Annotated in this window: 38 protein-coding genes and 7 pseudogenes; 21 read left to right on the top strand and 24 right to left on the bottom strand. The window is 58.7% G+C overall.

Annotation, left to right across the window (positions count from 1 at the left end; translation table 11 throughout):
- The 5 genes from H8A95_RS15765 to H8A95_RS15745 form a co-directional block, all read left to right on the top strand.
- Positions 1-659 (top strand): TCP-1/cpn60 chaperonin family protein (locus H8A95_RS15765; RefSeq protein ID WP_274617419.1); only part of this gene is annotated, 659 nt, incomplete at its 5' end.
- Positions 660-3790: 3131 nt separating this feature from the next.
- Positions 3791-4090 carry a hypothetical protein gene (locus H8A95_RS15760; protein ID WP_229171356.1) on the top strand — a complete coding sequence of 100 codons (300 nt, stop codon included), beginning with the start codon at positions 3791-3793 and terminating at the stop codon, positions 4088-4090.
- 160 nt (positions 4091-4250) lie between these two features.
- Complete coding sequence (locus tag H8A95_RS15755) at positions 4251-5720, top strand: acetyl-CoA carboxylase biotin carboxylase subunit (protein ID WP_229171355.1); 1470 nt, start codon at positions 4251-4253, stop codon at positions 5718-5720.
- A gap of 1 nt (position 5721) precedes the next feature.
- The gene (locus tag H8A95_RS44170; RefSeq protein WP_229171354.1) at positions 5722-6225 is read left to right on the top strand and encodes an acyl-CoA carboxylase biotin carboxyl carrier protein subunit; all 504 of its coding nucleotides are present in this window, start codon (positions 5722-5724) and stop codon (positions 6223-6225) included.
- A gap of 1 nt (position 6226) precedes the next feature.
- On the top strand, positions 6227-7834 hold the full coding sequence (locus H8A95_RS15745) for an acyl-CoA carboxylase subunit beta (RefSeq protein ID WP_229183939.1): 1608 nt from the start codon (positions 6227-6229) through the stop codon (positions 7832-7834).
- 65 nt (positions 7835-7899) lie between these two features.
- Here the strand turns inward: H8A95_RS15745 and H8A95_RS15740 are convergent, their stop codons facing one another.
- Positions 7900-8049 (bottom strand): hypothetical protein, encoded by a 150-nt coding sequence (locus H8A95_RS15740; protein ID WP_229171352.1) that lies wholly within the window; start codon positions 8047-8049, stop codon positions 7900-7902.
- Positions 8050-8535: 486 nt separating this feature from the next.
- On the opposite strand from H8A95_RS15740, the gene trpD reads away from it, so the two are divergent.
- From trpD to H8A95_RS15705, 7 genes are all read left to right on the top strand, one after another.
- Positions 8536-9543: an anthranilate phosphoribosyltransferase gene (trpD, locus tag H8A95_RS15735; protein ID WP_229171351.1), complete on the top strand. Its 1008-nt coding sequence runs from the start codon at positions 8536-8538 to the stop codon at positions 9541-9543.
- A 260-nt stretch (positions 9544-9803) separates the two neighbouring features.
- Positions 9804-9986 (top strand): hypothetical protein, encoded by a 183-nt coding sequence (locus H8A95_RS15730; protein ID WP_229171350.1) that lies wholly within the window; start codon positions 9804-9806, stop codon positions 9984-9986.
- A 281-nt stretch (positions 9987-10267) separates the two neighbouring features.
- Entirely contained in the window at positions 10268-10795 is a 528-nt protein-coding gene (locus H8A95_RS15725; RefSeq protein WP_229166934.1) for a flavin reductase family protein, read from the top strand.
- A 667-nt stretch (positions 10796-11462) separates the two neighbouring features.
- Positions 11463-12587 (top strand): M20 family metallopeptidase, encoded by a 1125-nt coding sequence (locus tag H8A95_RS15720; protein ID WP_229166933.1) that lies wholly within the window; start codon positions 11463-11465, stop codon positions 12585-12587.
- A gap of 977 nt (positions 12588-13564) precedes the next feature.
- Positions 13565-13867, top strand: a complete 303-nt coding sequence (locus H8A95_RS15715) for a hypothetical protein (protein WP_229166932.1) — start codon at positions 13565-13567, stop codon at positions 13865-13867.
- Between the two features lies 1 nt (position 13868).
- Positions 13869-15404 (top strand): class I adenylate-forming enzyme family protein, encoded by a 1536-nt coding sequence (locus H8A95_RS15710; protein WP_229166931.1) that lies wholly within the window; start codon positions 13869-13871, stop codon positions 15402-15404.
- 184 nt (positions 15405-15588) lie between these two features.
- Positions 15589-16890 (top strand): preATP grasp domain-containing protein, encoded by a 1302-nt coding sequence (locus H8A95_RS15705; RefSeq protein ID WP_229166930.1) that lies wholly within the window; start codon positions 15589-15591, stop codon positions 16888-16890.
- A 250-nt stretch (positions 16891-17140) separates the two neighbouring features.
- Here the strand turns inward: H8A95_RS15705 and H8A95_RS15700 are convergent, their stop codons facing one another.
- The 22 genes and pseudogenes from H8A95_RS15700 to H8A95_RS15620 form a co-directional block, all read right to left on the bottom strand.
- On the bottom strand, positions 17141-17818 hold the full coding sequence (locus H8A95_RS15700) for a 2OG-Fe(II) oxygenase (protein ID WP_229166929.1): 678 nt from the start codon (positions 17816-17818) through the stop codon (positions 17141-17143).
- A 6-nt stretch (positions 17819-17824) separates the two neighbouring features.
- On the bottom strand, positions 17825-18133 hold the full coding sequence (locus H8A95_RS15695; protein WP_229166928.1) for a GFA family protein: 309 nt from the start codon (positions 18131-18133) through the stop codon (positions 17825-17827).
- A 1813-nt stretch (positions 18134-19946) separates the two neighbouring features.
- Complete coding sequence (locus H8A95_RS15690) at positions 19947-20789, bottom strand: electron transfer flavoprotein subunit beta/FixA family protein (protein ID WP_229166927.1); 843 nt, start codon at positions 20787-20789, stop codon at positions 19947-19949.
- 274 nt (positions 20790-21063) lie between these two features.
- A pseudogene (locus tag H8A95_RS43815) lies at positions 21064-21273 on the bottom strand (hypothetical protein); the annotation flags it as partial.
- Between the two features lie 46 nt (positions 21274-21319).
- Complete coding sequence (locus tag H8A95_RS43810) at positions 21320-21964, bottom strand: efflux RND transporter permease subunit (RefSeq protein WP_312000924.1); 645 nt, start codon at positions 21962-21964, stop codon at positions 21320-21322.
- A gap of 184 nt (positions 21965-22148) precedes the next feature.
- On the bottom strand, positions 22149-23693 hold the full coding sequence (locus tag H8A95_RS43805) for an efflux RND transporter permease subunit (protein ID WP_312000923.1): 1545 nt from the start codon (positions 23691-23693) through the stop codon (positions 22149-22151).
- Positions 23694-23852: 159 nt separating this feature from the next.
- The gene (locus H8A95_RS44450) at positions 23853-24140 is read right to left on the bottom strand and encodes a hypothetical protein (protein WP_376711662.1); all 288 of its coding nucleotides are present in this window, start codon (positions 24138-24140) and stop codon (positions 23853-23855) included.
- A gap of 355 nt (positions 24141-24495) precedes the next feature.
- Entirely contained in the window at positions 24496-24729 is a 234-nt protein-coding gene (locus H8A95_RS44685) for a hypothetical protein (RefSeq protein WP_476727254.1), read from the bottom strand.
- Positions 24644-25333 (bottom strand): TolC family protein, encoded by a 690-nt coding sequence (locus tag H8A95_RS44445; protein ID WP_376711661.1) that lies wholly within the window; start codon positions 25331-25333, stop codon positions 24644-24646. Before H8A95_RS44445 ends, H8A95_RS44685 begins: the two co-directional genes overlap by 86 nt.
- Before the next feature lie 233 nt (positions 25334-25566).
- A complete protein-coding gene (locus tag H8A95_RS15675; RefSeq protein WP_229166926.1) occupies positions 25567-25914 on the bottom strand; it encodes a TetR/AcrR family transcriptional regulator C-terminal domain-containing protein in 348 nt (115 codons plus the stop codon).
- On the bottom strand, positions 25898-26251 hold the full coding sequence (locus H8A95_RS15670) for a helix-turn-helix domain-containing protein (RefSeq protein ID WP_229183938.1): 354 nt from the start codon (positions 26249-26251) through the stop codon (positions 25898-25900). The genes H8A95_RS15675 and H8A95_RS15670 overlap by 17 nt, the downstream gene beginning before the upstream one ends.
- Before the next feature lie 453 nt (positions 26252-26704).
- Complete coding sequence (gene nifA / locus H8A95_RS15665; protein ID WP_229183937.1) at positions 26705-28528, bottom strand: nif-specific transcriptional activator NifA; 1824 nt, start codon at positions 28526-28528, stop codon at positions 26705-26707.
- A gap of 183 nt (positions 28529-28711) precedes the next feature.
- Positions 28712-29547: pseudogene (locus tag H8A95_RS15660) on the bottom strand (SDR family NAD(P)-dependent oxidoreductase).
- A 501-nt stretch (positions 29548-30048) separates the two neighbouring features.
- Complete coding sequence (locus H8A95_RS44165) at positions 30049-30393, bottom strand: nodulation protein NodZ (RefSeq protein WP_312000922.1); 345 nt, start codon at positions 30391-30393, stop codon at positions 30049-30051.
- A pseudogene (locus H8A95_RS44160) lies at positions 30297-30793 on the bottom strand (nodulation protein NodZ). The gene H8A95_RS44165 and the pseudogene H8A95_RS44160 overlap by 97 nt, the downstream one beginning before the upstream one ends.
- 325 nt (positions 30794-31118) lie before the next feature.
- Positions 31119-31910: an ABC transporter permease gene (locus tag H8A95_RS15650; protein WP_229166923.1), complete on the bottom strand. Its 792-nt coding sequence runs from the start codon at positions 31908-31910 to the stop codon at positions 31119-31121.
- Between the two features lie 3 nt (positions 31911-31913).
- On the bottom strand, positions 31914-32834 hold the full coding sequence (gene nodI / locus H8A95_RS15645) for a nodulation factor ABC transporter ATP-binding protein NodI (RefSeq protein WP_229166922.1): 921 nt from the start codon (positions 32832-32834) through the stop codon (positions 31914-31916).
- Between the two features lies 1 nt (position 32835).
- Positions 32836-34545 (bottom strand): nodulation protein NodU, encoded by a 1710-nt coding sequence (nodU, locus tag H8A95_RS15640; RefSeq protein WP_229166921.1) that lies wholly within the window; start codon positions 34543-34545, stop codon positions 32836-32838.
- 13 nt (positions 34546-34558) lie between these two features.
- Positions 34559-35188 (bottom strand): nodulation methyltransferase NodS, encoded by a 630-nt coding sequence (gene nodS, locus H8A95_RS15635; protein WP_229166920.1) that lies wholly within the window; start codon positions 35186-35188, stop codon positions 34559-34561.
- Between the two features lie 12 nt (positions 35189-35200).
- Positions 35201-36577, bottom strand: a complete 1377-nt coding sequence (nodC, locus tag H8A95_RS15630; RefSeq protein WP_229166919.1) for a chitooligosaccharide synthase NodC — start codon at positions 36575-36577, stop codon at positions 35201-35203.
- Between the two features lie 16 nt (positions 36578-36593).
- A complete protein-coding gene (nodB, locus tag H8A95_RS15625; protein ID WP_229166918.1) occupies positions 36594-37253 on the bottom strand; it encodes a chitooligosaccharide deacetylase NodB in 660 nt (219 codons plus the stop codon).
- Positions 37250-37873 carry a NodA family N-acyltransferase gene (locus tag H8A95_RS15620; protein ID WP_229166917.1) on the bottom strand — a complete coding sequence of 208 codons (624 nt, stop codon included), beginning with the start codon at positions 37871-37873 and terminating at the stop codon, positions 37250-37252. The genes nodB and H8A95_RS15620 overlap by 4 nt, the downstream gene beginning before the upstream one ends.
- Positions 37874-38625: 752 nt before the next feature.
- Between H8A95_RS15620 and H8A95_RS15615 the strand changes: the two are divergent.
- The 8 genes and pseudogenes from H8A95_RS15615 to H8A95_RS15580 all read left to right on the top strand — a co-directional run.
- Positions 38626-38851, top strand: a pseudogene (locus H8A95_RS15615) (LysR family transcriptional regulator); the annotation flags it as partial.
- Positions 38852-39053: 202 nt separating this feature from the next.
- Positions 39054-40044, top strand: a pseudogene (nodD2, locus tag H8A95_RS15610) (transcriptional regulator NodD2).
- 600 nt (positions 40045-40644) lie between these two features.
- Positions 40645-40854 carry a hypothetical protein gene (locus H8A95_RS15605; protein WP_229166916.1) on the top strand — a complete coding sequence of 70 codons (210 nt, stop codon included), beginning with the start codon at positions 40645-40647 and terminating at the stop codon, positions 40852-40854.
- A 122-nt stretch (positions 40855-40976) separates the two neighbouring features.
- A complete protein-coding gene (locus H8A95_RS15600; protein ID WP_229166936.1) occupies positions 40977-41690 on the top strand; it encodes a MerR family transcriptional regulator in 714 nt (237 codons plus the stop codon).
- A gap of 353 nt (positions 41691-42043) precedes the next feature.
- The gene (locus H8A95_RS15595) at positions 42044-43156 is read left to right on the top strand and encodes a branched-chain amino acid ABC transporter substrate-binding protein (protein ID WP_229166915.1); all 1113 of its coding nucleotides are present in this window, start codon (positions 42044-42046) and stop codon (positions 43154-43156) included.
- Between the two features lie 950 nt (positions 43157-44106).
- Positions 44107-44364, top strand: a pseudogene (locus H8A95_RS15590) (transposase); the annotation flags it as partial.
- 169 nt (positions 44365-44533) lie between these two features.
- On the top strand, positions 44534-45562 hold the full coding sequence (locus H8A95_RS15585; RefSeq protein ID WP_229166914.1) for an LLM class flavin-dependent oxidoreductase: 1029 nt from the start codon (positions 44534-44536) through the stop codon (positions 45560-45562).
- Positions 45563-46676: 1114 nt separating this feature from the next.
- Entirely contained in the window at positions 46677-47051 is a 375-nt protein-coding gene (locus H8A95_RS15580; RefSeq protein WP_229166913.1) for a NolY, read from the top strand.
- A gap of 827 nt (positions 47052-47878) precedes the next feature.
- Here H8A95_RS15580 and H8A95_RS15575 read toward each other — a convergent pair.
- Positions 47879-48203 (bottom strand): annotated as a pseudogene (locus tag H8A95_RS15575) (IS256 family transposase); the annotation flags it as partial.
- Positions 48204-48617: 414 nt separating this feature from the next.
- Between H8A95_RS15575 and H8A95_RS15570 the strand changes: the two are divergent.
- Positions 48618-48854: a hypothetical protein gene (locus H8A95_RS15570; RefSeq protein ID WP_229166912.1), complete on the top strand. Its 237-nt coding sequence runs from the start codon at positions 48618-48620 to the stop codon at positions 48852-48854.
- Positions 48855-49135 lie beyond the last annotated feature (281 nt).

Raw genomic sequence — 49135 nt, 5'->3', positions numbered from 1 at the left:
AGAACACCACGATCGTCAACGGCGCCGGCAAGAAGGCCGACATCGACGCCCGCGTTGCCCAGATCAAGGCGCAGATCGAGGAGACCACCTCGGACTACGACCGTGAGAAGCTGCAGGAGCGTCTCGCCAAGCTCGCAGGGGGCGTCGCGGTGATCCGCGTCGGCGGCGCGACCGAGGTCGAGGTGAAGGAGCGCAAGGATCGCGTTGATGACGCGATGCACGCGACCCGCGCGGCTGTCGAGGAAGGTATCTTGCCGGGCGGCGGCGTCGCCCTGCTCCGTGCATCCGAGCAGCTCAAGGGACTGCGCACCAAGAACGACGACCAGAAGACCGGCGTCGAGATCGTGCGTAAGGCGCTGTCCTGGCCGGCCCGCCAGATCGCTATCAACGCCGGTGAAGACGGCTCGGTGGTGGTCGGCAAAGTCCTAGAGAAGGATCAGTACTCTTACGGCTTCGATGCGCAGACTGGCGAGTACAGCAACCTCGTCTCCAAGGGCATCATCGACCCGACCAAGGTCGTACGCATCGCGGTCCAGAACGCCTCCTCTGTGGCGGCGCTGCTGATCACGACGGAAGCGATGGTTGCCGAACTGCCGAAGAAGATCGCGGCCGGTCCCGCAATGCCTCCGGGCGGCGGCATGGGCGGCATGGACTTCTGATCCAGCCTCTCAAAGCATCGATGACAGGCAGAACCCTGGCAGCAATGCCAGGGTTTTCGACTTCGGGCAAGCTTGCAACGACGGCAGCCGTTGCCAGCCTGGAGCTGGATCGGCAGTTGGCCCCGAGACCCGAATGGCCCAAACCATCGACCTATCCATATCAGCGGCGGTCCGACCCAGACTTAAGTTGCTTGGCCTGACCATTGTCTCAGCGGCGCTGAGCCTTCACGCGGGATGAATCGGGCCCCAGTACAGCGGTGGCGAGCCTGGCTTACTTGCCATTTGGATCACCTGGAGTTGCCTCTTTTCACTCCAGTGTTCGACCCGTCGTCCGACCAGGAGCGCATCGGATGCGCCGGGGGGCTGGCTTTCGACCTCTTGCCTGCATTTCCTATTTGCCGCGCCGTCCGAAGCGCCGGGGTGCCCTTATTAGACCTCGTATTTGCATCTCATGGCCGGACGACTTGTCCGAAGCGCCATCCGCGAGAATGGCAGTCGTCGAAAATAAGGTATGCTGCGGAAAGTGCGCCGATTGTGCGCTTCATCTCGTCTCCTGGATGGGCTCCGCCGACCAACCACCGCAAATCAATGATGTACCATGAGCGCGTGTTCATCGACTGCGCCTATCGCGTCCCTCAATTCGGCATGCACTGTCCTATTAATTGATGATCCAGATCAATCCTAGAATGTGTGTGTCAGCATGTTATGGAATTGATGCTGAGGGAGCAAAAGGTCAGGCAGGTCAGGGAATGATTTTTGACGAAGGAGCAACTCGCTCGAGACGCAGCAGAGATATTCGATTACTGCGCGCATTTCGATCGAACAAAATCAGGCAGCGCGCCGGCGCGTTGTCCAGGCTGTAGAGGCAATGGCAAAAGGCCGCTCTGGACGAAGCCGCGCGCGATGTGCAATTTCTTAAGCTTTACGCCAACCGAGCTGCGGTCTCCCGATCCCTCACGTGGGCCAAGAGCTTTGACAGACGCGACGGTTTCTAGCATCGTCGAGCTGCCCGACCAGCGAAGTCATAAGACCAGCTCGGCGGACCCCAGTGTCTTTGCTTCCTCAGCTTCCAGATACCCGTTCGCCGTGGCCCCGTGTAAAACCTCATCCGCGGTTCAGAAAGAACGGCGCCGACCACCAGTAACGACAGCAAGAACAAGACTCTCCAGCAGTGCCCCTCTCAGCCATAACGCATCAATAAGTTTCATAAAAGAAGCGGCCCCAGCGAGGAGTTCAAGCTGGGGCCAAGCTGAGATCGCCGGACCGCCGGTCGCCGAAATCAGCGGCCGTACTAGGGCTGAAAAAATACGAAATGAAAATTACCTGCCCACTGTTCGTATGATCGGAATGAATTTGGGTTCCGGAAATAAACGCGTGTGAATCTCGACGAAGAATTGTCAGCGACCGGCAGGTATCATAATCCGGGCCCGCCCGGTTTGCTCACTGATTTCTGTTTTTGAAAATTCGGAGGCAAACATTACTCGGGGCAGAGACTGATGCTCGACCTTGGCCTACCTCACCTGTCCGGACTAACACGTTATTGATCGCATCGCCTTGTTTTGCGAGAGGGAGGAAGAAGCCAAGTAGCCTGCAAAGCCGCTCGTTGAGCGGCGCGCCGTAGAGGGGACAGGGCGCGATCGTTTAAGTTTTGGACTGCTGATGACTTGATGAACCGGATTCTGCTTTTTGAACTACCTCGCCTGGATTCTGACGGGGCTGCTGGACCGGAATCCAAGCCCGCTGTTCCTAAAATTGGCTCCCGTCTCGGCATGGCCTCAAAAACGTACACACCATGCGGACCACTGAGGCGCGGAAGCCGCGCTGACTAAAGTAAAGTCCTGCTTGTGGTAGGCGATCGCTTGCCGTGCCGCTGGCTGTGACGGAGGTTCGGTGTTCTCGGCGCGCCAGCCGGTCCGGAAATGAAACCTCCGCGAATATACGACCGCTTGCAATTTATTTGCCGATCACCCCTTGTTTGTAGATCAAGCTGGCTTGTCAGTTAACGTTTTCATCGAACGACTTAGTGGCAACTTTCGCCGATGGTAGCCATTCATCCGGACGTCTTCGCGGATTTGCTCGCTGACCGAGCGTACGAAGCGCTTCTTCCGCCAGTTCCTGTTCAAATCGATGGGAATGGAATTGCCTCGAGGAACGACGAGAAGGTCATTCCGTTCGTTCAAGTAGATATCGTACATGGAAATCCTCGCTTCGGGCGAACATAGGCCGAAGCTCAAGCCCTTTGGTGACTTGGACGACACAGTCTCAAGAAAGCCGCACAGGCCGCTTTGCCTCGAAACGCCAAGGCTGGGAGGGATGATCTCTGCTTCATCGTAGGCGGCAGGAGGGAAGATCAAAGAAAACTCCGGACCGGGCACCGTCTTGATCGGCGGAGGGTCACTGGTCTCGGCTTGGCTTGTTCGGCGCGCTTTTCGTCGCCACAAGGTGCCGGCTTTGCAATTGGCGGCCGCCCTCTCCCGCTGCTTGCCTGATCCGGCTGACGTCGATGATCTAAGATCTAAATTTCCGGGCACGGTCGGCACTATTCTGACTATTTACTCAGGATTGCTCTTTCTTGAAATGGAGGAAGTTACAGACATCATAATATTCTATGTCGTTCAGCCGGAAGCCATAGGCCGATATGCGGTTCACCAGAAAGACTGGATCGGATTCATAGCGGTGAGCATGCAATTCGCACATCAAAGAAATGCGACACCGGCGCTGCGTATGATTGCGTAACAGCGACGCTCGTGGCCTCGGTGGCGTAAGCCGACAGTCACACCAATGGCTACGCGGTGGCTGATGCTTGTGCTGCCCCGCGCCATGCAAAACCGCAGTTCAGAAACACTAGGTGCGCTCTTCCAGCTGAGACGCCCTCGCCCTGCCGCACGTGTAAGACTGTACACGGAATATGCACATCCCAAATATCTTCAGACGATTGGGCCCACGAAGGGGCTTGAATCGCACGTCGCGTCAGATTGTACGATCCTAAACAAGTGGGGACCACCTCCGACAATTGAGACGCTTCCTAACAGGTATTGGGAATTGCGACCCCGGCCTGTTTCCCGGTCGACAGGTCATCTTGCGCTTCACGCCGGTAAATAACCACAGCCCCATCGACTTGAAGGGATATCATGACTCAAAACCAACGAATCCGTTTGGCTTCGCTCCTCAACGCCAGCCACTGCGCGATCGCCCTTGCTGTCGCAATGACAGCTGTAATCCCCGAGCCATTGAACGCGCGCGACCAGGCGCCGACCGCAGAGGAGAACGAGGCTTGCATGGAGGATGTGTTCCGCCTGTGTAGCAGCCAAATACCAGATCGTGTCGCCATCACTTCTTGTCTCAGATCCAAGCAAGCGAGCCTCAGCCAGCAATGTCGTTACGTGATCTCCGTACGAGATACTGGCAAGAAAAACAGCGAATCGAAGTGACGGATCGCCAACAATGCCGGTGCCCGATCAGCTCACGCTCAGAAATGGCTCCAGCCCGACCTAGCACCAGGGCAAGTGAAAAGCGCGGCCATCGAGAGTGGCGTCAATCGCTCACAACTGACAGAAGCTCTGGCCCGAGCGCGCTTGTCCGGATAGGCAAATGCACAAATTCCCATTCAATACAGTTCTGATCGCCAATAGGGGCGAGATAGCTGCACGAATCATCAAAACGCTGCGCAAGCTCGGACTTCGTTCTGCAATTGCCTACCACGAGGCTGACGCCCTGAGCCCCGCTGTCTCCATGGCCGACTTAGCGATTCCGATCAGCGGCCGCTCGCCGATCGCGAGCTACCTGGACATCGCGCAGATCATCGGTGCCGCCCGCAAGGCGAGCGCTGGGGCGCTGCATCCGGGTTACGGATTGCTTTCCGAGAACGCGGAGTTCGCCAGGGCTGTGATAAAGGCCGGTATTACCTTCATCGGGCCTGCTCCGGAAATCATCGACCTAATGGGGGACAAGATCCGGGCTCGCAATTTCGTTCAGCGGAACGGCTTTCCAGTCGCGCCTTGCGCCATCGAAGAAGACGATCCAGCGACATTCGTTTCGAGAGCGACGGCTGTTGGAGTTCCTTTGCTCGTTAAGCCATCAGGGGGCGGTGGCGGCAAGGGCATGCGGATTGTACGCGACCTCAATACATTGGAGGCAGCCATTGAGCAGGCGCGCAGTGAAGCGCGCCGCTACTTTGGAGATAGCCGACTTTATGTCGAACGATATGTCGAACTCCAGCGGCACATTGAAGTACAGGTGCTCGGCGACGCCTTCGGTAACTTGATCCATCTCTTCGAGCGCGAGTGCTCGGTGCAGCGGCGCTTCCAGAAGATCATCGAGGAGACGCCCTCGCCCGCGCTGTCACCAGAATTGCGGACACGGATTTGCGAAGCCGCTGTCGGCATCGCCCGTGCAGCGCAATATCAAAATGCTGGAACGGTTGAGTTCATTCTCAGCGAAGACGAGTTCTACTTTCTCGAAATGAACACTCGCCTTCAAGTTGAGCATCCAGTGACCGAGATGATTACCGGCGTCGATCTGATCGCCGAACAAGTCTATGCCGCCGCGGGCCGCGAACTTGCACTTTCGCAATCCGATATTGCTTCGAATGGGCATGCAATCGAGCTCAGGCTGTACGCGGAGGCTCCCGAACGTGGATACGTCCCAACCACTGGCAACGTACTTCTTCTCGAATATCCGGATGGCGTACGGATCGATAGCGGCATCATGCAAGGTCAGCGCATCACGCCGGCATTTGATCCGATGCTCGCAAAGATCATCGTGCATGCACCAACCCGCGCAGAGGCTGCTCTGAAAGCCCATCGCGCGGTTCGAGAGCTTGTTCTACTCGGGTGCGAGACCAACGCAAGCTTGCTCGCCCGGATCCTGGCTGACGAGGCATTTCTCGGCGGTCAGTTCCATACGGGATACCTTGAAGAAAACCCACATCTCGCAGCGGGCAACTTTGCTACCGGACTGTCCGCGTTCCTGGCATGCGCCGCTCTCCTGACGGGACCGGTGCGCGCTTCCGCAAACGCCGTGCCAGAGCTTCACGCAGCACTCGGCAGCTGGAGGAATTGACGTGCATCACTCATTCGAGATCGACGGCGTAGACCATAGGCTATGGCTTTCAAACAGCCAGCAGGGCTACCGGCTCCATTTGCGTGACCAAGTGATTACCCCCGTCGCATTCACTTATCACAGTGAGAGTAGCGGTATCCTGACGATTGCGGGTGAGAGCGAACCGGTCAGGTTCGCCATCGAGGGCGAGCTCATTCATCTACATATACGCGGCAGAGCCCGTATTTTGCGTTACATTGACCCGTTGCGAACGCTCGCTCCCGCGAATGACGGAACGCGCCCTCTAATCGCCCGGGCGCCGATGCCTGGCGTAGTTGTTGCGACCACCGTTTCGCCTGGTCAATCAGTCTCAGCGGGAATGGCGCTGATGACGATTGAGAGCATGAAGCTGGAAACGATCATACGCTCACCACAGGATGGCATCGTCGATCGGGTTCACGTCAAGGAAGGCGAGAGCTTCGAGCATGACGCTGTGCTGGTCACGCTCTCCAAAGAAGGGCGCTGAAATGCAGCGGATCGGTTCCGTTGCGGACGTGAACTCGCAAGCGTTTCGTCGCAACGACCTCCATAACAGACAACTTGCGGCCGAATTGAAGGAACGTCAACGCGCCGCCCGGTTCCACCGGCCCGAGCGGGACTTCGAGCGACTGCGTCGACAGAATAAGCTGTTTGTTCGCGAGCGAGTCGAAGCTTTGCTCGATCCGGAAACCCCGTTTCTGGAGCTTTCCACGCTGGCCGCCAACAAGGCATACGACGGCGAGGTGCCCGGCGCCGCGCAGGTCGTCGGCATCGGCATTGTAGCGGGTCGCGAGGTGATTGTTCACGCCGACGATGCCAGCGTGAAAAGCGGCGCATGGTATCCGCTCTCGGTCAAGAAGATCGTGCGCGCCTTAGATATCGCCATCGAAAACCGTCTGCCGATGGTTCATCTGTGCGACTGCGCTGGCGGATTCCTCCCTTTGCAAGCGGAATTCTTTGCTGATCGCTACCACGCCGGTCGAATTCTCCGGAATCAATCCATTCTCTCGAAGATGGGAGTGCCGCAGGTCGCCATCGTCATGGGCCATTGCACCGCGGCAGGGGCCTACGTCCCGGCGCTTAGTGAATACAACATTATGGTCGAAGGTACGGGAGCGATTTTTCTCGGCGGCCCCCCGGTCGTAAAGGCTGCCACCGGGGAACAAGTGTCCGCCGAAGACCTTGGCGGCGCCCTCATGCATACCAGCGTGTCGGGCACCAGTGACTACTTCGCAAGGTCCGAGATGCATGCAATTGCGATTGCACGCGACGTCGTCGCTCGCTTCCACCAGCCGGCGAAACCCTGGATCGATCGAGTCGCCCCTGAACCGCCCGCCTATAGTGCATCCGAACTTTACGGTATCATTCCAAAGGACGCACGAGCGCAGTTCGACATGCGAGAGATCATCGCCCGTCTGGTCGATGGCAGCCGATTTCATGAGTACCAGCCGCGCTACGGGACATCACTCGTGTGTGGCTTTGCGCAGCTTTATGGATATCAAGTCGGGATCCTTGCCAATAACGGCGTGCTGTTCAGCGATAGTTCGCTGAAGGGCGCTCATTTCATCCAATTATGCGACAAGAACCGAACGCCCCTGCTCTTCCTGCAGAACGTCACGGGCTTCATGGTTGGCCGCGAATATGAGCGGGGTGGGATCACCAAGGATGGCGCCAAGCTGATCATGGCTGTGTCCGGAGCGTCCGTGCCGAAGTTTACGATCGTTTGTAATAGCTCGCACGGCGCGGGAACTTACGCTATGTCGGGACGCGCGTTTGATCCTCGATTTGTGTTCAGCTGGCCGAATTCTCAGATATCTGCGATGGGCGCCGACCAGGCTGCAGGCGTTCTCACCCACGTCAAGGCGAGACAATTGGCTCGCGTGGACGGACGCCTCTCCGAGCAGGAATTGGCAGCCATTCGAGAACCAATTCTTGAGCAATATCGCGAGCGATCGAGCGCCTATTATGCGACCTCCGAGCTCTGGGACGACGGTATCCTTGATCCTGTCGACACCAGAACCGCCCTCGCAATCGCATTGAGCGCTTCGCTCAATGCGCCAGCCGACACGCCGCAGTACGGCGTATTCCGACTGTAAAGCAGGACCGAACACGATGTCCGGCTCGAGACATGCCACCTTCGGCGACCGTCCGAAGGTAGAGTTCACGTGGTGACCGATTCCGCCATGCTCGAACGCATTTCATTCCACAACGTGGCGATGCCGAGATTGCCTTGTGTTTCTATCAGCACTGCAAATTGGGGCGTGGTTCTCCCCTGACTCGTTTGAACGAACGCACGCTCCGGCGGGTCCATGATGCTCTCAGCCGCTCTACGATGTTCGGGGCGCGTTCTGCGCAATTCATTTACAATCTGGCGGAGCCGGTTTGTCGCGAGCGCCCCTTCAACGCTCCACGACGGAGGCGCCCGCAGACCTGAACGGCTTCGAAGGATGCGGTGCATCGGGTCGGGATACCGCGATCAAGAGGCGGCCGCGGCGAGCGCCGGCGCGAGACATTATTGTTGGTGCTGGCGTCCACGCGCCTGCACTGTTGTCCTTGGCCGGCGATCTCCTTTGGACGGTACCACGAAATGGTGCGCTTGACCCTCACGTAGCGTCAGGTTGTAGCCTCACCCGGCCCCCCTGCGCTCAACCGACCGATACGCAAGGGTCAATGAAGTATCAGCCGCGCGCGGATGGGGCGGCCAGCTGCTTCGATGCAACCAATGCGATATCTCTTCAACGAAAGACCCCGTTGAACGGACGAGCCTAAGGTTTGGATAGGGACCGTGTAAAGTTCGATGGAAGCGCTCAAATCGATCATTGGCAAAGTTGCCACCGGCTCCACTCTGACGCGTGACGAAACCGCGTTAGCCTTTGACAGCATGATGTCGGGCCACGCGACTCCCTCGCAGATCGGCGGCTTGTTGATGGGAATGCGGGTCCGCGGCGAAACGGTCGAAGAAGTCACCGGCGCAGCCTCCGCGATGCGGAGTAGAATGCCGCGGGTCGAGGCGGCATGCGACCCCATCGATATCGCCGGCACGAGCGACGCCCCTATGTGTTCGGTCAACGTGTCGACGTGCGCCTCGTTTATCGTCGCCGGGGCCGGCGTTCCTGTCGCCAAGCATGTCAACCGCGCTGTGTCCTCGGGTTCGGGTGCCGCAGGCGTGTTGGCGCGCCTCGGCGTGAAGATTGATCTCAAGCCCGAAGCCGTTGCCCGTTGTGTGCACGAAGCCGGCATCGGCTTCATGTTTGCGTCGGCCCGTTATCCGGCGATGCAGCGCATTGGCCAGATCCGGACCGCACTTGGGACCCACACGATCTTAAATCTAATCGGACCTCTGTCCAATCCGGCCAGGGTCAAGCGGCAGATCGTCGGGGTATTCTCTCGCGAATGGGTCCAGCCTCTGGCCTACGTATTGAAGAACCTTGGTGGCGAATCGGCATGGGTGGTTCATGGCTCGGACGGGCTCGACGAAATAACCCTCACCGGACAGACCTTTGTTGCCGCACTTGAGGCGGGTACAGTCCGCACCTTCGAAGTGACGCCGGAAGAAGCCGGGCTCCCCCGCTGCCGCGAGGAGGTGCTGGAGAGCGGCGATGCCGGAGCAGCCGCGCTGCAAAGCATGCTCGATGGCGCACCAAGTCGATTTCGCGACGCCGCGCTTTTGAACGCGGCGGCGGCATTGATCGTGGCCGGCCGGGCCTCGACGCTGCAGGAAGGCGTTGCACTTGGGCAAGACTCGCTTGATCGCGGCGCCGCAGCCGCTCGACTGAAGCGCCTGATCGCGGTTTCCAACGCGTGACAGCCGAGTTGGTCGACGTTCCGATATTCCGACCATGGCCGACGCTCACAAGCGCGAAGGGATTGCAGCCGCGAATGCGCGTTGCTTCTGCGAGATCTCGAAGAGGGTGCGCCTGCTAGCGTCGTGACCAAACAATTCGCCTTAAGCACGCGGCGCCAGAGGCAACCTTCTTCATCGGCAAGAGCTGTTGCGGCAAACCGTTGAAGTCGGGGCCCGCGACGAAGTCGCGCGCGCTGCACTCAAAAAGGAGATATTCGAGGATGTCCTCACAGGATATGGAAACGTTCGGATCTATCGCAATGATAGAACACATCATTCGAAAGTTTCGGGAATTGATCGACACGGATGGTTCGATCCAGCCGGAGCTGCGAGCTGCGCTGCACGCGACGCTCGATGAGCATCTTCTCGATGCGAAAAAGCGTGTTCTCTTGAGAGTACATTAGGCGCGCTGATGCTGCTACATCCGGACAAATCCGACCGGGCTGCTCATGGACGTGTCGTCGCGATCAGCGCAGCAGGCAGAACTGCGCGTCGCCACCGCTACGTGCTTTCAATAGGGCGCTCCCCAAGCAGGAAGCCTCCTCGCGCTGAGCTGCCCGGCAAAAGCGGCGGCCATTGGTCGCACAAATTCAACACCGCGCGCCCAATAGCAGGCGCAAAGGGATCAAGGTCATCTGCTCGTAACGGAAACACCAGAATTGGAGTACAACTCCAGAGGTAGGTCATGAGCCACCACCAGTCTCCTCCTAGGATTCGGGATATTCCGTCTGTCCAAGCGACAGAGTTCCGTGAGGCCATGCGAAATGTGGTGGGCGGTGTCGCCATCGTGGCGACCGGAACGGCCGCCGAACGGCGTGGACTGACGGTTAGTTCTGTGACGTCCATTTGCATGGAGCCGCCGTGCCTGCTCGTTGGCATAAATGCCGGCTCCGAGGCGCATGACGGGATACTCGCCAGTCGCAGTTTTGGAATCAGTCTTCTCCGCAGCGACCAGGAGGACCTTGCGCTACGTTTTGGCGGTCAGGAGGGCGCGAAAGGTGTTCACCGCTTCGATACCGCGCCCTGGGAACAGGGCTTCCTCGATGTACCGCTATTGCCGAACGCATTTTGTGCGCTCGAATGCGTTTTGTACGACCACAAGCTGGTTGGCACACATACGATCTTTATCGGGCGAATTATCGCGACCCGGGTAGGCCACGGCAATCCATTGATCAACTTCCGGGGCGCGCTTCGAACCTTGCTGCTTGATTGAGTGCGAGTCGCTTGCAAGCACCGTTCAATGAGTGCGGGCGTTCACGCGAGCCTGCGACGAGTTAAAGATCGATGATCTGCATTTTCATGATTTGCGTCACGGAGGCACTATCGTATTTTTCCGCGAGCCGCGCCCCCTGCACGAGCACAAAAGGTGAGATACCGGCTCATGCTGGATGCCTCTTGATACGAACAAGAGCGCGTCCGAGGCAGACATGGAACACAAGGGGTGCCTGGCAACCTTTACCAGTCACGGAGCTGGCGCGCCGATTCAACCGCTGAACCAAGGTTAACCGGCATTATACTCATCTTGCGAAGTGATTATAAAACGCTCAACGTCGGGTTCCATCTCCCCGGCCTGGCATCGACATGTTCAAGGCTGCGCAGCCATCGAAGGATTTCCTGATCAGAACAGCTACAGCTCACTAGAACAGCCAAAACGGTAAGGGCTCTTGAGCTCGCATAATTGCATCCTACCAATCTTGGTAGCTCCGTTATTTCAACCCGCGTAGCATCATTGCCCGCGGCAAGACCAGACTTCAGAGGCAACCTGACCCAACAGTTGGCGGCTCTGAAGGCCTTCGCGCCAGATCATGATACGGCTGAATGCATCTTTATCATGATCTTCTGCGAACGATGAAAGTCGAATTCAAGGGCGTCAGACAACTATGTCCAACAACCCGTTTGAAACCGCGGTGATTCTCGACGGCATCCGCCACTGGGTCGAGATCGAGTCTCCAACGGAGCGGCCGGATCAGCTTAACAAACTGGCTGATCTCGTGGCGTCGGGCTATCGTGACTTGTCGGCCACGGTCGAGCGCCTTGCGGGGCGTGACGGCTGCGGCGATCATTTGGTCACGCGCTCGTCCTGGGGGCAAGGCGTACCGGGCATTCTTGTGCTGAGTCATCTCGACACAGTTCATCCGATGGGATTCATCGAGCGCCTGCCGTTCAAGATCGAGGGCAACAGGGCATTCGGCCCCGGCATTTACGACATGAAGGGCGGCGCCTATCTCGCCTATCACGCGTTCCGGCGAATTTGCGCCGATGATGTCCGCCCGCCGCTCGGCATCACCCAGCTCTACGTATCGGACGAAGAGATCGGCAGCCCGACCTCGCGGGCGTTGATCGAGGCCGAGGGCCGCAAGGCCAAGTATGTGCTCGTGACCGAGCCCGCGCGCGACGGCGGTAAGATCGTCACCGGACGCAAGGGCGTTGCGCGATTCGACGTCTTCGTCAAAGGCACGCCGGCCCACGCCGGCGCGCGCCCCGAGGACGGCTGCAGCGCGATCCGCGAACTCGGCAATGTGATCCAGACCCTGGAGACGATGAACGATCTCAAGCGCGGCGTTACCGTCAATGTCGGCGTCGTCCGCGGCGGCACCAAGCCGAACGTGATCGCCGAAGAGGCCTATGCGGAGGTCGACATGCGGGTGCCGACCATGGCTGACGCCGAAGAGCTGGTGCCGAAGATCCTCGGCATCACCTCGCGCACCAAGGGCGTCAGCGTGAAGGTCACCGGCGAATTGAACCGTCCGCCGTATGGAAAGAGCAACGCCGGCGCCGAACTTTACGAACACGCCAAGGGAATCGCCGCCGAACTCGGCTTCAAGTTGCTCGACGTCTCCAGCGGTGGCGGCTCGGACGGCAATTTCACCGCGCCGCATACCGCAACTCTCGACGGTCTCGGCGTTGACGGCAAGGGAGCCCATACGCATTATGAGCAACTCTACATATCGTCGATTGAGCCGCGCGCCCGGCTCCTCTATCGCCTCTATCAGACACTGCAATGATCTCCGCACCAGAGGAGCCCACGGTCACGACGTGCACCGGATGAAGGTACGCTCGGACATTCGCGTGGCTCGTTCGAACGACGCAAGGTCATAAGCTGCCCTGCCATCAGGCCGACGTGTCGAACACGATCGTCGGATCCCGCCCTGGGCGTTGCCGCGTCAGCGCCGGACAGATGCGACTGAAGTACGACGCAGCGGACGTCACACCCGATATCGGCTGCGAAGACGACGGGCGCCCGATCGCGCAAGCGCGGGCGTTTCTGACAGCGGGCTCATCTGCTTCGAGCCTAGTCTCAATGGGAGGGCGACTTTCTGACGTAGATCGTGGCGCAGAATTGCTGTCGACAGGACACCGCTCGGCAGCGCTTTCCCGGCAAGCCTGAGAGTTTTGGCCTGTTCATACGGGTTGCCGAAAGGGCTTGAATCGGACGTAACGTTAAGTTGTACGATCTTAAGATCGGCGCGTGTCTTCGTCTGCCGTCGGGATTGTGAAGGATTGCGAATGTCTCACCGGGTCAGAACCCACGCTGAATGGTTGGTCATGATCCTCATCCCCGACAGCAAGTCGGTCGAGATGGTTGTGCAGCGTGTCTTGATCGCGGCACTACGGCTCGCAGGTCGTTGTGAACGGCCCGGCATTCCAGAACCGATACTATGCGGCTATCCCAAAGCGAGTCGCCCGCGAGACGATGATGCCAGAAGAGATCAGCGTAGGCCTCGATCCCAAGCCCTTGCAGGGCGCCGCCGCTTCCCGAATTTGAAACCGAACGGCGGGACCACCTACCGAAATCAGTTCGAAGAAACAACGTTTCGCTCGGTTCACACCACTTTCCCGGCGCTGGCTTGGCCTTCTCCTCGCGCAAGTGCGCGACAGCCCATACGACCGCGGAGGTTTTCAAGAGACTTGAGCTGCAAGTGTCGCTGGGCGTGACCGGCGCGACATCGGAAGATATGGCGTGGCATTCTGGAGCAGCAAGTTGAAAGAGCCGGACGGCGTCAAGAAGATCCTGTTGATCGACCACATTGAAGGCCAATGCCGGGCCATTGTCGGCTTCAAAGATGGAGATCCCAGATCGGCGTATATGTGCGGCGAGCCTGTCTGTCAAAAGACCAGCATGACAACCATTAAGAACCGCTTCGTCCCGCAAAAACCGCGTGATCATAGCCTGTACAAAGGGTACCCGAAGCACTCAATCGAGGCCCGCCGAAGTCATTCCGAACTTCGGCTGAACTACATCGGAACCAACGTCTCTTGCGAAGCTCAATCACACGGAGATTGAGTTGGATCTCTGCACATTGATCGAGCGCAACGCTGCGTATGCTCCTGACAAAGCCGCGATCCGTTTCGAGGGACAGACTCTAAGCTACTCCGGCTTCAATCGACGGATCGAGCGGGTCTCGCGCGCCCTCAAGAGCCAGCTCGGCATCGAGAGAGGTGACCGGATCGCGATCCTGAGCCTCAACCGGCCTGACTATCTGGTGCTGCTCTATGCCTGCGCGCGGCTCGGCGTAATCCTCGTCCCATTGAACTGGCGCCTTGCGGCCGCCGAGCAGCTCTTCATTCTGTCCGACTCCGGGGCAAAAGTGCTCGTGCTTGAGCAGTCCTTCAACGCAGTCTTGCCGGTTCTGAGGAGGCCACTTCCTGATATCTCCCTCGTCGGGCTGGACTTTGCCCCGCTCGGCGGAAGCAGGTTGGACGACCTTCTAGACGGAGACTGTGGTGACGGACGCAATCCACGTGCGGACCTGTCCTGCCCACTTCTGATCGTCTATACTTCGGGCACCACGGGGCGGCCGAAAGGCGCTGTGCTGCGTCAAGAAGCGTTGCTATGGAACGGGGTTATGAGTCAGCACATGCATGACCTAACCTCGACTGACCACGCCTTGACTGTTTTGCCGCTCTTCCATGTCGGCGGCCTGAACATCCAGACGACCCCGAGTTTGCATCACGGCGCGACGGTGACAATCCAAAGCCGCTTTACGCCAGAGGCAACGCTTGATGCGTTCGAGCATGACCGGCCCACGCTAGCAGCCTTGGTGCCTGCCATGATGCGAGCGCTGATCGACCATCCACGATGGGCAAGCACGGACCTATCCGCGCTCAAAGCAATCTGTACCGGATCGACGATGGTGCCTCAGCGCCTTGTCGAGCGCTTTGTTGCGCGCGGAGTGCCCGTCTTGCAGGTTTACGGTTCGACGGAGACCTCTCCCATCGCTGTGTATACGAAGCTCGGCGCGGATCTCGTGCCTGAGGGGTCAAGCGGCCTGCCCGGCCTTTGCTGCGAAGCGGCGATCATCGATGATGCCGGCAGCAAATTGCCGCCCGGCACCCCAGGCGAGATCGCAGTACGCGGGCCCAACGTCTTCTGCGGATATTGGAACGATCAACAGGCAACGCGTGAGGCTTTTAGTAATGGTTGGTATCGCACTAGTGACATCGGCCGCCGCGACGCCGATGGATATTTTTGGGTCCATGACCGCAAGAAGAACCTGATCATCTCCGGCGGAGAGAATATCTATCCGGCGGAAGTGGAGCGTGTGCTCATGGGCCATCCGGATGTCGCCGAATGCGCCGTCGTCGGTCGCCCCGATCCGCGCTGGGAAGAAGTACCGATCGCTTACGTGATCAGGCGACCGAGGACCCGGATCGAAGCCGAACCGCTGTTGGCGCATGTCCAATCGCAGCTCGCCCGTTTTAAGGCACCGCGCGAAATCATTTTCACGCAAGAACTGCCGAAAACGGCGTTGGGCAAGGTCCAGCATTTCAAGCTGAAGGAGCTTGACACGGAGTCAAGCCCGCAAGGAGACAGCAATTGAGATGGGCGATTGGCTGGCCGTACTTCCCCACTACACCGCAGGAGATATCGAGACGGCGCAATACCGCCTATCGGTCAGTACCTTCTTACGATGGCGCCGCAGCGAGCTCTTCGTTGCTGGCATGGCGCTTTGTGTTTAACCACGCTAAGTGCCCGGGAGATCGTCGTTGCCTCGGATCCTAATCATGAATGCCGGGACGGCTCAAATGTCGGGCGGCGATCTAACAGCAACTCAACTGTCGCTTCCCGCCAACTCCGCTTGCCGCTCAGCTTGGTTTGCACAGGAGGGTGACCTGATAGTCTCTCCAGTCGTCATCCCGGCTGACCTGTTATCCTTCATTGGCGCGACGCTCAATTTCGACGCGTCGAGTCTCTCTACGCTTGTGCCTGAAGGCGCTCGCGAATCACAGATTCTTAATGATTGCACCCTGCTGTCCAATACTCTCGTCGAGCGACTCAACGGCCATATTCGCCAGAAATCATCTTGGAGAATGTCTCCATGCTACTCTAGTGAAGGCGTAGCGCGCTTGGCGGCGCTGCTGAGCATCCCGCAGAGCGGGGACGATTTCGCTCTGCAGCGAGGGCCGGATCTCTTGAACCGCAAGAGCCACTTCCGTCAACTCGCGACAAGTGTCGCGCTTCCGCTGCCCAATGGATGCGCAACCACGGACTCAAACGAACTATTCAAAGCGGTGACCTCCTTGAGGTCAGAGACCGGCAGCGTGATTGTCAAGCTGGACAATGGAGCGGGCGGAATCGGAAATATCATCCTGACCGGCAATGAAAGCGGACCACTTCCTGGGGCAAGGGATACCCGAACGATTGCTTGGCCATCGTTTGATCCTGAAGCACTTTGGTCTGAGATGACAACAGCATCGTGCAAGACGTTGGTCGTGGAATCGTACCACTTGGCTCATGCCCTGTTCTATCTCGAGTATGAGATAGAGGAGGATGGTTCCATTGCTTTCATCAACAGTGGAAACATACGTCTACGTCGAAGCAAAGATCGATCCGAAAGGGCGCTCATCTGGATAGGACTTGAGCTTCCAAGCGACCTGACGAATGAGCAATGGCTGGCCGCCCAGGCGCATGCCTACCGATTTGTGGAGCTCGCGCGAACGTTGGGATATCGCGGAATGATTAATATTGACGGCATTTTCGCAAGCGACGGCCGGCTTTTCTTTAACGAAGCGAACGGCCGGTGGGGCGGAGGCTCGGTGTTACACAGCATTGCCGTCCGGCTGTTGGGCATCGACTATTCCGGTCGCCACGTCATTTCATCCGTGAGAAACGTCCGATTATGTTCTCTCCAAGCCGCGCTTGATCGTTTCGTCAGGTATGGATTTCTATTTGATGGCAGACGCAAGGAAGGCGTGATCCCGCTTGCCGTCGATCAAGAGGCAGGCACGGTGGAGTGCCTGGTGATCGCGCGCGATCGGGCCGCTGCCCGTAATCTGCAGCACCGGCTATTGACAATGGTCACCTGAGATCACAGGGGTCACGTTCTTAAACTCCTCCATTCATTCGAACCCGTCCCTGCTTCCGAACGTGTGCTTGACACCGGCGTGTTGGGACGTCACGTGAGCATCAGCTTCGTCTCGCTTGAAGTCGATTCCCACCGCGAACCAGGATCCGCCACAAGGGAGATCCAAAGGACGCTCTGCGAAGTGCGCGGCGTCTGGCAGAAGCTGGCTCTCCATACTCAATCCATTCGGAAGCCATTCCAGCTAACGCTCCTCATAGGCCATCGGTAGAGCTTTCGATGATCCGGCGATTCGCGCCGCTGCGTTTTGAACAGAAGTACACCAGCGATCGGCGCTCCCCAGCGTGTACAGGCTTCACCTCATGCCGGAGCCTACATGTGGTGACAAGAACGGCGCCAAATGGCGGCCGAAATACTTGCTGTTCGTACGCGCTTGGATAGACCACAAATTCACCCCCCTCAAAGTCTCTCGCGAGCTGCACAATCACGGAGTACTCGAAATCAGGGTCGCTCTCAGCATCCAAATGGATGCCAACAAAGGATCCGGGAGGCAGACGATGCATTTGGCATCGACGAATCACGTAATCTGACGACGCTCCCAAGATCTTTCTCAGCGCAAAGCTGCGGTCTTTCCTCTCGAGCAGTTCGATGATCTGTCCTGGCGCTTTTCCATTCACGTTGCTAGGAGGGCGGCCGGGCGGGTCTACCCTCACCCGTTTTACGAAGACATTGTGCGAGTCGCCGGCATCTCCCACCCGCACTTCTTCTTCGGGAATCTCAGTCTGCAGCTGATCGATCCTCGCCAAGTCATCTTGGGTGAACAACGTCTGGGGAGCGATCACGACCGTCCCCTTCACCAACAGCTCTATGCGGTATTTCGTGAGAACCTCTTCTGAAAGCAGACGAGATCTATCATTCATTGCGCGCGCCATACGGCTTCACTCCAAGGTTTTATCTTTAAGAGAGGCTTCCAAGTCCTCGAGCGTCGAGCGGAACGCTTGCTCCCAATGCTCACCATCGAAATCGTCTATTCTTATGTTTTCGATCGTTCTGTTATCCAAGCATCGAATATTCACCCTGAACCCGGACGGGTTCGATCGGGGCCTATAGAACGGCTTTACGCCGCAAATCCGGCAAAACGTGTGCCGAGCGATGTTCTTGTTAAATTGATAGGTAGTGAGGAATTCTTCGCCACACTCAATGCTGAGCTTATCGCCAGCCACGAGCAAGTGCAGAAATCCAGACATTTGGCAGATTGAGCAATTGCATCGCACCGCAGAGAGTTCTCGCGGCGCTCGGCAATCTGCGCGAAATTTTCGGCTGCTGGCCGACACGAGGCCTCAAAGCAAAGGGACCGCCGCTAGTTTTTGCGCGTTCTGCGTACACTCGTCCAACATCCTGTGTTCTTGCAGGCTTACAGCAATTGCTATGCCAACCTGGCACTCCTCGGCAACTTTCTGAGTACGCTGAGAAAACGGTCGGGACCGGCTTGTCATTGCAGGTGTTTTGAACCTGACAGGAATTTGCGCGCGGTCAGAAACCGAACAGGATGTGCTCGAAGGTGCCTCATAGGGGACTGTTTCATCTTGAGCAAAGCGAGCGAGAACATCATCGCCACCGCCAACATCTAGATCGCGACCTGCTGCCTGGACGATGAAACGAGGTAGAGAAATCAGGATTGCCGGGGGTCCGTGTGGGCCAATCGACACCTCTATTGTCCGCGTCCATGCCCTGCGACAGCTGTCCGGCCAGAACGATGATCGGGGTAGAAGGGCAATGCACTTGGAGGCTGCCGGCCACATTGATGAATGGTTATCATCGCCGGGATTGCAGCCACCGAAGTAAGCCCCGACCGCAAGAGGGGAGCATGGACCGCAGTATGCAATTTCGACATCTGGGGAAAGTCGAGCGACACATTGCGCTTGGCGCCCAGCATATTCTTAATCAAGAAATGCGTGTCGCAGACATTGATCTTCGCAGATATGATTCGACGTTAGCCCGCTCACTCTTGGAAACGTTTCGGCTCATGCAAGCCCAGCACGTCGCACACCGCGAACGGATCCTTGGAGTGCTACGTCAGTGACGCCCCCTCGGTTGGCAACCGTAGCGGACCTGGGCCCCTGAACGCCGCGAGGTTCGCTTTCGGACCGTTGCGGGCCAATGGGAGCCGGACACGGAGCTTCGTATCGATGCCATCGGCGATGAAATCGGCTCGCACGCACTTGTAGACGAATCCGAAGGCAATCGCGTGTACGCCATTTTAGCCGACCAGGAATTGCCGGTCGAGAGGTCCAAGAAGGCCTTCAAAGACGAGTAATGTCTGGAACCCGGTGCCATCTCTCCGCGTTTAAATAAATTCCTCAAAAAGCGTCTGACGAGAGCTTAAAAGAGCAGGCTTCCATGTCCATGCGGTGGCGCGCGATCTGCTTGATGGTAAGAGCATGAGGCCCCACCTCGATGCTACGAAGCTCGCCCGCGACAGGCTGGCAAGAGCTGATCGGTGGAGGTGGCGCGATGGCAAATGCCATGCTTGACGTCAGAAAGTGATTCCTGCCGTCGTGTCGGGGCGATCACCGGGAACGGCGGCGGACGCCGAACGCGAGCGCAACAGGTGCCTTCTGGCGGAAGCCCGCAGCACGACTGCGCCTGACGGGTTGCGTCGTTGTCAGTCAAGACGGCAAGCGGCCTACACGCCGGCCACTTTTTGTTCTAAGTTGGGGTGAGTTGCAGCGGGTCTCGTCAGCTTCTCGAAAGCCAGCGCGAGGGAGCGATCGAGGGATCGTGACCAAAACAGTCGACAAAGGCCATCGGAGATGAACTTGCCTCGGTCCAAACGCTTCGCATAGAGCGACATGCCCAACCCATGTGCCAAACAGTTTTCACCAGGTCGCCGGCGGCCCAGAAAGATACAGAGGTGGCCGGCGTGAGGATTGCGCTTCAGCTTCCCTGAACCCTCAGCGCCAGGCTCTATATGCCCCGGTGAATGTCGGTGTGACCAGTGGCGAGCCAACCCTGACGCCTTCGGGATCGTAACGTTTATCGTCGCCAGGACTCTCCAGATCAAGCACCGCGGGCTAGTGCCGCAAGATCGGTTTCGAGCTTCGGTTGATGCTTAAAGATAGCTTCAATCAACGCCTGCGCTGGTTGTTCAGCGGCCTCAACCAGCGCCGCTTTCTCAGCCCGCGCAGAGGGAGCAAACACTCGCTTGACGACGGTCGGCGAGCCCTTAAGACCACATTTGGAGACGTCCTCGACGCCGGCGCCGTGCGCGCTCCATTTTACGATTGGCGCACGCGCGGCACGCAGGGCGTCCGCCATCGCGCCGCGCCGTATCTGGTTGGTCCCCTCTAGCATGGTGATGAGACAGGGCAGCCTCGTGTGCAAAACCTGGACACCACCTTCGGAGCGTCGCTCCGCTTCAATTGTACATGCGGCGAGATCTAGAGATCTGACCTTGGCGACGTAGGTTAGCTGCAGCACACCCAGCCGCTTTGCGATGCCGGGACCAACCTGCGCGGTATCGCCGTCGATGGTCTGCTTGCCGGTAAAGATAAGGTTTGGCGGTCCATATTCCTTACCAATTTTTCGGATGGCTGTTGCCAGTGCGTACGTTGTGGCCAGGGTGTCGGAGCCCGCAAAGCAGCGATCGGTGAGCAGTACGGCGCGATCAGCGCCAAAGGTCAGCGCTTTCCGCAAAGAGTCTTCCGCCGATGGCGGTCCCATTGTAAGCACGGTTATTTCACCGCCGAACCGATCGCGCAGCTCCAGCGCGGCCTCGAGCGCGAAGAGGTCATATGGGTTGATGATGGTCGGCACGCCCTGACGCATGATCGTATTGGTCACGGGGTGCACGCGGATCTGCGCAGAGTCGGGAACCTGTTTGATGCAGACGACATTGTGCACGGAGTTGCTCCAAAAGTTGCGACAGCTGCGAGGAGAACAGCAAGTGTTGTACCATCGCACCCGAATTTTAATCATCAAATTACTACAATGGCTTAAACGGATTCGATGACTCCTCTAGCCCGGTATCCCGACGAACGAATACCGACACGCGTCGGAGCTGCAACAACGCTATTCCGCTGGGCATGCCAGCTAAGATAGCTTGCGACAGATTACCGCCGCTAATCACGAGGGCTACGGACCAGTCGATGGTGGACGAAATGGAGTTGGAAGAGGCTTACCACGTCCGATTGTTGGAGCGTTTCGAGCACACCGAGCCGAGCTCCAAAGCCGAGCCCGTTGGGATGCCGTGCTTGCTGACGAGCCCCATCAGGGTGACGAGGCCGACCTGGGTGTAGATATTGATGCTGGCGCCACCGGGCCCGACGCTAATGAAGATCAGCGCGCCGGCGAGCGACATCGGCACCGATATCATGATGATGACGGGTCGACGAAGCTGTTGAACAGCGCGGCGAGCGAAAGATAGGTGATGATCAGCGCGAACAAGAAGGTGGTGATGAAGCCGCCAAACTCCTTCTCCAGCTGCCGGGAGGAGCCTGCGTAGCCGACCGAGTAGCCGGTCGGAAGCGACTGGGCGAGAGAGTCTTCAACGTTCCGAGCGCATCGCCCATTGCAACGCCCAGCATCGCCACGCCGGAAACGGTTGCGGCGTTGACCTGCTGGAAATGGTTGATCGCCTGCGGCACTGTCTTGTTCTCCAGACGGGCGACCGTCGCCAGCGGCAACATCGTGTTGTTGCTGGTGCGGATCTGGTAGCTCAGGAGCTGCTCGGTCGTGAGGCGGTCGTTCTGACGGACCTGCGGGATCATCGTGTAGGAGCGGCCGTCCAGGCTGAAATACTCGGCGTAATTGCCGCCGAGCATGGTCGCCAGCGAACCGCCGAGATCGCTCATCTTCAGCCCGAGATCGCCGGCCTTGTCGCGGTCGAATACGACCGTGCTCTTCGGCTTGTCGATCTTGAGGTCGTTGTCGAGAAAGATGAACTGTCCTGTCTTGCGCGCGTCCGCCATGAACTTCTGGTCGACCTCCTCGAGCTCGTTGAACGAACCCGTCGTGCCGATGACGAACTGGATCGGCAGCCCGTTGCTGCCCGGCAACGGCGGCGGCTGGAACGCCACCGAGCGCGTGCCCGCAATGCCGTCGAGTAGACCCTGCAGTTCAGGTGCCCTGCAGTTCAGGTTGAAGGGTGCCGGCCGCCGCGCTACGCTTGTCCCACGGCTTGAGCACCCAGCCGCCGATCGCCTGCGAGGGCGTGTCGATATGAAAGACGACGCTGGTTTCCGGGCGCTTGGCGATGAGGCCCTAGAGCTGCTGGCCATAGAACTGACGCTGGTCCGACGGCGCCGAATTGGTCATCGTCAGGATGACGCCCTGATCCTCGTCGGGGGCGAGCTCGCTCTTCGACGTCGAATAGAGCCAGGGAATGCAGGCGAACAGCAGCAGCGCGAATATCACCACGACGGATTTGGTAGCAAACACGGATTCGAGGCGGCGACGGTAGGCGGCGGTCAGCCACTCGAGCGCGTGATCGATCTTGTGTACCAGGCGCGCTTCCCAATTCGTGCTATCACGCTCCGTCCGACGTAGCAGCCACGCGCAGTTGGTCGGCGACAAGGTCAACGCGATGACCGCGGAGACGGTAACTGCACCGGCGAGCGTGAAGGCGAACTCGGTGAAGAACGCGCCGGTGAGACCGCCCTGGAAGCCGACCGGCACGTACACCGCGATCAGCACCACGGTCATCGCAATAATGGGGACTGCCGAGCGCGCCATGATGATGGCGTCGTCGACCACGAGCCCAATCGCGAGCACGAGAGCGAGCAGTGTCAGCAGATTGATCGAAAAACCCATCCGCAGCATCAGGGCGAAGGTGCCGATCAGCGACAAGGGCATCGCAATCACCGGGATCAGGACCGAACGCCAGGAGCCGAGGAAGAGGAAGAGGAAGACGACGAAGGTTACGATGCTGACCGCCTCGACCAGCGAATGGATGACCTCGTCGATCGAGCTATTCACGAAATCCGTGGAATCGTAGAGAATCTCACTGGCAATGCCGTTCGGCAGATTCGCGTTGATGTCCGGGAGTACCGCCTTCACGCCCATGACGACGTCGAGCAGGTTGGCGGTCGGCGCGACCTGGATGCCGAGATAGACCGCGGTCTTGCCGTTGAACTTGGCCGAGCTATCGTAATCGTCGTTGCCCAGCGTCACGTTCGCCACGTCCTTCAGACGGATAACGGCTCCGCCGGCCTGCTTGACCACGAGATTACGGTACTGCTCGAGCGAGTGAAGATTGGTGGAGGCGGAGAGATCGACCTGGACCAGGCGTCCCCTCGTCGAACCAAGACTGGCGATGTAGTCGTTGCCGGACAGCGCGGCCGATACGTCGGCCGCCGTGAGGCCGTAGGCTCCGAGCTTGTCGGCGTCGAGCCACGCGCGCAGGGCAAATTTCTTGCCGCCGATCAGCTCGGCAGTCCGCACGCCGGGAACGGCCGGCAGCCTCGGCTGCACCACGCGCGTCAGATAGTCGGTGATCTGGTTCGGAGCCAGCACCTCGCTCGTAAATCCGACGTACATGGGATCGATTGTCTGCCCCACCTTCAGCGTCAGCGTCGGCTGTTGCGCGCCGGCCGGAAGCTGGTTGAGGACGGAGTTGACCTTGGCATTGATCTCCGTCATCGCCTTGCCGGAGTCGTAGTTCAGGCGCAGGTTCACGGTGATGGTGCTGGTGATGCTGCTCGAGCTCACGTAGTCGATGTCGTTGGCCTGGGCGATGGCGTTCTCCAGTGGCGTCGTGATGAATCCGGCGATGATGTCGGAATCCGCGCCGGCATAGGCCGTCGTCACCGTGACGATCGCGTTCTGGGTACGGGATATTGCAGGATCGACAGCGAGGTCATCGAACGCAGCCCGAGCACCAGGATCAGCGTACTGATCACGACGGCCAGGACTGGCGACGGATAAAGATGTCCGTGAAACGCATCGTATCGGCTCTTGCTGCTAAGCTTACTGGTCGACCACGGAAGGCGCCGCCTCGGCGAGCGGAACGTGGGAATTGTCGATCTTGACCGAGCTGCCGTTGCGGAGCTTGATCCGGCCTGCGATCACGACGCTCTCGCGGGGCTTGATGCCGTCGGTCACCGCAATGCGGTCGCCCTTCGCGGGCCTCGCCTTGACGAATGTCTGCCGCGCCGCGCCCTGCCCGTTGTGTAGATTGTCGACGACGTAGACGAGGTCGCCTGAGTCCGCGACGTTCTGGAACGCGGAAAGCACCGCGCTCTCATAGGCCGCCATGTCCTGCTCAAGAGCGCCACGTCCGCTTCCTTGGTGTGGTAGAGCGCACCGCCGTCGATCAGCTTCTGGGTGACGGTGGAGGTCGCGTTCCAGGCGATGGTTCCGGGCGAGAACAGCTTGCCGGTCTCGCTCGCGCCCTACTGCCGGACAGCGTGATCTGCGGCAACAGATTAGCCACACCCACGCCGACGGTTGCCGTGGCCTGGTGCCGCGTCGCCTCTGGCTGGCGGATGTCCGGACGCTGCCGGACGAGCTCCGAAGGCAAGGACACCGGCAGCCGTCCAGGCAGGCGCAAGCTCGGCGAGCGTGACATGCTCGCCGTGATCCTGGCTCGGCAGCCGCCCGAGATAGGCCATCAACTAATTGCGTTGCTGCGCCAATGCTTCTGCAGCGGAGGCAGCGTCGCCTTGGCCTGCGCCAGGGTCGACTCCTGCGCCAGCACGTCGGACTTGGCGACGGCGCCAATCTCGAACCGATGCTGGATGCGCGCGAGCTGATCCGACTCAGGTTGGACGATCTCCTCGGTCGCGAAGATCTGGTCGCGCAGCCAAGCATCGGTGATTGCGGCCGTGTTGACGTTGGCGGTCAGCGCCAGGTAGCTCGCCTCGAGTTTTGAACGTCTGATAGTCGGCCTGCGCCTCGAGCGCCTCGAGCTGCCGGCGCGTGCCACCCCAGAGATCGAGGGCGTAGGAGACGCTGACCGACGTATTGAAGAGCTTGTAGAGCGGCCCTTGCTCGCGTGCCGCCGATCCGGTGCCGGTCACCTGCGGAGACAAGGCGCCCTGCTCGGCGAACACGGTCTCGCGGGCGGCACGTAGCGCGAATTCGGCGGATTCGACGTCGGGATGCCTGCGAACAGCTTCCTCGACGAACAAGGTGAGCTTTCGCGAACTAAGGGCCGTCCACCAGGTGCCCGAGACGTCGTTTCCCGGCGCGAACGATTGCGAATTGCCGCCCGGCGTGCCGGTGCTCGCTGTCGCGGCAAGAGCGAGCCTCGAAGGATGTACGGCCACTCCGCCTGTTTGCAAAACGCCAGTCTTTTTTGAAGCCAAATATAGAACTGTACGGTTCGGTACCGATATTTGGACACGAGATGTTCTGTCAACTAACGAAACTAAGTAGTTCAGTTTCTGAATGTTGTGAAAAAAGCGGCCCAATCGCGGGAATAGAGAATTTGGCGGATAGTCCTGCACGCGGCCCATCCTTCGAGACGTCCGCTTTGGCAGGCTCCTTGAGGATGAGGTCTCGGTGCGTGGAGAAATCTCGATACTCCTCATGGTGAGGAGCGCCGCCCTGCGGGGGGTCTCCGGACGATGCCTTGCATCGCCGGGCGAACCATGAGGCCGAGCACGTGCACCACGTGCGGTCGTTCTGCCGCTGATGGCCGTCTCGAACCTACGTGCGAAGGCGAAGCCGGCGCGATTTGCTATGGGCCGGCGTCGTTGCGGCAGGCCGCCAGGAAAAACGGTACGCTCTCGGCCACGTCCGTGCGGATGTGCGCTCGCAGCGCTTTTGGATCTTCGCCGAACACCGCCCGCATCAGCAGCGGCGCAATCACGAGGTCGAGGAAGAACTGGGCCGTCTTGGTCAGGCGCTCTGGAGCGAAGGCGGCAGAGGCCATGCCGTGCTTCGAGCGCGTGACGTCCTTCAGGACGCCGGCCGCGTGATGCATGCCGCGTTCGCGGATCATGCGCCCGACCTTCGCTAGATCGGGAAAGCGGCGCGCCTCAGCGACCGCCAGACGCCTGAAGTCGGCACTATCGGCGGTCAGCACATGCTTGAGTATCTCGGTCCCGAGAACCGTCAGTCGTTCTTCGAGCGTCCCGCCCGGCGCGCCCCGCTTTCGTACCTTCCTGCACTTTTGCCATGTTGCGCAGGGCGATCGCAGCAAACAACGCTTCATCGGTCGGGAAACGGGTATAGATCGCTGCCTTGCTGGCACGAGCACGACGCGCGATCTCCTCGGCGCTGACGCCGGCGAGTCCACGAGCCAGGAACAACTCGCGCGCTGCGGTCAGGATCCGCACGTCCACTTCGGCAGCCAGGTCCTTCGGCGGTCGCCCCATGCGGACCGTCTTCTGCGACGCCTCTACCTTATGTCGCTTCTCCATTCATCCACCATGGTTTGTCCGCTCAATCAGGCCTTCTGGGGGAGAGAGTGGACGCCATGATTTAGCGACGAACTGGCAGGAAGGAAATGAAACCGCCCGTTTCCGATCCGTCGATTTCGCATGTTGCGCGCCCACTAGATTCAGCGCTTCGAGCGGTGAACTTGCTCAATGTCGCGGCCGTCTCGTTGCCGCAGGTCGGCGACACGGCGGCATCGGTCAGGTGCGGCACAACGCAATGGTATCGACCTGTAGCGCGCCGGCGGGGTTCACCACCGCGTCGCTTAGTCCACCTCTCACCGAACCAAGTGAACTCGCGTTGCCACGGCGGCCCCGCAGGCGGGCGGGTCCTCTCCCTTGAGCTGCCGCCGAGGGGCGGACCGTCCCCTTCAGATTTCGCTGGGATTGGACGCGCCCTGAAACCGCCGAACATTGTCCTCTCATAGGTCCGTGGGTTCAGAACCGCTTGATCTCGATTGCGTACTTCCTCAGCGCGTACCCAATCTGGCGCGGCGTTAATCCGAGCAAGCGCGCTGCTTTTGCCTGCACCCAACCAGATTTTTCCATGGCCGCAATGACCCGCTCGCGATCGGCCATCTTCGAGCCACTTACGAGGACTGTACCGGGAGGCGCCAGTGAGCGCTGTTCACTGCCGACAGGCGGGACCGGCGCGGTCGCTTCAGATAGCGAAGTGATGGGCTTCGCGGGCACTGGCACGGTTGGTGCCGGCTGGACTGTCGCCTCCTCCGATGTAGTTTTCCACAGCATCGCGGAGAGGCACTGGCCGTGGCAACATGCAAAGTCATTTCTCACGATCGATGGCCCGGCCGACAGGGTCGCGGTGCGTTCGATGCAGTTTTCGAGCTCGCGGACATTACCCGGAAAGCCGCAGTTCATCAGCACATCGATCGCACTCGCCTCCAAAGTCAGCGTACGACCGTTCACGCTGTTGAAATTCCTGAGGAACTCGCCGGCAAGCAGCGGAATATCGCTGCGTCTTTCGCGGAGCGGTGGCAGCAGCAAGGGAACAACGCTGATGCGATAGTAAAGGTCTGCGCGAAACTCGCCTCTTGCCACAGCCTCTTCAAGGTTCTTGTTCGTCGCGCCTATGACTCGAACATCGACCTTTATCGTCTGGTTGCTGCCGACCCTCTCGAACTCCTGCTCTTGGAGGACTCGCAGCAACTTCGCTTGGAACGGGGCCGAGATCTCGCCGATCTCGTCAAGGAACAGCGTCCCCTTGTCGGCAAGCTCGAAGCGCCCCTTGCGCGAGCTGAAGGCGCCGGTAAAGGCACCTTTCTCATGACCGAACAATTCAGACTCCAGTACTGTCTCGGGCAGTGCCGCGCAATTCAACTTAATGAAGGGTCGCTTGGCGCGGGGAGACGATTCGTGAATGGCCTTGGCTACAAGTTCCTTTCCGGTACCGGATTCGCCGCGCAGCAGAACCGTGCTGTTCGATTTGGCTACGACCGCGATCTTCTCTAGCAACCCGCGCAGCGCTGGGCTGTCGCCAATGATCCCATGGACGGGTAGCTTCTTACGTTCCCGTTCAGGTTGCCTAAGCTCGAGCAATTTCTTTTGCAGCCGGTCCTTCTCCGCCATCAGCCGCTCGCGATCGCCGGCGAATAAGCGATGCAGCCTCACTGTCTGTCCCACCAGGTTGGCGATCATGGCGAGCAGCCGCGCATCATAATCGAGCCGGAGACTCGACCTTTTGTCACGGACACGGTCGACCGTCAGCGTACCCACGACTTTCGGATCTATGCGGATCGGAACTCCGATGAACGACACCGGCATATCATCCGAGGCACCGAGCACTTCCAGGTCAGCTGCGCTGAACGCCGGCTCCGCTGCCACGTTCTCGGCGACAAGAGGCCTGTCGGTCGCAACGATCTGGTCGATTGCCTTCCGCGGCAGGCGCATCCGGAAGCGGTCGTCGCTGCCTTCGCTCCAGCCGGCGCCCACGGTAATGTCCGGCAACCCGTCATCGTCGAACAGCGAGACGATCCCGTGTCGCATCTGCACAAACGATTGCAGAAGGCCCACGACGTTAGCCAGCGTGACCTCGAGCCGGCAGGGAGCGGTGAGTATTTTCGATATTTCGAAGATGCCGGTCAGCGCGCTCTCGCGCAGCGGCTCGCCCGAGAGCTCGCGCTCCGTCTCCGGCTGAGAGGCAGGTCTTTCGCGTGCGGAAGCGATATGCAGCATGAGGCGGTCTCCGTTATTTTGATCATCCTCCCTGGCACCTTGTTCGGGTTTACGAGCTTCGCTTTGCATGTCATGCTCGATCTAGCGCCATGAGTCGACGAGATCACGTAGAAGCGTAACACCTTTTCATGGCACGACGGTAACCTTACAGCGCCTTGATTTCATTTCTTCGAAATGGATGCGTGACGTCAGCGTAGAACACAAGCTCCAGCGCTGAAGCTCAAGGCAGCTGTGTTGCCCGGCTTGCTTGATTCACAGATGTTGCCCACCATTGATCGGCACCTCGGCCCCCGTGACATAGCTTGCGGCATCCGAACATAGGAAGAAGATGACCTTGGCCACTTCGTCGGGTGTCCCCACTCTGCGCAGCGGGATGTTTGGCACGAGACGCGCTTCTGTATCGGGCGACAACATGTCCGTCCTGATCTCGCCGGGCGCGATCGCGTTCACGCGAATGCCATGCGGCGCATAATCGTGGGCCATTTCACGTGTGAGACTCGCAAGCGCAGCTTTCGACGTCGCATAGGCGCTGCCGGCAAACGGATGCACCCGCGAACCAGCGATCGAAGTCACGTTGACAATCGATCCTGACGCGGCCCTTAGCGCGTCAAATAAACCCCGCGCCAACAGGATCGGGGCCACCAGATTCAAATGGAACACTCTCATCCAGGTTTCGGTTGACGTCGTCAGCGACGTCAGCCGGTCCCCATCGGGCGCCTTCGGCGAGATGCCGGCGTTGTTCACTAGCGCGTGCAAAGGTGCGCCCGCCAAGCGTTCCTTGACCTCCGTGATCAAGCACGCCAGCATCTGATGATTGCTGAGGTCGACTTGGATATGATCCTCGCGCCCGGACTCCCAGAGGCACCGCTCGCCGTCGAGCGTTGGCGCGCGCAAGAAATAATACGCCAACCTGCTTCCGAAAACAGCTGGGCGGTGGCATGACCAATTCCGCGCGATGCCCCGGTCAGCAATATCGCCTTCTGTTCTCCCCGATGGACGCGGGCTTTATCGGAGTGAAAGGGACAGCCCAAGTGTGTCTCCGGCGGTGGACGTCCGACCAGATCGTCATTTGGCAGATCGAGACCCACACCCACGTCCTCTCCTGTAGCGCCGATGGCGTATGCGTAGCAGAATTTGGACCACTACGATGCACGCAAAGGCGCTCCGGCTTTGCGTCCTAATGTCGCGCACGCCAAACGCTTGGCGGATTCGAGACACTGTGTGCGTGCTTTGCGACAGGGATGCCGCATCATCCACACGATGCCTGGAGCCCACTCGGCCTACTGCTAAGATCTAAGATCAGACACCAAGCCGCGCTCTCGTCATCGCGCAACCGAAGGAGCGAGCCGATGAACAGCGCCTCTCGTCGAGGCAACAATCGGTCAGGATGACGGAAACGCTCAGTAGCCGCGTTGACGCGACCTAAACCCGACGCACCGTCTCCGCACGTTAGGTTGGAGCGCCGCGGTTCGGGCAACCAATTGCCGCCCGGAAACATCGTGGCAGTACTGCTCAATGCAAAAAGCGGCCATCAAATCGATGAAGCGGGCTACGACTTTCATGAAGCCGCCAGCTCTTGTGAGGTTTCTTCAATCATGATCAATCGGCTCGCATCGTTCAAATCGAATTCTATGACGCGTGGCAAAGAGGCGCTCATAGCGCGTGAAAGCGCTCGTCGGAGGAAACGGGGCACAATGTCGCATTGCGCGGAGATACATCTCGATGAGCACGAAAAAGCCGCCCTCCGCCCCGAGCGCCGCACTGTGCAATGGCCCGGCCTGAGGCGCCTGGAATCGCTTCGGCATCGTGAAAACATCGGGAAATAGCTGACACCTTCTCAAGGACGAGCGCGCTGTCCATGCACAGGAAGCCCTAACAGGTGTTGCATGCGGTAAGGCCTTCGCCTTGTCGATGGCATTACGGACCTGTCGCAAGGCGCGCTCCGGATCGGCCCAGTAGGGCGCATGCCCCATAATATCCTCGCGCCTTTGCCGTGCCGAACACGAATGCCGATCACGGCATAGGGCTCAAAGTGCTCACGGAAGATGGCATCGATCCGCGCCTGAACTTCGGATCGCGGCTTGATGCTCCGAAAGATCTCTCGTTCAGACTCCTTAACTTAACGCCACATCCGGCAGGCATCGCATTTAACCGTATTATTTGCATCGCTATCTTGCTCGCTTTGGAATAGTCGATCGAGTTCATCGCGTACGCAGCATCCTCTTGCACCGGTTCGAAGAAGACCGGAAGGGCATTGGTGAACGGTTGATCGAGATAACATGACCCCGGCCAATCGATAACCAGGTTCCGTCCGGTCCGCTGCGCAAAACGCAATCGGCACTTGTGCTGCTGGCGAGCTGCGTCGGTAAAACTTCATAGCAGCGCTATCCGCGTAGTGGGTTCTCTCAAGGCTTTACCTCTTTTCTTCCATTCCGAATTGGTGCGTCGGTATACCCGATTTCAGCCGGATGCCCTTTTGCCCTACTCCACCTCGGATGGCCTGGCCTCCCGGACATAGAGGCATGGATGACCGTTCCGTGCCGAACGACCGAACCGGCGGCGTACACCTGGCTTGATTGCGTCCTTCTAAAGCTATTGCAGCTACTCCTGTGGCAGTTGACGCCGCGTTGACCCAGGGCACAGAGCATTGTGAATTTCGTCAACGCAGCAGTCGGCGCCGAAACAATGCCGTCGACACGAAGAAGGGCACTACCGCGTAGACGCAAAGCGCACCGACATGGAGGGCAGCGCCGCCGCTGGTCGCGTGCTCCAGCATCGCCGGGCGAATCAGGTCGACCGAATGCGCCAGTGGCAACAGGCCGGCGACGTGCTGAAATGAGCTCGGCAATTGGCTCATCGGAAAGACAGCACCACACAAAAACACCATGGGCGTCAGGATGAGCGTCTGGTAAAACACGAAATAGTCGTAGCTTGGCGCAAGAGATATGACGACCATTGCCAGACTTGCGAAGACAAGGCCGGTTAGGGCGACTGTCGGCATCGCATACAAAATGGACGGCCAGGACGCATAACCCAGCGTCGCAGCGACAATCCCGATTGCTGTTCCGGCCAGAACGGACTTACTGGCCGCCCACACCAATTCGCCCAGAACGACATCGCCAAGCGTGAGTTGTGTGGACAGGATTGCTTCCCAGGTGCGCTTGGCGTCCATCCGAGCAAAGGTTGCATACAGGGTTTCAAAGGTCGCGGACGTCATGGCGCTGATCGCGACCATGCCCGCTGCCAAAAACGCGATGTACGAGGTCCCCTCAACGCGGCCCACGATTAGTCCGAGGCCAAAGCCAAGGCCAAACAGGTTGGTTATGGGATCTGCGAGGTTGCCGAGAACCGATGCGAGTGCGACCTTCCTCCAAGCCAGGAAGTTTCGACGCCATACCGCGATCCAGTTGGACGCGTTAGTGGGCATCAGCGCGGCATAACTTTCACCCATCTTTCATTTCTCCATCTCGCGCCCAGTCAGCCGCAAAAACACGTCTTCGAGATTCGGCGGCCTCTGCAGAATGCGAAGGCCCGCTCGCCCGCGCAGTTGCACACGTACCTGCTCCGGATATTGCGCATAACAGAACAACGTCTCTCCACTCACTTCGATGTGCCGCGCGTAAGGCCTGACCAGCTCAGTGAGCTCATGTGGATCACCGCCATAGATCTCGATCACGTTGCATCCGATATGCTCGTCGATTAACGCGTCCGGCTTGCCTTCGGCGATCTTGCGTCCACTCTCGAGCACGCACAGCCGATCACACAGGCGTTCGGCCTCTTCCATGAAGTGAGTGGTCAAGAGGATCGTCTTGCCGCGCGAAAGCAGAACTCGCAGGCGTTCCCAAATCAAGTGGCGTGCGTGCGGATCAAGGCCAGTCGTGGGCTCGTCCATGACGAGCAGATGCGGGTCATTGATCAGGGCACGCGCAAGCGTCAACCGCCGTTTCATGCCGCCCGACAGCGCGGCGACGCGCACGTCCGCCTTGCTTTCGAGACGCGCAAACTCCAGCAACGAGGGTACGACCGCCTCGATCTTGCGAGCGCTCATGCCGAAGTAGCGGCCAAAAACCCGCAGGTTCTCTCGTACGGTGAACTCGAGTTCAAGGTTATCGAACTGCGGTACCACGCCAATGCGCACACGTGCTACACGAGCGCGTGCAGGCACAGGCTCATTGAGGACTGTAATCTTGCCTTCGTCGGGCGACATCATCCCGAGGAGCATACGCGCAATCGTGCTCTTGCCGGCGCCATTCGGCCCGAGCAGGCCGAAGCATTCTCCGCGCGCAACCGAGAACGACAGCTCATTGACGATGATCTTGTCGCCAAATGACTTGCTTACGCCGGCAAGGTCGATTGCTGCGGTGGACATGTTCATCTTAGGCCGACAGAAGTCGTTCAGCCGGCGTTGGCTTCCTTACGGCCGCTTTTGTCCAGAGCAAGCCCTCGCACCACACATGCTCAACACGTCCCCATTGGCAGGCCGCAGCAGCATCCGGGAAGAATCCACGTCCGTGGAGGTTGGCGCTCGTATTGCAGAGCAGCGGAATGCCCGTGAGTTGCTCAAATTGGACGAGGAGCTCGGCGATTTTGTGCGGAGAGTTGCGGGAGATTGTCTGCAACCGCGCAGAGCCGTCCAGATGGACGACAGCGGGGACCTTGTCGCGCCATTCCGCTCGAGTCTGGTGATCGAACAGCATGTAAGGATCTGGCGTACCTGGGCTGAAGATGTCTGGCGCGCGATCCTCAAGGCAAATCGGCGCCACCGGTCGGAAGTGCTCGCGACGCTTAATCTCGTTGAGATGATCCTTCATTGCCGGGGAGGTCGGGGCTGCAAGAATGCTTCTACCGCCCAACGCCCGCGGCCCAAGCTCGGCGCGCCCGGAAAGGAAGATTACCGGCTTGTTGTCGGCGAGAATGACCGCAAGTTCACGCAGACTGCACGGCGCCACCCCCCAGTCCGACGGAACCTCACCAGCGTGCAGGGCCGGACCACTGTAGACTGACCATTCCAATGGCCCGAACCCATTTTGCGTCGCCATCGCACTGCAAGCAGCGCCGATTGCCGAGCCGCTGTCATTCGGGAATGGCGGCACCCAGACATCATCGAACAATCCCGTCGAGCGAAGCGCACTGTTCCATTTGATATTGAGACCGCAACCACCGGCTACACATAGATTTCGCGCTCCCGGCAACGACGAGTGCCGCAGCAGAACCATCGCAATTTCTCTGACAAGAAGCCGTTCCAGGAACACATGAAACGACGCAAGGACGTCCTCCGCTCGCTTGGCCTTCAGGCGCAGTGCGCTTGCTTCGAAAAAGTCGTGCATAGCTGCAAGCGACGCTTCCTCATTGTTGATGTCCGCGCGGTAGCGACGAGCCTGCTCCGTGTCGGCCGCGAAGCGCTTTTCGTAGAGCTCCTGAAACACTGCCACGATGCTTTCGTCGACAGAGCCAAGCGCGATGTAAGCCATCAGCTTGCCGGCGATGCCTAAGTCCCAACTGGAGCGATTCGGCTGCCTGTAAGGCCCGAAGTGAAGGCCGGCGGCTGCATAGGCGTGACCGATCATCGGAAACAGGCATCCAATGAGCCGCGCCCCCCGAGGTTCAACATAGTAAAGACGTGGAAAGATGCAGCCGCCCCATACCAGACAGAACGCCGGTTTTCCGACACTGGCAAAGGGGCTGGTGCTATATGCTGACGCGACGTGGCCCGTGACGTGCGGGTAACTCTTATAGGGAAACACCTTGCCGCCGAGGATCAGGCCAAAGCCGTCGACGAAATCAAGAAGGCCCTCAGCATGGCGCTCGACATAGGGCGCCCCTTTCAGCGCGATCGGCACAGCCCCACTGAGAACCTGGAACTGCGACTCAATCTCCCCATCCCAGCCGTCAATGACGAACTGATCAATATCTCGCGGATGCAGGCCATGCTCCGCCAAGGCGAGCACGACTGCATCGAGATTGTCGACGGATTGATAGCATGGATTGTTGCCGCGCTTCTCTTGCTCGGTGCAAAACACAAGCCGCCCGTCCTCGACGACAGCAATTGCCCCGTCATGTGTTAACTTGATGCCGCAGATGCGCATACGCCCCCCTGGCCTAATGACCGACATTTGATTGTTCTGACGAGTGACTCGGCTTCCGGAACAGGACGAGCAAGCAGTCTTCGTTGACCGATTCGGTCTGGCAATGCAGACGCTCGACCTCTGATAGACTCTCGTTGAAGAGAGCAATCACCGTCTCAGCACCAGCAGCGTGACCCCAGCGTTGATACGTGGCATCACGCGCGGACCCGAAAACCAGAGCCCCATTTGGGGCAAGCATACTCACCAGGTTGCGGATAGCCGCGTGCATCTCGGCAATGTTCTTGAGGTAGTAAAGCACCTCGGCCACGACGATCAGATCGAACTGCTCGGCGGTTGAGAACCGTTTGATGTCACAGGTTATCCACGCGATATGTGACCACCTCTTGGTTCGTTGGCGCGCTCGCTCAATCGCCTGTGGCATGACATCGACCACGGTGATCCGTTGGCAATGGGGCGCCAGCATCTCGGTGAATGCGTCGGCAGCAAATCCGACTTCGAGAGCATGCGCAACATCCCCGTTGCAACGCGAGATCCGGAGCATTTGCGCGTAACGCTCCTGCTCGAACGAATTGCTGTCGGGGCGCCATGGATCGTCGACAGCCAACCCGCGTTCCAATAGCTGGTAGTTGTTGTCCGGTGTCACGAGGCATTTAGCCTATTTGTAGGCGCTCGATCGATCGCGACCGCAAACACTCTTCGTCGCGGCCACGCTCGATGGGCGGTCCAAAAGCCCCGGCTTAGGAATTGCGCCAGAACTCACCCCACTTGTTGCAGAGCTTATTCCGCTGGTCGCGAGCGGGATGACGGCCTTCTTTTCTTCTTCGGCTGTCGCGCTGATGACTTTGCGCGACAACCAATCGCTGTTGCTCAATGTACAAAGCGCATAGGCTTTCAACGGCAGCAAGAGAAAGATGTTGATGGGCGTTTGGAGCGAGAAGGCGAGAAACCGCATATCGCGAGCACGGAACGCTGCCACACTGCACCGGACCATCGTCATTGCTGCAATCGTCAGCACCGTCCACCAGGCCACCGACCCGCCGATGACGAACTGTGCGAGCCCAGCCAGTGATGACAAGGCGAGAAGCAGGGGGCCGAGATTTTGCCCGACAACGTCTAGCGTGAGATAACCATCGAGCCCTGGCAGGAGGCGCAACGCAAGAAACGTGTCCCGAAAGGTACTGCGGGCCCAGCGAAGTTGCTGCCGAAGATATGGCCCAAGGCTGTCAGGCACCACTGTTGCCGCGATTGCATCGGGGACATACTCGGTTCGAAACCCCGCCTTGAGCATGAGGATCGTTAGATGACGATCCTCACCGAAATCACTTGGCTTTCCACGGAAGAATTGCGTTTCGTATTGATCAAGCAGCAAGGCGAGCGCAGAGCGACGATACATGGCACATGGCCCACAGCAGCACATCACCGCACCGAAACGAGCCTGTGCCGCGCGCTCCTCGTTGCAAGCCAGCCAATATTCCATATCGATCAGCTTGGTCAGCCAGGTTTCGTTGCGATTGCTGGCTATCAACTGCCCCATGACCGCGCCGATGTCAGGGTTTTGCATCTTCAACACAAGCTTCGTGACTACGTCAGCGGCAAGTATCGTATCCGAGTCGACGTTGAGGACCAGATCGCCGGAAGAGCCACGTATCGCAGCAATCTGCGCCTTGCGCTTTCCGACGTTCTTGGCCAGCAAAATGATGCGAAACCTCGGATCGTTCGCATAGATTGTGTGTACCGGATCTACAAGGTCGCGTTTTGCGGATCCGTCATCGACCACGTGAACTTGCAGTTTTCCAGCGTAGTCCTGGTTTGCAATCGACGCGAGACATTCAGAGAGTGTGTTTGGGTCCTCGTTGAAACACGGCACGATGACATCTACGCTGGGCAGAGCCACCTCGGCTTGTCCGAAATCGCCCCGCAGCGGTAAGGGATTGGCCGGCTGAGCGTAAAGCGCTTGCGCGCACTTGTAGACGGTCGAGAGCAGCGCATAAGACGAAACGACGACAGCACTGGTTGTAGCGAGCAGGTCCATGAGGTGCCAGTTTTGTTCAATGAAGTTGAGGAAGCGGATGGATTTCGAACCCGCGCCGTTGGAGTGCGGGAATCAGATATGACAGCGCCCTCGTCGTCTGATCACGCGAAGTGGCATCCGTGCACGATCTCTCCTCGCCGGGGGGATATCCGTCGTGCAGGAGCACAATTGCCCCCGGGCGAACAGCCGCCAGCACTGAATTCACGATGCAATCAACCCCAGGGCGCGACCAATCTCTCGGATCGACCGACCAGTGCACAGCTGCCAGGCCAGCCTTGGCTGACGTAGCAAGCACGTCTTGTGTCCATATGCCGTAGGGTGCCCGCATGTGCCTGGGCAACGCCTGCGGGCATGCCAAACGGATCGCCCTGCTCGCCGTTAGCACCTCATCGTGTACCTCCGCTGGTTCGCATCTGGACAGATCCGGATGCGTCATCGTGTGGTTTGCAACCTCGTGCCCTTCGGCGATCATTCGTCGAATGAGTTCAGGTTGGTCGGCCGCGTACGTGCCGATAACGAAGAACGTCGCGGGCACCCGATGATGCGTCAGCACATCAAGAACATCCGGCGTGCAGAATGGATTGGGCCCGTCATCGAAGGTCAAGTACACCGAGCGACCTCCGCTGACGTCACCGTAGTCGCGCCGCACCGCAGATAAGGGAATGAGTTCGTTCACAGCTCGGGCCCGTTCCGATCGATAATCGTCCCGGCTGGCCACTCGCCTATTGGGCGTCCAAGCGGGAACACCACCACGAGCTCGTCTTCGATACGGATCGGCGACAAATTAGGGTAGACATCTGGCTGGGTGGAGCGGACCCGAACGCCAGACATGAGGGTCGCCAACCCCTGCCTTCCGACCAGTCTGGTAAGATGTTTCTCAAGGGCGGGCCGGACCGCACCAAAACCGAACGGCATCCCAAGCTCCTGCAGCGCAGGGTACATCACGCGCATTGAGTGGCTGATTCCAAGCCCCTCGAGATCCGGACGCACGGCATAGAGTCCCAGTTCGGCCACGAGAAGATCGATACCACCAATCTTGATCAAGCGGCGTAGTGGACCGATCAGAGCAGCGACACCGCGCGCGTCGTCACCGATTATGCGGACTTCAGGCCTTGCACCGGGCCAACTTCGATTATCTTCGAATGGCTGTGCATTGAGCGCGCCGGTCGGCCCGTAGCTCTTACGGAAGAAGTCGGCAAGGTCGGCATGATCGGCGAGCTGCAGCTCGTTTTCCCAGCGAAGGCTCCACTGGACTTGAGTGCGCGCGGAGGGCCCTTCCGCAGACGCAATGTTCATGGCGGACTTCCCTGCGCAAGTGGGGGTGAGAGCGGAGATGGTCACGTAAGCAACTCGCTATTTGCCGAACCGGTGATCAATCTGAAATGCGCTGGCATGCGGCATCCGCGCTCGGCTTTCCTCGCAGACCGCGCGAGAGCAGACCGACTCGGAATGGATTCCCAAGCGCCTATCTGCACCATGGAGAGGCTCCGCCTCGTCCAAGATCACGATCGGCGCTGCCGCATCGGAGGGCTCGCCATCGATGCGTGAGAGCTCATCAAGGGCGCACCCGACTGGCACCGATCAACTTCGGTGCTATGCATCTTCGACACGCCTTGAGTTGCGATGGACAGGCTCGCCTTTTGGCGAGCCGCCGAATATTTAGCATCCGCAATCTGAGCACGCCGCTTGGCCGCGACAGTAAGGTGAGGCCGAGCACACCCTCAAGTGTACGCGGGTAAACCGGCAATATGAAAAGGGATGGAACAGACATACGAAGGTTTATCGGGACCTGCCTAGCGTCGCATCGCGTGCTCGTCGCATCGAGAGGACGCGACGCAACTGGCGTGGGGCAGCGATACCCACATCCCACACCGTTTCGGCAGATCCTCGCACGTTCAGGAGTTTTTATCGGAGCCCGCGTAGGACCAGCAGCCATCGTCGTATGCCCAATTCATTTTCCAAACTGATGTTTGCTATCCAACATTCCACAATTTGGTAAAATCGATTGTTTCTATAGAACCCATCCACACAATGGATAGACTCACAGCATGCGGTTCAGGGGACCTGATCTAGTCCTTCTCGTTGCGCTCGATGCTCTGATGACGGAACGCAACCTCACAGCGACGGCGCGAAAATTGACCTGAGCCAGCCCGCCATGAGCGCCGCGGTCGCGCGGCTGCGCAGTTGCTTTCGCGATGAATTGTTTACGATGACAGTCGCGAGCTCGTCCCGACGCCCGGCGCGGAGGCGCTTGCAGGCCCAGTTCGCGAGACCCCGCCAATTAAATTAAACGCTTGAATCTGACACTGCGTCAGGTTGGAGTTTTGCCTCCAGCCTAACGCTGGGCTGGCGGACGTCGATGGGCGCATCGAGCGAACTCATGGCTACGGCGCGATAGTCACTTTGGCTGGTCTGCCAATGGCCCTGGACCGTTGCCACTCATTGTGCGAACTGTAAAGACGATCGCGTCGGATAAATAAGACATGCGTTTCTAGGGCATGGACTCTATCTCGTCGCCCTCGATGCTTCTAATGACTGAGCGCAGCCTTACCGCAGCAGCACGCAAGATTAACCTCAGTCAGCCGGCCATGAGCACAGCCGTTGTCCGGCTGCGCTCCTATTTCCGTGATGAGCTGTTTGCAATGAGAGGCCGGGAACTTGTCCCGACCTCACGCACGGAGGGACTGGCGCCCCCGTTCGCGAGGCTCTGATGCACATCCAACTCTCCATTATCGCCCGAGACGCGTTCGACCCCGCGCAATCGACTCGGCGATTCAGGATCGGCCTTTCCGGCTCCAAAGCGGTCGTATTCTTCCGACATGTCGTAGAGCGTGTCGCGCGCGACGCACCCGCCGTCAGCTTCGAACTGGTGACGCTCGCCGATGAGCACGATGAGCTAGTCCGGCGCGGCGAGGTTAATTTTGTTATCCTCCCGGAACTATTCATGTCCAGCGTGCACCCGCGTACAGCCTTGTTCGAGGAGAGGCTTGTGTGTAGGCTGCGGTACGAACGATCAGCTACGGCGACGGCTTACATCGATATATGTCAATGGGCCACGTCGCGGTTAAGGTCGGAGTTGCGCGCAACCCTCCCATCGAGGAGTGCTTTTGCCCGATCGCGGCCTCAACCGACGCACCGACGTTCTCGTGCAGAGCTACGGCATGATCCCGCCGATGCGGGTGGGCACGAGACGCATCGGGGCCATACCATTAAGGCTCGTTAAGCATTTCGAAAGGACGGTGCCCCTCCGGATTGCCGAGCTTGCGCAGCCGTTCCCCACCTTTATCGAAGCGGTCCTATGGCCCGTCCTTCACAACAGCGATCCGGAAAGCATCTGGGTGCGAGAGATATTATTGCAGGAGGCGCCCCGCATGACATCTGCGCCAGACGAGCGCTCCATGATCTGCGCTTCGGAACAAGCGGATACTGAAGGACGCTTGGCGAGAGCTACCTCCCGGCTGTCGTAAGACTCTTGCAAAATGGGCGAAGCTTGCATCCGGCTACATGTCTCGACAGCCGCAATTCCACTTCCCCTGAAACTCATTCTTTGCTCATGAGCGTCCCGCAGTTTCACTGCCCGGCGGCCATCATGAGGCTGTCGCGAGACTCGCACATTGATATCCCCGACGTGCGGGCGGCGGCTCAAGCCGCCTGTTTTTTTGATGGCCGCGCATCAGAGACGAAGCACCACATGCTCAACGCCTCGCTCAAGCCACGCCCTCACGTTCCGAGGCTGCCTTGCGTAGCAGCCTCATAACTAAGATGAGCTCGAAGCTGCTAGCCGTCCACTCTCAAAACCAGTAGGTGCTCCTAATGCGCGCAGCCGATGCGCTTCGCCGGGCGCGACATGACGCACAGCCGGCACGCCGATAGATTACGCAGATGACCGGAATCGCTCGTGAAATTTGCAAAACACCGCGCAACTGTGTTGCCTTGTCGCATCACCTTAAAGCGATCCGCGTCTTCATCGCTCTGCGCCGCCGGTCTGACTTCTTTTGGCCCTACGGCGGCCAAACGTCTTGACGACGTGCGCCGCCTTGACGCAATGGCAAACAAGGAGCCGAACGTTGAAACAGTACAGCGGCGTGTTCGATCCGGAAGAACTCTCGATCTTGGGAAACCTCTTTGATGGTGCAATCACAGCGTTACCGCCATCGATGCGAACGCCTGAAAATCGAACGGCGGTCGCCAAACTCATCTTGGAACGTACAGAGATCGGCGCGTCCGGGCTGGCAAGCCTGATGAACTTGTTGACCACCATCTCCCCACAGGGTTGATCGCCAGCCATTCTAAGGATAGTCACCATCTCTTACGCTGGAATGGAAGACGATCCGGCTAGAGCTTTGAAATAGCTTGAATCATACGTGACGTCAGGTTGTAGGCTTTGAAATTGAACAACATGAGCAGAGCTACACCACGAAGGCGTCGATGGCGCATTGGCGAACTTGCAGAGGCGACCGGAGTAACGGTGCGCGCGCTGCATCATTATGAACACACGGGGCTCTTAGCCGCGTCAGAACGTACAGACGGCGGTCACCGGATGTACGATCGTGAAAGCGTTCAACGGGTTCATCAGATTCGAGCGCTACGTGAGCTTGGCTTTTCCCTTTTAGAGATCGGCAAAGCGATGGAGGGCAAGACTTCACTGATTGACCTACTGCGCAAACATTTGGAGCGGATAGAACTTCAAGTCGCTCGAACAACCCTGTTGCGAGATCGCTTACGCGACATGACGACAGATCGTGAAAGCCAGGTAAGTGTAGATGAGCTGCCCGCCACCTTGGATGCCATGTCTCGGGTCGAGACGCGCCGTCGGACGTCCCGATGCACATGCAAGTTGGCTGCAGAGCGCGAGGAGCGGTGGCGGCGGATCCGCGACGAACTGCGCGATTGTATGGATAGAGGCGAACACCCCTGCGGTGAGCGAGCAAAGGCTGTCGCGGTTGCGGCGCGGATGCTGATCAGCGAAATCGCCGGAGCTGATTCGCGCGTTTCGACGATCCTGAAGGTCCTTGCGCGCTTAAGTGCCCCCCGCAGTCTGGCTGGTTGGGATCCCAGTCTCATGCAGTATCTCGATCTCGCCCTTGCCGGGTTGGAGGATCAGCCGTACTGATGGCCTGAAGCAGGGACGCGCGCAGGATTGTCCGTCGGTCTTGGTCATCTAGAGGAGAACCGATAACGCCTCGGGACACTGGCTCTGATGCGCGGCGGCTGAGTGTGCGGCTCAACCGGACCGATCTTTCCGCCTGGCCTCGTCGATCCTCCCGTCGACGCCATGGTCAGATGTTTCCTCAAAAAGGGGCTTGAACCGCACGTAACGTCAAATTGTAGGCTCTACCGTGGCAGCGGTGCGGCCGAGCTGACGCGCATGAGCTTCGCTTGGCAGCAACAACCGCATCGATATCGGGAAGTAAGTCGGGCCGCGGCCTCTAGCGGTTCACTTCAGGTGAGCATTGGAGCTCTACAATGTTGGATAGGCGTTACGCTTTAGCTGCAAGTGCAGCACTGCTCTTCTGCGCCCTCGCCTCGACTGCGCGCGCCTCCGACGTCAATATTGCCCTGGCCGGTCCCTTGAGCGGAAGCAGCGCTCCGTTTGTCGCGCAAATGCGCGATGGAGCGGCTACCGCCGTCGAGACCTTGAACGCGTCGGGCCTACTTCCCGATACAAAGCTGATATTGACTGTCGTTGACGACGCCTACGATCCCAAGCACGCCGTCGCAGTTGCGAATAAGCTCACAACAGAGCGCGTGCGGCTGGTCGTTGGCAATTTTTGTTCTTCTTCGTCCATCCCGGCCTCCGACGTCTACGACGAAGCCGGCATCATTCAAATATCACCTGGTTCGACAACCCCTCAGCTGACAGAACGAGGCCTTGAGACGGTGTTTCGGATCTGCGGCCGCGACGACCAACAGGGTCTCGTTGCAGCTGAGTACATTCACGGAAACCACCATAACGAGGCGATCGCAGTGCTTGATGACAAGAGCACGGCGGGTAAGGGCATTGCTGATGTGGTTGCAGGACAGCTTCAGAGATCCGGTGAGAACGTCATTCGACAAAGCTATGTGGCCGGCGAAAAGGACTATGCGGCGCTGGTCTCAAGGATGAAGAAGGAGGCGGTGCGGGTCGCCTATATCGGCGGATATCATACTGAAATTGGACTGATCGTACGCCAGACACAAGTGGCAGGTGCCGGCCTCATCATCATGGCGAACGATCCGCTCATGACCTCTGAATTTTGGGCCATTACCAGCAGTGCCGGAAATGGCACGTTGTTCGCCTTCATGCCCGACCCCGCCAAGAATGCCAACACGGCCGGCATTGCGGGCAGACTCAACGCCGCCAACGTGTCCGCCGAAGGCTACATGCTTTACGCCTATGCAGCCGTCCAAGCATGGGCAGAGGCGGTGAAGCGGGCCGGCTCTTTCGACGCTCCGCGAGTCGCCGACGCACTTCGTTCGCGGCCGATCGATGCAGTGATCGGCCCGGTCTTGTTCGATTCCAAGGGAGACAACGCGGCTCCTGGTTTTCTCGTTTACCGCTGGCGCGACAGGCATGTCGAAGCCGTCGAGGAGAACTGATCGGGGCGACGCGTCGCTTGCCGCAATTCAACCGGTGACACAGATGATGAGACACCCTCACGATCTTGGTGCAGCGATACTCGCGTGCACTCTAATACTCACGGCTTTCGGAGCCTTTTTTGTGTTCGCTGTAGCGCTCGCAGAGCTGTCTGATGTCGATCCGCTCGGTAATGAGTTACGTCCGATGATAGATAAATAGTACCCGTGCCACCCTCAGTGTTGCTACTCGACCTTGCCAAGCCTGATTTGATCAGCTCGATGGTTGCCCGCTTTGGTTCACCGGCTCTTCCTCAAGTAAGCTCGCCATGCAGTCTGCAGCGGGCTCGGCGATGTCACCGAAGTGCTGGCGGTTCTTTCCCACAACGTAGCCATGAAACTCAATTTACAGCGACAATCTACCCCATCAAGAACGCATGCTGATAAATGCAGTTGCGTGCTGCAACTTATGGTCGGTCCCGCACCGTGCAAAACACCGCGAACTGCACACGACAAAACGACCAATCGGCGCTCCAGCCGAACCGCTCTCCACGCGGCTTGCGTCAACCTTGTCATCAATGAGAACCCGCTGCCCGCCGACTTAATGGGAGGTTTGTTGCTGCGATCACACAGCAACGCCGATGTACAGGGGACGCCTCTGCCTTGGGCGGAGCCGCCACCAAGCCGGCCGCAGCGACGTGCAAATCGGGGCGATTCGCACGATCCAGAACATTTTCAACGTCAATGTGGTGAGCCATGCCATCGGCGTCCGCATCTTTGCGCGCAGTTTTGCCTTCTAGGACAACCTTCGGCCTGTCAGGCTTGAAAGGCCGGAAGTTGCAGCAGACTTCGCTGAGCTCGATCCTTCTGGACCACCTTCCGACCCAGCGTTCGCGCCGGCGCGCGGCAGATGACCTCTCATTGGGCATTTCCTCCAGCTGGAGTGCAAGTCCAGCCCCAAGAAGGGCGGACAGATGAGGCGATCAAGATTCACGGAGGAGCAAATTATCGCGATATTGAAGGAGCACGAGGCTGGCGCGAAAGCAGCCGACCTAGCTCGCAGGCACAGGACATCCGAAGCAGCGATCTACAATTGGAAAGCCACATTTGACGGCATGGACATTTCTGCGGCCAAGCAATTGAAGGCCCTGGAAGAGGAGAACGCGAAGCTAAAGATGCTTCTGGTCGAGCACATGCTCGGTGTGGCGGCGCTTCGCGAACTCCTGCCAAAGTAGTGGTCGGGACCTCCATCCGTAGATCCTCATGACCCAATCACATCGTGCAGCTCAGGGCACCGCACCCTGACGAGAAGATCAAAAGCGGTCAAACAGCGAGCCAGCCGCCTTTGAGCACGGCGGCATTGACAACCAGGACTCCAGTTCCACAAGCGGAGATGATCAAGTGAAAAGTGGCCTTCCTTCAAGACTAACGTGCGGCATTTTCGACCATTTGGACGACGACGGCCGCGATGTCGCACGACAATACGAAGATCGTCTCAAGCTGGCGGAGGTGTGCGATTCTCTGGGCTTTTACGCGTATCACCTGGCCGAGCACCATTGCACACCACATGGTAGAGGACCGTCGCCGAACCTGTTTTTATCAAGCGTCGCGCAGCGCACCCGGAGACTGCGCGTTGGTCCGCTAGTCCTGTTGCTCAACCTCTATCATCCTTTGCGCGCATTCGAAGAGATCTGCATGCTTGACCAATTGAGCGGCGGCAGGCTCGAGCTCGGTATCGGACGCGGTTCGCTGCCGACCGAATGGGGCTATTTCGGCATCAGCGCGGACGCGGCGCCAGAGCGTTATGAGGAGGCCAGCGAAATCCTAAATGCCGCGCTAAAGGGGCATATGCTATCCTACCACGGCCGATTCTTTGAGCTGAGCGAGATACCTTTGACCATGAGGCCTCATCAGCATCCATATCCCCCCACCTGGATCACGAGCAATCGGGCCGAGTCGGCGGAGTGGGCCGCTGCAAATGGCGCAAATCTGGCCTGCCTAGGCCGCTCCTCTGCTGTCCGAAACATTATGAATGCGTTCCGCGCCCATCGAGCGCGCATTACAACCGCGGACGATCGGGAGCCGTTTCTTGGTTTGCTCCGCATGATCGTGATTGCGCAGTCTGACCGAGACGCCCATGTAGCAGCGGAAACCGCTTATCAGCGATGGCTCGAAAGCTTTAGATTCGTTTACGAGCTGAACGCCATTCCGACACCACCTACCCTGCCGCTGACCTTCGATGCAGCGCTCGAGAGCGAATTATGCGTCGTCGGAACGCCAGCTTCCGTCCGACGGCTCCTTCTTAACCAGATGGAGGAAGCAGGTGCCAACTATCTACTTTGCCAGCTTGCATTCGGGAACCTTCCGCTGGAAGCTTCTCTATACACCGCAACTGCAATCAGATCCGAAATCATCGCTAGCTTTGGCTGATAGTGAATATCCGATGTTAGCGCCTCAGAGGAGCTGCGCATCACGACCTCCATCTATGATCGGTCGTCCGGCCGAACGTGCGTATTCAGGGCCTCCTGCCTTATTCAGCGGGAGGACCACAGACCGATGAGGATTGGATCACCATCATGGCGGCCTCTTGGCCGATGTCGTCGGCGGTGATGTGAACTGATTTGGAGACCGGCGGCATGACGCGCGAGCTCTATTCACTTGCGGTTGGCATCGTGCGTCACCGAGAACGGGTCGTCCACGGTCGCACGCCCTATCCGCGAGTTGGATGCGTCCCATCAAAACTTTCGATTTTACCGGCTTCAACCAAATATCCCATAGTCAGTCGCCGATTTCCGGAAAGCACACTCCGCGAACCACGTGTGACAATGAACCCTTTTTGCTTTGAGCATCGTTGCAGGGCAACTCGAGCCCCCCGTATCCGCATCCCAAATGACACTCCTCCATCCTGCAAATCGCAGCACGTGCCGCCTATAATTGGATGCAGAATCTCAACGCCTCACGCGCAATCTACCGCTTGGTCGCCGACCTATTTGTCATCCTGCTAAAGGCGTCCCAGGAGATTGGCTCTCACGTACTCTTATAGGATGGGATCCATGCGTGCGCCGGCTAGAATTCGGACAGGTAAACTGCGCGCAAAGCCAAGGCAAACCGGACTTGTCGCCCTGAACAGCCTGCCCGCGCCATCAAGCTGGGGCTGTGACGGCCTGCAGGCGATACAAGGCTGTCAGCTATCTGACAACTCCATTGCAAGACACATTTTCTCCGGCCACGAGGTACTGCTGTCGACTTGCGTGACCAGACCGGCTGCGCCGTATCACCGCGCGCTCCCCTATGTCATCGCAGCCGGGGATTTTCACTGCGCTTGCGCGCTCAGTGCTGCTCGGCGCCGGCCGTCCTCATCTGCTGCCTGCAAGCTTGCACCGTGGTCATCTCATTCTATGCGCCGCTCTCGACTGACCGTACGCTTGCACAGCTTTCTGCAGCCGCAATTTGTTCTAGCCACGCGCCTGCAGCCCCTCGAACGGAACAAACGAGGCACCTCTTTACTCAGCCTACCCTGCTTTTGATTACTCTGGAGAAACCCGTGAAACTTGACCCTTGCAATTCACATATACAGGACCTGACCCACCGCATCGACCTGCAGCTGGACATCGTTGCCGCCCTCGTCAGCGAAAAAGGCAACGAGCTCGAAGCGATCCGACTGCTTAATGCACTCACAAACGAAATGATAAATGCGGAGCTAGCGCTCAGTCAGCGCGGAGATGCGAGGACCAGTGGCCGCACTGGCGACGGGAAAACAGTGCGAATGTCCCAAGACCGCGGTGTCTATCATCCAGAAGACCTTCAGGTTTTAGGACGCCTTTTCGATCAAGCAGTGGCGGCCCTACCTGAGGCTCTGCGCACTCCTGCCAACCAGATGAAGATCGCCACGCTAATTCTGTCGCGTGCAGCGGAGTAAGATTCTATTTCGAGTTATCCGTCGGTTGACGGCGCGCTCAGAACCCATTCATAGCTGGGGCAATGGCGTGCTGCGGTTTAACATACCCAGCACCGCAACAAGCCTCAGATTGGATTTGCTTATCGTCTCGCGGAGCGCGTCGCCCCCACCCGACCTTGTCCGTCTGCGGCCGTCAATACGTCGGATTCGAACGGATGCTGTCGCACTAGGCGATCTTGCATGGGCGAGGACACGATTGCACCTCGATCTCAGCTAGGCTTTTCCCGTATCAGGTACTTCATAGCTGTAATATTTTATATGCCGCAGCCAACCGCACGGGCGATGGCGAATGAACGCAACGCATGTGCCGAAGTACAGGCAAGGCCTTCTCGTCGTCCGGTCTAGTGTTTGACGTTGGGCTCAATGGTTCGGCGCTCGTGTTCCGGCGGCATTGACCCTTACCCCACGAACTACACTCCATGGCTTCTTGCAGGACGACACGAACCAGATCATCACAATTGCCTTGCACCTCGTCACCGCTTCTCTACTGCATCCCACTAGAAGCAAACGTCACACCACGGGGTCATGCGCACGGGTCGAACAACGGGACGACGGTCACGCCGCCGACATATGTCAGAAAGCAAACAAACACTGTCCTGATTGCGTCACGCACTTAGAATATGACATCGTACAAAACGGACAGTACTTGGGTTCGACCGCTTCTTAGCTCGAGGTTGCGAATGTGGTGAACGACTTTCCTCAGGTACGACTGTAGCGTCGATTAGTCCGGACCGGGGATGTCCCGATCGGTGTTGAACTACGTCGGGCCGACGTTGCCGGAATGAATGTTACGCGGCCCTCGTGACGTGGGCAACGGGCTTGATCGTCATGCGATCGTGGTGAGCTTGAAGGGTCGCACGCAGAACCGACAATTGCTTATGCGTCTTCAATCGCCGGAAGCCGTTGTTGGCCTCGATCATGCCGGCCGCGACCCATTCGTAAGGCCATATCGGCATCCCGCCAGCGTTTGACGTTGCGCGTGACGCGGCGAATGGTGCCCATCACGCTCTCGGCGATGTTGGTACAGGCGAGCGATCGACGAAGCTCCTTCGGCAGCTTCAACCGGACGACAGTCTGGATTTCGTCGAGGCCTTCGAGGATGCTGGCCGCTACGCCTCTCGTCATGGCGTTGCTCTCCTTTGTGGAATCAGCACCCCGAGCCTACCGGCTCAAGGTGGGCAACGCCGACCTCTTCAGAAATTCAACAGAACCCGAGACATCCCCTCCGGACCGATCTTCCGATTTCTTGGAAGAGCCACCGCCGACAGCAGGCAAATGGGGGCAATCGGCAGAGCAACGCATGCTCGCCTTCAAATGATTTCAAAATCATTGGAATTGAGGTGGGCCACCCCATTCGGTCATCCGCGCTTCAACAAGCATCTATATAAATTCCATTTCAGCGCCGAGATCAGCTCGACACGCGAGCGCGCCTGAGGATCCGATCTCTTGCCTGCTGGATAGATCACAGGCGCTCGCTGCTTTGAACAAGTTACTTCTTTGTGTTCAGGATATCGATTGGAGTTTGAGATGGATCAAATTTCATCCGAGCAAGTGCAGACGCCGGAGGTTCTCGTAGCCGCATTTGATAAGGCGTGGCGCTTTGTCGAGAAGGATCCGCTCCTGGCGCACAATCACAAGACAGTGCTTCATACTCGCTTGCGAGCTTCCCTGCAGTGCTCGATAAGGAACGGCGAACGGAATGCCTTGCATCTGGCGAACGAGGCGATACGCAACTTGCGCGCAGAACTGGCGCCCTCGACTTAAACAGTAAAGTTGCTCACACTCCACTGCAGGAACGTTCGGCTGCGTTACGACCGCATGTGAGCAACCTCGATATATCGCGGTCGAACTCTTCCTTTACAACTATTCTGCTGCGCTGCACCGCGTCTCGACTGACGTTGCCGATGCAAAGCTCCTGACGCTACGAGACCAGCCAGCTAGATCCACGATCGTAGACGGTGGCGGGACAGCCGGCGGCAAGACGAGTTGGTCGTTCAGGGGCAGCACTCCCTAGATTTGGCGAAAATCGCTGAACAGCGATCGTG

The organism is Bradyrhizobium oropedii, assembly GCF_020889685.1.
Lineage (GTDB): Bacteria > Pseudomonadota > Alphaproteobacteria > Rhizobiales > Xanthobacteraceae > Bradyrhizobium > Bradyrhizobium oropedii.
This window is presented reverse-complemented; position numbering and strand designations above follow the sequence as displayed.

What these genes read in the sequence shown, in the direction of transcription:
- H8A95_RS15760 (WP_229171356.1), top strand. Translation starts at nt 3,791, where the DNA reads ATGACTCAAAACCAACGAATCCGTTTGGCTTCGCTCCTCAACGCCAGC.
- nodI (WP_229166922.1), bottom strand. Translation starts at nt 32,834, where the DNA reads ATGAACATGTCCACCGCAGCAATCGACCTTGCCGGCGTAAGCAAGTCA.
- H8A95_RS15730 (WP_229171350.1), top strand. Translation starts at nt 9,804, where the DNA reads ATGTCCTCACAGGATATGGAAACGTTCGGATCTATCGCAATGATAGAA.
- H8A95_RS15740 (WP_229171352.1), bottom strand. Translation starts at nt 8,049, where the DNA reads ATGGACCCGCCGGAGCGTGCGTTCGTTCAAACGAGTCAGGGGAGAACC.
- nodU (WP_229166921.1), bottom strand. Translation starts at nt 34,545, where the DNA reads ATGCGCATCTGCGGCATCAAGTTAACACATGACGGGGCAATTGCTGTC.
- H8A95_RS15695 (WP_229166928.1), bottom strand. Translation starts at nt 18,133, where the DNA reads ATGTCTGGATTTCTGCACTTGCTCGTGGCTGGCGATAAGCTCAGCATT.
- nifA (WP_229183937.1), bottom strand. Translation starts at nt 28,528, where the DNA reads ATGCAAAGCGAAGCTCGTAAACCCGAACAAGGTGCCAGGGAGGATGAT.
- trpD (WP_229171351.1), top strand. Translation starts at nt 8,536, where the DNA reads ATGGAAGCGCTCAAATCGATCATTGGCAAAGTTGCCACCGGCTCCACT.
- H8A95_RS15755 (WP_229171355.1), top strand. Translation starts at nt 4,251, where the DNA reads ATGCACAAATTCCCATTCAATACAGTTCTGATCGCCAATAGGGGCGAG.
- H8A95_RS15705 (WP_229166930.1), top strand. Translation starts at nt 15,589, where the DNA reads ATGAATGCCGGGACGGCTCAAATGTCGGGCGGCGATCTAACAGCAACT.
- H8A95_RS15620 (WP_229166917.1), bottom strand. Translation starts at nt 37,873, where the DNA reads ATGAACATTGCGTCTGCGGAAGGGCCCTCCGCGCGCACTCAAGTCCAG.
- H8A95_RS15745 (WP_229183939.1), top strand. Translation starts at nt 6,227, where the DNA reads ATGCAGCGGATCGGTTCCGTTGCGGACGTGAACTCGCAAGCGTTTCGT.
- H8A95_RS15600 (WP_229166936.1), top strand. Translation starts at nt 40,977, where the DNA reads ATGAGCAGAGCTACACCACGAAGGCGTCGATGGCGCATTGGCGAACTT.
- H8A95_RS15595 (WP_229166915.1), top strand. Translation starts at nt 42,044, where the DNA reads ATGTTGGATAGGCGTTACGCTTTAGCTGCAAGTGCAGCACTGCTCTTC.
- H8A95_RS15700 (WP_229166929.1), bottom strand. Translation starts at nt 17,818, where the DNA reads ATGGCGCGCGCAATGAATGATAGATCTCGTCTGCTTTCAGAAGAGGTT.
- nodC (WP_229166919.1), bottom strand. Translation starts at nt 36,577, where the DNA reads ATGGACCTGCTCGCTACAACCAGTGCTGTCGTCGTTTCGTCTTATGCG.
- H8A95_RS15720 (WP_229166933.1), top strand. Translation starts at nt 11,463, where the DNA reads ATGTCCAACAACCCGTTTGAAACCGCGGTGATTCTCGACGGCATCCGC.
- H8A95_RS44450 (WP_376711662.1), bottom strand. Translation starts at nt 24,140, where the DNA reads ATGGCGGCCTATGAGAGCGCGGTGCTTTCCGCGTTCCAGAACGTCGCG.
- H8A95_RS15670 (WP_229183938.1), bottom strand. Translation starts at nt 26,251, where the DNA reads ATGGAGAAGCGACATAAGGTAGAGGCGTCGCAGAAGACGGTCCGCATG.
- H8A95_RS15570 (WP_229166912.1), top strand. Translation starts at nt 48,618, where the DNA reads ATGGATCAAATTTCATCCGAGCAAGTGCAGACGCCGGAGGTTCTCGTA.
- H8A95_RS15725 (WP_229166934.1), top strand. Translation starts at nt 10,268, where the DNA reads ATGAGCCACCACCAGTCTCCTCCTAGGATTCGGGATATTCCGTCTGTC.
- H8A95_RS15650 (WP_229166923.1), bottom strand. Translation starts at nt 31,910, where the DNA reads ATGGGTGAAAGTTATGCCGCGCTGATGCCCACTAACGCGTCCAACTGG.